The 57,671-nt window shown below is 44.3% G+C and carries 54 protein-coding genes (1 of these 54 running past the window's edge); 32 read left to right on the forward strand and 22 right to left on the reverse strand.

Annotated features, from left to right (window positions below; genetic code table 11):
- The first annotated feature begins 5 nt into the window (after positions 1–5).
- The gene (locus FEM33_RS26935) at positions 6–92 is read left to right on the forward strand and encodes an IS3 family transposase (RefSeq protein ID WP_374756416.1); all 87 of its coding nucleotides are present in this window, start codon (positions 6–8) and stop codon (positions 90–92) included.
- A gap of 71 nt (positions 93–163) precedes the next feature.
- Here the strand turns inward: FEM33_RS26935 and thiL are convergent, their stop codons facing one another.
- Both thiL and FEM33_RS00055 read right to left on the reverse strand, forming a co-directional pair.
- A complete protein-coding gene (gene thiL / locus FEM33_RS00050; protein WP_139010092.1) occupies positions 164–1,183 on the reverse strand; it encodes a thiamine-phosphate kinase in 1,020 nt (339 codons plus the stop codon).
- Positions 1,184–1,272: 89 nt separating this feature from the next.
- Positions 1,273–1,728 (reverse strand): hypothetical protein, encoded by a 456-nt coding sequence (locus tag FEM33_RS00055; RefSeq protein ID WP_139010093.1) that lies wholly within the window; start codon positions 1,726–1,728, stop codon positions 1,273–1,275.
- Positions 1,729–1,863: 135 nt separating this feature from the next.
- Here FEM33_RS00055 and FEM33_RS00060 point away from each other — a divergent pair, with 135 nt between their 5' ends.
- The 12 genes from FEM33_RS00060 to FEM33_RS00115 all read left to right on the forward strand — a co-directional run bounded on the left by FEM33_RS00060 (position 1,864) and on the right by FEM33_RS00115 (position 16,072).
- Positions 1,864–2,106: a cytochrome b5 domain-containing protein gene (locus tag FEM33_RS00060; protein WP_139010094.1), complete on the forward strand. Its 243-nt coding sequence runs from the start codon at positions 1,864–1,866 to the stop codon at positions 2,104–2,106.
- A gap of 12 nt (positions 2,107–2,118) precedes the next feature.
- Positions 2,119–2,979, forward strand: coding sequence for an N-acetylglucosamine kinase (locus FEM33_RS00065; protein WP_139010095.1), 861 nt, complete (start codon positions 2,119–2,121; stop codon positions 2,977–2,979).
- Positions 2,980–3,005: 26 nt separating this feature from the next.
- Positions 3,006–4,256: a sensor histidine kinase gene (locus tag FEM33_RS00070; RefSeq protein ID WP_139010096.1), complete on the forward strand. Its 1,251-nt coding sequence runs from the start codon at positions 3,006–3,008 to the stop codon at positions 4,254–4,256.
- Positions 4,256–4,942, forward strand: a complete 687-nt coding sequence (locus tag FEM33_RS00075; RefSeq protein ID WP_139010097.1) for a response regulator transcription factor — start codon at positions 4,256–4,258, stop codon at positions 4,940–4,942. The genes FEM33_RS00070 and FEM33_RS00075 overlap by 1 nt, the downstream gene beginning before the upstream one ends.
- A gap of 92 nt (positions 4,943–5,034) precedes the next feature.
- A complete protein-coding gene (rpmB, locus tag FEM33_RS00080; RefSeq protein WP_090384950.1) occupies positions 5,035–5,274 on the forward strand; it encodes a 50S ribosomal protein L28 in 240 nt (79 codons plus the stop codon).
- Positions 5,275–5,363: 89 nt separating this feature from the next.
- Complete coding sequence (folK, locus tag FEM33_RS00085) at positions 5,364–5,855, forward strand: 2-amino-4-hydroxy-6-hydroxymethyldihydropteridine diphosphokinase (RefSeq protein ID WP_139010098.1); 492 nt, start codon at positions 5,364–5,366, stop codon at positions 5,853–5,855.
- A 235-nt stretch (positions 5,856–6,090) separates the two neighbouring features.
- Positions 6,091–8,463 carry a TonB-dependent receptor gene (locus FEM33_RS00090; RefSeq protein WP_139010099.1) on the forward strand — a complete coding sequence of 791 codons (2,373 nt, stop codon included), beginning with the start codon at positions 6,091–6,093 and terminating at the stop codon, positions 8,461–8,463.
- Positions 8,464–8,497: 34 nt separating this feature from the next.
- A complete protein-coding gene (locus FEM33_RS00095) occupies positions 8,498–9,457 on the forward strand; it encodes a DUF4249 domain-containing protein (protein WP_229214004.1) in 960 nt (319 codons plus the stop codon).
- A 266-nt stretch (positions 9,458–9,723) separates the two neighbouring features.
- A complete protein-coding gene (locus FEM33_RS00100; protein ID WP_139010100.1) occupies positions 9,724–10,845 on the forward strand; it encodes a DmpA family aminopeptidase in 1,122 nt (373 codons plus the stop codon).
- Positions 10,846–10,985: 140 nt separating this feature from the next.
- The gene (locus tag FEM33_RS00105; protein ID WP_139010101.1) at positions 10,986–11,339 is read left to right on the forward strand and encodes a hypothetical protein; all 354 of its coding nucleotides are present in this window, start codon (positions 10,986–10,988) and stop codon (positions 11,337–11,339) included.
- Positions 11,340–11,525: 186 nt separating this feature from the next.
- Positions 11,526–14,498, forward strand: coding sequence for a protein translocase subunit SecDF (gene secDF / locus FEM33_RS00110; protein ID WP_139010102.1), 2,973 nt, complete (start codon positions 11,526–11,528; stop codon positions 14,496–14,498).
- 122 nt (positions 14,499–14,620) lie between these two features.
- Positions 14,621–16,072, forward strand: coding sequence for an amino acid permease (locus tag FEM33_RS00115; protein WP_139010103.1), 1,452 nt, complete (start codon positions 14,621–14,623; stop codon positions 16,070–16,072).
- Between the two features lie 213 nt (positions 16,073–16,285).
- Here FEM33_RS00115 and lhgD read toward each other — a convergent pair whose 3' ends face one another.
- The 5 genes from lhgD to recQ form a co-directional block, all read right to left on the reverse strand.
- Complete coding sequence (gene lhgD, locus FEM33_RS00120; protein ID WP_139010104.1) at positions 16,286–17,485, reverse strand: L-2-hydroxyglutarate dehydrogenase; 1,200 nt, start codon at positions 17,483–17,485, stop codon at positions 16,286–16,288.
- Positions 17,486–17,518: 33 nt separating this feature from the next.
- Complete coding sequence (locus FEM33_RS00125; protein ID WP_139010105.1) at positions 17,519–18,712, reverse strand: anhydro-N-acetylmuramic acid kinase; 1,194 nt, start codon at positions 18,710–18,712, stop codon at positions 17,519–17,521.
- A gap of 72 nt (positions 18,713–18,784) precedes the next feature.
- Positions 18,785–19,882 (reverse strand): PSP1 domain-containing protein, encoded by a 1,098-nt coding sequence (locus FEM33_RS00130; RefSeq protein ID WP_229214005.1) that lies wholly within the window; start codon positions 19,880–19,882, stop codon positions 18,785–18,787.
- Between the two features lie 117 nt (positions 19,883–19,999).
- Positions 20,000–21,289: a phosphoribosylamine--glycine ligase gene (purD, locus tag FEM33_RS00135; protein ID WP_139010107.1), complete on the reverse strand. Its 1,290-nt coding sequence runs from the start codon at positions 21,287–21,289 to the stop codon at positions 20,000–20,002.
- Positions 21,290–21,338: 49 nt separating this feature from the next.
- A complete protein-coding gene (gene recQ, locus FEM33_RS00140) occupies positions 21,339–23,552 on the reverse strand; it encodes a DNA helicase RecQ (RefSeq protein WP_139010108.1) in 2,214 nt (737 codons plus the stop codon).
- A gap of 93 nt (positions 23,553–23,645) precedes the next feature.
- Between recQ and FEM33_RS00145 the strand changes: the two genes are divergently transcribed.
- The gene (locus tag FEM33_RS00145) at positions 23,646–24,620 is read left to right on the forward strand and encodes a KpsF/GutQ family sugar-phosphate isomerase (protein ID WP_139010109.1); all 975 of its coding nucleotides are present in this window, start codon (positions 23,646–23,648) and stop codon (positions 24,618–24,620) included.
- A gap of 48 nt (positions 24,621–24,668) precedes the next feature.
- On the opposite strand, the gene FEM33_RS00150 is transcribed toward FEM33_RS00145, so the two are convergent.
- From FEM33_RS00150 to rpmG, 5 genes are all read right to left on the reverse strand, one after another.
- Positions 24,669–25,145: a DUF4293 domain-containing protein gene (locus tag FEM33_RS00150; protein ID WP_139010110.1), complete on the reverse strand. Its 477-nt coding sequence runs from the start codon at positions 25,143–25,145 to the stop codon at positions 24,669–24,671.
- A 61-nt stretch (positions 25,146–25,206) separates the two neighbouring features.
- Positions 25,207–26,526 carry a 30S ribosomal protein S12 methylthiotransferase RimO gene (gene rimO / locus FEM33_RS00155; protein WP_139010111.1) on the reverse strand — a complete coding sequence of 440 codons (1,320 nt, stop codon included), beginning with the start codon at positions 26,524–26,526 and terminating at the stop codon, positions 25,207–25,209.
- 126 nt (positions 26,527–26,652) lie between these two features.
- Positions 26,653–27,615 (reverse strand): signal recognition particle-docking protein FtsY, encoded by a 963-nt coding sequence (gene ftsY / locus FEM33_RS00160; RefSeq protein ID WP_139010112.1) that lies wholly within the window; start codon positions 27,613–27,615, stop codon positions 26,653–26,655.
- A 109-nt stretch (positions 27,616–27,724) separates the two neighbouring features.
- Positions 27,725–27,877, reverse strand: a complete 153-nt coding sequence (locus FEM33_RS00165) for a DUF4295 domain-containing protein (RefSeq protein ID WP_138283279.1) — start codon at positions 27,875–27,877, stop codon at positions 27,725–27,727.
- Positions 27,878–27,979: 102 nt separating this feature from the next.
- The gene (rpmG, locus tag FEM33_RS00170; RefSeq protein ID WP_026632037.1) at positions 27,980–28,162 is read right to left on the reverse strand and encodes a 50S ribosomal protein L33; all 183 of its coding nucleotides are present in this window, start codon (positions 28,160–28,162) and stop codon (positions 27,980–27,982) included.
- Between the two features lie 278 nt (positions 28,163–28,440).
- Between rpmG and FEM33_RS00175 the strand changes: the two genes are divergently transcribed.
- From FEM33_RS00175 to FEM33_RS00190, 4 genes are all read left to right on the forward strand, one after another.
- Positions 28,441–29,016 carry a c-type cytochrome gene (locus FEM33_RS00175; protein ID WP_139010113.1) on the forward strand — a complete coding sequence of 192 codons (576 nt, stop codon included), beginning with the start codon at positions 28,441–28,443 and terminating at the stop codon, positions 29,014–29,016.
- Between the two features lie 195 nt (positions 29,017–29,211).
- On the forward strand, positions 29,212–30,951 hold the full coding sequence (locus tag FEM33_RS00180; RefSeq protein ID WP_139010114.1) for a hypothetical protein: 1,740 nt from the start codon (positions 29,212–29,214) through the stop codon (positions 30,949–30,951).
- Between the two features lie 76 nt (positions 30,952–31,027).
- Complete coding sequence (gene gatB / locus FEM33_RS00185) at positions 31,028–32,521, forward strand: Asp-tRNA(Asn)/Glu-tRNA(Gln) amidotransferase subunit GatB (protein WP_139010115.1); 1,494 nt, start codon at positions 31,028–31,030, stop codon at positions 32,519–32,521.
- Positions 32,522–32,559: 38 nt separating this feature from the next.
- Complete coding sequence (locus FEM33_RS00190) at positions 32,560–33,714, forward strand: TlpA disulfide reductase family protein (RefSeq protein WP_139010116.1); 1,155 nt, start codon at positions 32,560–32,562, stop codon at positions 33,712–33,714.
- An 83-nt stretch (positions 33,715–33,797) separates the two neighbouring features.
- Here FEM33_RS00190 and FEM33_RS00195 read toward each other — a convergent pair whose 3' ends face one another.
- Positions 33,798–34,679 carry a Rossmann-fold NAD(P)-binding domain-containing protein gene (locus FEM33_RS00195; RefSeq protein ID WP_139010117.1) on the reverse strand — a complete coding sequence of 294 codons (882 nt, stop codon included), beginning with the start codon at positions 34,677–34,679 and terminating at the stop codon, positions 33,798–33,800.
- 20 nt (positions 34,680–34,699) lie between these two features.
- Here FEM33_RS00195 and FEM33_RS00200 point away from each other — a divergent pair, with 20 nt between their 5' ends.
- Entirely contained in the window at positions 34,700–35,710 is a 1,011-nt protein-coding gene (locus FEM33_RS00200; protein ID WP_139010118.1) for a gliding motility protein GldB-related protein, read from the forward strand.
- A 50-nt stretch (positions 35,711–35,760) separates the two neighbouring features.
- Positions 35,761–36,852, forward strand: a complete 1,092-nt coding sequence (locus tag FEM33_RS00205) for a complex I subunit 1/NuoH family protein (protein WP_139010119.1) — start codon at positions 35,761–35,763, stop codon at positions 36,850–36,852.
- A gap of 18 nt (positions 36,853–36,870) precedes the next feature.
- Here FEM33_RS00205 and FEM33_RS00210 read toward each other — a convergent pair whose 3' ends face one another.
- Genes FEM33_RS00210 through FEM33_RS00220 form a run of 3 tightly spaced genes read right to left on the reverse strand, consistent with a single transcriptional unit; the run spans position 36,871 to position 39,280 of the window.
- On the reverse strand, positions 36,871–37,323 hold the full coding sequence (locus tag FEM33_RS00210; RefSeq protein ID WP_139010120.1) for a YEATS domain-containing protein: 453 nt from the start codon (positions 37,321–37,323) through the stop codon (positions 36,871–36,873).
- A 55-nt stretch (positions 37,324–37,378) separates the two neighbouring features.
- The gene (locus tag FEM33_RS00215) at positions 37,379–38,596 is read right to left on the reverse strand and encodes an ABC transporter permease (protein WP_139010121.1); all 1,218 of its coding nucleotides are present in this window, start codon (positions 38,594–38,596) and stop codon (positions 37,379–37,381) included.
- A gap of 57 nt (positions 38,597–38,653) precedes the next feature.
- Positions 38,654–39,280 (reverse strand): ABC transporter ATP-binding protein, encoded by a 627-nt coding sequence (locus FEM33_RS00220; protein WP_139010122.1) that lies wholly within the window; start codon positions 39,278–39,280, stop codon positions 38,654–38,656.
- 232 nt (positions 39,281–39,512) lie between these two features.
- On the opposite strand from FEM33_RS00220, the gene FEM33_RS00225 reads away from it, so the two are divergent.
- The 4 genes from FEM33_RS00225 to FEM33_RS00240 all read left to right on the forward strand — a co-directional run bounded on the left by FEM33_RS00225 (position 39,513) and on the right by FEM33_RS00240 (position 42,691).
- Positions 39,513–40,523 (forward strand): DUF6089 family protein, encoded by a 1,011-nt coding sequence (locus tag FEM33_RS00225; protein WP_229214006.1) that lies wholly within the window; start codon positions 39,513–39,515, stop codon positions 40,521–40,523.
- Between the two features lie 74 nt (positions 40,524–40,597).
- Complete coding sequence (porG, locus tag FEM33_RS00230; RefSeq protein ID WP_139010123.1) at positions 40,598–41,227, forward strand: type IX secretion system protein PorG; 630 nt, start codon at positions 40,598–40,600, stop codon at positions 41,225–41,227.
- 6 nt (positions 41,228–41,233) lie between these two features.
- Entirely contained in the window at positions 41,234–41,776 is a 543-nt protein-coding gene (locus tag FEM33_RS00235; protein WP_139010124.1) for a DUF2911 domain-containing protein, read from the forward strand.
- A 21-nt stretch (positions 41,777–41,797) separates the two neighbouring features.
- On the forward strand, positions 41,798–42,691 hold the full coding sequence (locus FEM33_RS00240; protein WP_139010125.1) for a S1 family peptidase: 894 nt from the start codon (positions 41,798–41,800) through the stop codon (positions 42,689–42,691).
- Between the two features lie 34 nt (positions 42,692–42,725).
- On the opposite strand, the gene FEM33_RS00245 is transcribed toward FEM33_RS00240, so the two are convergent.
- Positions 42,726–43,421, reverse strand: a complete 696-nt coding sequence (locus tag FEM33_RS00245) for a YjjG family noncanonical pyrimidine nucleotidase (protein ID WP_139010126.1) — start codon at positions 43,419–43,421, stop codon at positions 42,726–42,728.
- A gap of 382 nt (positions 43,422–43,803) precedes the next feature.
- On the opposite strand from FEM33_RS00245, the gene FEM33_RS00250 reads away from it, so the two are divergent.
- From FEM33_RS00250 to FEM33_RS00265, 4 genes are all read left to right on the forward strand, one after another.
- Complete coding sequence (locus FEM33_RS00250; RefSeq protein WP_138283266.1) at positions 43,804–44,403, forward strand: RNA polymerase sigma factor; 600 nt, start codon at positions 43,804–43,806, stop codon at positions 44,401–44,403.
- Positions 44,378–44,626, forward strand: coding sequence for a hypothetical protein (locus FEM33_RS00255; protein WP_139010127.1), 249 nt, complete (start codon positions 44,378–44,380; stop codon positions 44,624–44,626). Before FEM33_RS00250 ends, FEM33_RS00255 begins: the two co-directional genes overlap by 26 nt.
- A gap of 108 nt (positions 44,627–44,734) precedes the next feature.
- On the forward strand, positions 44,735–45,397 hold the full coding sequence (gene nth, locus FEM33_RS00260; RefSeq protein WP_139010128.1) for an endonuclease III: 663 nt from the start codon (positions 44,735–44,737) through the stop codon (positions 45,395–45,397).
- Positions 45,398–45,472: 75 nt separating this feature from the next.
- Entirely contained in the window at positions 45,473–46,330 is an 858-nt protein-coding gene (locus FEM33_RS00265) for an FKBP-type peptidyl-prolyl cis-trans isomerase (RefSeq protein WP_139010129.1), read from the forward strand.
- Between the two features lie 47 nt (positions 46,331–46,377).
- On the opposite strand, the gene FEM33_RS00270 is transcribed toward FEM33_RS00265, so the two are convergent.
- The 4 genes from FEM33_RS00270 to FEM33_RS00285 are packed head-to-tail and all read right to left on the reverse strand — an operon-like array spanning position 46,378 to position 51,163.
- Positions 46,378–47,511 carry an aminotransferase class I/II-fold pyridoxal phosphate-dependent enzyme gene (locus FEM33_RS00270; RefSeq protein ID WP_139010130.1) on the reverse strand — a complete coding sequence of 378 codons (1,134 nt, stop codon included), beginning with the start codon at positions 47,509–47,511 and terminating at the stop codon, positions 46,378–46,380.
- Positions 47,508–48,110, reverse strand: coding sequence for an acetyltransferase (locus tag FEM33_RS00275; protein WP_139010131.1), 603 nt, complete (start codon positions 48,108–48,110; stop codon positions 47,508–47,510). Before FEM33_RS00275 ends, FEM33_RS00270 begins: the two co-directional genes overlap by 4 nt.
- 42 nt (positions 48,111–48,152) lie before the next feature.
- Positions 48,153–48,743, reverse strand: a complete 591-nt coding sequence (locus FEM33_RS00280; RefSeq protein ID WP_139010132.1) for a sugar transferase — start codon at positions 48,741–48,743, stop codon at positions 48,153–48,155.
- Positions 48,744–48,754: 11 nt separating this feature from the next.
- Positions 48,755–51,163 carry an alpha-ketoacid dehydrogenase subunit alpha/beta gene (locus FEM33_RS00285; protein WP_139010133.1) on the reverse strand — a complete coding sequence of 803 codons (2,409 nt, stop codon included), beginning with the start codon at positions 51,161–51,163 and terminating at the stop codon, positions 48,755–48,757.
- Between the two features lie 206 nt (positions 51,164–51,369).
- Between FEM33_RS00285 and FEM33_RS00290 the strand changes: the two genes are divergently transcribed.
- Complete coding sequence (locus FEM33_RS00290; protein ID WP_138283259.1) at positions 51,370–51,768, forward strand: DUF1573 domain-containing protein; 399 nt, start codon at positions 51,370–51,372, stop codon at positions 51,766–51,768.
- A 65-nt stretch (positions 51,769–51,833) separates the two neighbouring features.
- On the opposite strand, the gene FEM33_RS00295 is transcribed toward FEM33_RS00290, so the two are convergent.
- Complete coding sequence (locus FEM33_RS00295) at positions 51,834–54,737, reverse strand: putative LPS assembly protein LptD (RefSeq protein WP_139010134.1); 2,904 nt, start codon at positions 54,735–54,737, stop codon at positions 51,834–51,836.
- Between the two features lie 75 nt (positions 54,738–54,812).
- Between FEM33_RS00295 and FEM33_RS00300 the strand changes: the two genes are divergently transcribed.
- From FEM33_RS00300 to FEM33_RS00310, 3 genes are all read left to right on the forward strand, one after another.
- On the forward strand, positions 54,813–55,625 hold the full coding sequence (locus tag FEM33_RS00300) for an N-acetylmuramoyl-L-alanine amidase family protein (protein ID WP_139010135.1): 813 nt from the start codon (positions 54,813–54,815) through the stop codon (positions 55,623–55,625).
- Positions 55,626–55,771: 146 nt separating this feature from the next.
- Entirely contained in the window at positions 55,772–56,737 is a 966-nt protein-coding gene (locus FEM33_RS00305) for an MlaD family protein (RefSeq protein ID WP_139010136.1), read from the forward strand.
- A 118-nt stretch (positions 56,738–56,855) separates the two neighbouring features.
- Positions 56,856–57,671, forward strand: partial view of an acyl-CoA carboxylase subunit beta gene (locus FEM33_RS00310; protein WP_139010137.1) — the 5' portion only. Its footprint extends 798 nt past the window's final position; the window shows 816 of its 1,614 coding nt (coding positions 1–816); the start codon lies at positions 56,856–56,858; its stop codon lies beyond the right edge, outside the window.

Here is a 57,671-nt window from a genome sequence, read left to right on the forward strand (position 1 = left end):
ATTATATCAACTACTACAACAAAGACAGGATCAGGCTTAATTTAAATGGAATGAGCCCGGTACAATACCGAGCTCATCACACTAATCGTTAATTCTTAAACTCGTCCAACTTTTGGGGTGCAGTCTACCGGCGGGCTGTGCTTTTTCGTTTATCAATGCTGTTTCAGTTCCAGCCCTGAGCGGTAATCGGAACGCGGCTGTCTGCTTTGGTATGCAGCACAACTTCATCTTTTTTATCCGTAATATAGCCGATGAAGCTGATCTTGGGATTATTCTTGATCAGCTCATAGGAAGCCTGCGGAACGGTAAAGAGCAGTTCATAATCTTCTCCGCCGTTCAGTGCAGCCGTTACGGGGCCGATGTTCAGTTCCGATGCTGCGAGGAAAGTCTGTTCATCAATCGGAAGGCGTTCTTCAAAAACCACGGCGCCGACGCCGGATTGCGCGCATATATGCAGCAGATCGGAGGCAAGTCCGTCGGATACATCAATCATGGCCGTTGGCAGTACGCCGGCTTCCGCCAGTTCGTAAACAACATCCATTCTTGCTTCCGGCCTTAACTGGCGCTGAATTACGTAATCTTTCCCTTCAAGTTCAGGCTGCATTTCCGGATTGGCAAGAAAAACCTGTTTTTCTCTTTCCAGCAGCTGAAGGCCAAGATATGCACCGCCAAGATCGCCGGTTACGCATAAAAGATCGTTAGGTTTCGCCGTATTGCGGTAAGTGATTTTATCCTTTTTTACTTTTCCATACACACTTACAGAAATCAGCAGGCCTGACCGGGAAGAAGAAGTATCGCCTCCAACGAGATCCACGTTGAAATCCGTACAGGCAGCTTTCATTCCTGCATACAGTTCGTCCACGGCCTCAACGGAAAATCGGTTGCTCAGCGCGAGACTTGCCGTAACCTGGCGCGGAATGCCGTTCATGGCCGCAATATCCGATACATTTATTGCAATGGCTTTGTAGCCAAGATGTTTTAAAGGGAAAAAAGTCAGGTCAAAATGGACGCCTTCCAGCAGCAGGTCGGAAGTTAGCAATCCGTATTCTTCACCGGAATCGATTACGGCTGCGTCGTCGCCTATTCCTTTGATTGTATCCGGCAACCGGGTCTTTATTCCTTCATTTATCCTTTTTATCAGTCCGAATTCTCCCAGACTGCTTATTTCAGTTCTTGTTTCCATCTTGCAAAATTAATCAAAAAAAGCCGAAGCCGCTTCTTTGCAAAACGGCTTCGGCTTGTGTACTATTTTCAGGAAAAAAAGTCCTGTAATTATGGATTGGTCAGCGTATATTCATTGATTGTACCGCCTGTTTTCGGGCTTGTCGTTAACCTTGTCAGTACCAGTCTGGCGTCTTCAATGGAAGTAATGGTAAATTCAATTCTTCCGCCGCTGCCGGTCGGAGCAGGTGTAAGGCCGCTTAGGATCAATTTATTATCATTCTCAACATCCCAGCTTCCGTTGAAAGTATTTCCGTCAAATTCGGTATAAGTAGCTGTTTTTGTACCGGATGCATTGTTAAGCGTAAGTCTGAAAGCTGAATAAGCCGGTGTTGTATTATTGGATCCGCCTCTTGTGTATACAACCGTGCTTCCGTGCTTCACAGATTCGGCAGTCCAGGCTTTGGCGATACGTTCGGAAACTGGTTTTACTTTTTCCTTACAGCCTGTTGCAGCCATTGCAAGCACCAGTATTGTACACCAAAGAAGAGAGTAACTTTTTTTCATATTTTCTTTTTCATGAATTTACTAACAAAACGCCAAGTTCCTACATTTTAGTCTTATTGTCAAAATATTCCGGCAAGATCATTTAATTTCCTGTGTGAAGGGCATTATTGCTAATTTGCGGTTTTAGAAAATAGTATGAAAGAATATACACGGGCGCAGCTGGCGCTCAGAAACGGTCAGGACCGCGAAGAAATATGGTGCGCATACAAAGGAAAAATTTACGACGTGAGTTCGTCACGGCTCTGGCGCAACGGGCATCATTACGAACATTGGGCCGGTCAGGACCTTACGAAGGAACTTGGCGCTGCGCCGCATACGGAAAAAGTTTTCGCACGTTTTAGTGTAGTAGGCCGTTTGAAACCTGTTTCTGAATCATAGCCATTTTATAAAATGCTCCTGAAAACATATCTGATCGCTGACAGCGGTTCTACCAAAACGGACTGGATACTGGCCGGCAAGAACGGCATGCATCGTTTTCAGTCGGATGGAATCAACCCTTTTTATCAGACTGCAGACGAAATTATTCCTGTTCTGGAAAAGCAGGTTTTGCCTTGTATTACAGAAAATCCTGAAAATATATTTTTTTACGGTGCCGGTTGTGCCGATGAAAAGACGAGCAAGCCTGTATTTGATGCATTGAGCCATTGCATCAGTTCTGCAAATAGAATTGAAGTGGCTACGGACATGCTGGGTGCTGCACGCGGGCTGTGCGGACACGAGCCCGGGCTGGCCTGCATATTGGGAACCGGCGCCAACAATGCTTTTTATGACGGCGAAAATATTGTTCGTTCCATCGGTTCGCTCGGATTTTGGCTCGGAGATGAAGGCAGCGGTTCTTATCTCGGAAAAACCCTGGTCGTGCATTTTCTTCAGAATGAGCTGCCGCCGGATCTTCATGAAGCATTTAACCTTACTTATCCCGGAACCGACCGGCTGCGGGTTCTGGACAATGCGTATAAAAAGCCGTATCCGAACCGGTATTTTGCATCCTATTCTATTTTTATAGCGGCGCATATCGGTCATCCGTATTTACAAGAAATAGTCGGGAATGCGTTCAGGCTGTTTACAGAAAAGTACATTTGCAAGCATGCGCATGCAGAAAATTATCCGGTGCATTTTGCCGGATCGGTTGCATGGCATTATCGGGATATTTTAAAAAAGGAACTGGAAAGAAAAGGGCTGGTGCCGGGAAGAATTATGAAGTCCCCGCTGGAAGGGCTGGTACAATATTATTCGGCAGATAAACAATAAAAGAAATTTCTGCTTGTTAAACTGTCATGTCGAGACGAACGATCCAATTACTTACTGTTTTTTCTGCGCTGCTGATTATCGGCGTAGTCATTACACAGATTTACTGGGTAAAACAGGCACTTGATCTCCGGCACCGGCAATTCAATCAGAATGCGCATGTAGCATTGCAGGATGTTGCCGGAAAACTGGCCAAGGTAAATGGCGTGATGCAGACGACGAATCCGGTGGAGCAGCTTTCTCCGGAATATTTTCTGGTCAATACCAATGCGACAACACAGCCGGACTTGCTGGAACATTTTATCAAAGACAGCTTTCAGAAACACAATCTGATCACGGATTTTGAAGTCGGGATATATGACTGTACGACAAACCGCATGCGTTACGGCATGTCGCTGAGTACCAAAAACAACGACAAAATTCCGACCAAAACCTCCAACTGGATCAAAACAGACAAATATCCTTATTATTTCGGCGTACGTTTTCCCGAACAGGAAGCATATTTTGCGGGCAGCATCAACGGCGCCATCTGGTCGTCGATTCTGGTGCTTGTGGCGGTATCTTTTTTTGCATATGCGCTGTTTGTGATTTTAAGACAGAAGCAACTTTCCGAGGTGCAGCGCGATTTTGTCAATAATATGACGCACGAACTTCAGACACCGATTTCCACAATCCGCATTGCTGCCGACGTGCTTAATTCTGAAAACATCGTATCGCAGCCGGTACGGCATAAAAGGTATGTGAAAATCGTGCAGGATGAAATTCTGCGATTGCAGGGACAAGTGGAAATGGTGCTTTCCATGGCTAAGGCAGAACGCAATGCGCTTACGCTCCAAAAGGAAACATTGAATGTAGAAACTGTAATCCAGTCCATTCTGCTGCCATTTGAGGACAGAATCAGATTTGATTCAAAAGCGGAAAATAACCTTATTGAAGCCGATCCGTTCCATTTCCGCTGCATGATCACCAATCTTATTGACAATGCATTGAAATATTCCAACGGCGATCCGGACGTAAAAATCGAAGCATATAATAAGGAAAAAAGCCTTGTTATTGCCGTTTGCGATCAGGGAATAGGCATTGCGCCGGAGTATCAGAAAAAGATTTTCAACCAGTTCTTCAGGATTCCTTACGGCGATGTACACAATGTAAAAGGATTCGGGATTGGCCTAAGCTATGTAAAGCAGATTGCAAGAGCCCATCACTGGCATCTTGATCTGGAAAGCACACTTGGAAAAGGCAGCACATTCAGAATAACCATACCTCAGAAACAAGCCTGATGAAAAAACGAATTTTATACGTAGAAGACGATCCGAACCTGGCATTTGCCACCAAAGACAATCTGGAAGAATACGATTATGAAGTGGTGCATGCGACGGACGGCGTTGAAGCACTGGATTTTTTCGGTAAAGAGCATTTCGATATATGCGTGCTCGACATCATGCTTCCGAAAATGGACGGCTTTACACTGGCTGAAAAAATCAGGAGTTCCGACAGTCAGGTTCCTATATTGTTTCTTACGGCGCGTTCTCTTCAGGAAGATAAAATCAAAGGACTTAAACTCGGAGCCGACGATTACGTCACAAAGCCGTTCAGCATTGAAGAACTGAAACTGCGCATTGATGTGTTCCTCCGCCGTAGCAAATCGGACAAGCCGGAAGCATCCAAAGCGGATGCTGCAAAAATAGGCAAATACGCATTTGATTTTCAGAAACTTACGCTGGCTATAAACGGAAGCACGCAGAACCTTACTTTTCGCGAAGCCGAAGTATTGAAATACCTCGCGGAACGGCCGGATCTTGTAATCCGGCGCGACGAACTCTTAAAGGCGATCTGGGGCGATGACGATTATTTTATGGGTCGGAGCCTGGATGTTTTTATTTCCCGTCTGCGCAAATATCTGTCCGGCGATCCGGATATCCGCATTGATAATGTACACGGCGTCGGCTTCCGGATGCGGTGGTAAACAATGTTTTTATAAAATTTGTTTGCTTGTTATTTGCTGAAAGAAAAATAATTATGCATCTTTGCACCCTCATTTGAAAAAATTGCAAGGTTATGGCTAAGGTTTGTCAAATTACAGGTAAAAGAACACGCGTTGGAAATAACGTTTCTCACGCTAACAATAAAACAAAGCGTAAATTCTTCCCGAATTTGCAAAAGAAACGTTTCTTCCTTCCTTCTTCAGGAGAATGGGTTACGTTGAAAGTAGCAGCTTCTGCACTTCGTACTATTAACAAAAACGGTATCGAGGCAACTATACAAAAAGCATACGACAAAGGAACGCTTACCTTCTGAAAAGAAATTTTACGAATTTATTGAAAAGGGCTTCTCCATACGGGAAGTCCTTTTTTTTGTAAAATACATTTTCAATTTATATTCCGGTTATGACTGACAATTCAGGAATTTTTCTGCTTTTGGGCTCCAATCTCGGCGACAGGCTTCATACGCTCGCCATGGCCCGTGAAATGATCAGTGAAAAAGTCGGGAAAATAAGCATTCAGTCTGCCGTTTACGAAACGGCACCTTGGGGCGTTACGGATCAGCCCGCCTTTCTGAATCAGGTGATTGTTGTTGAATCGGGGCAGGAGCCGGAAGAAATCTTAAGAAACATTCTGGATATTGAGCACGAGCTCGGGCGGGTCCGTTACGAACGCTGGGGCGCACGGGTTATTGATATTGATCTGCTTTATTACAACGATCTGATTCTGGACAGTGCCCGGCTTACTGTACCGCACCCGCGCCTTCAGGACCGCCGCTTTACTTTAATCCCGTTGACTGAAATAGCGCCGGATTTCATTAACCCGCTTCTTCATAAAACTTCTTTTCAGTTGTTGTCCGAATGCAGCGATGAAGGCATAGTAACGCGGATTTCGTAAAAAAATACTATTTGAACCGAGCTTTTCATTTGGGGCTTTTAGCCACTTATTCTTCTTTTTGCGGGATTCATCATTTTTTTGTGTCATATTAAGCTGATTAGCACTTGCTTTGTCTGCGGCTTGCCATGAACCTGAATTGTGTTGTCCAAAAACAGGTTTCAAGTCCTGATCCGGGCATTTCCGGCAAAACAGAAAAGTTCTATTTTGTCTTTTATAAGTTACCAAAATAAAGCATATGAAATATAAGATACTTTGTTGTTTTCTTTTACTGGGTATATTAAGCATCAGTCTGCCCGCAGCTGCTCAAAATCGGCATACCGTCAGCGGATATGTCAAGGATCAGTCAAATGGCGAAGGGCTTATCGGCGTATCCGTTTATGTGCGGGAAGCGAGCACCGGCGTGGTTACAAATGCATACGGATTTTATTCGATAACACTTCCGGCCGGTTCTTACACGCTTGTTTTCAGCTACATCGGCTTTCAGAAAGTAACCAAGTCGATTTCCCTTGATGCTGACAAAACGGAAAGCATCGAAATGACAACTGAAAGCAATGAACTTCAGGAAGTAACGGTTTCTACGCAAAAGGAGGATGAAAATGTCCGGAGCATCGAAATGTCTGTAAACAAAGTGGAAATGAAAACCATTCGCAAAATGCCTGCCTTGCTCGGCGAAGTGGACCTGATCCGGAGCATTCAGCTTTTGCCGGGTGTTACTTCCGTTGGAGAAGGTGCGTCCGGGTTCAATGTGCGCGGAGGCGATATTTCACAGAATCTGGTTTTGCTGGATGAAGCTCCGGTTTACAATTCCTCGCATTTGTTCGGGTTTTTCTCTGTTTTCAATCCGGATGCGGTCAAAGATGTAAAACTGATCAAAGGCGGGATTCCGGCGCAGTACGGCGGACGTATTTCATCCATTCTTGATGTAAGGATGAAAGAAGGAAATTCCAAAAAACGCGAAATAAACGGCGGGATCGGGACTATTTTTTCAAGACTTACGTATGAGCAGCCGTTTGCAAAAGGAAAAGGATCCTTTATAGTAGCCGGCCGCCGTTCTTATATTGACATACTGGCAAAGCCGTTCCTGAATTCCGATCTGAAAGATTCCAGATTTTATTTTTATGACCTTACGGCCAAAGTGAATTATCAGCTTGGAAACAAGGATACGTTTTATGCTTCGGGCTATTTTGGAAAAGATGTTTTCGGAGGCGGCGATTTTGGCTTTGGCTGGGGAAATGCCACGGCTACGGCCCGCTGGAACCATATTTTTTCGAATAAATTATTTATGAACCTGACCGGTTTTTACAGTAATTACGATTACTCGCTCGGCCAGAACCAGAACGACCCGAGTGCAAAGGACCGCTTTGACTGGAAATCCAAAATCATCAGCAAAAGCATAAAGCCCGATTTCACTTTTTACATTACGCCTAACAATCAGCTGACTTTTGGCGGACAATATATTTACTACGATACACGTCCCGGAAAAGCAACGGCCGTTTCGGAAGGAGAAAATACGGACATCAGCCTGGATCCAAGGTATGCGGACGAATCGGCTTTGTACGTTGGCAACGAACAGAAGTTTTCAGACCGGATTTCCTTGCAGTACGGCATTCGGTATTCCTATTTCAGAAGTCTCGGGCCGGGAACGGAATATCAATATGCGGAAATTTCAAAAGGGCAGCGCAAGCGACCTGTATTTCCCGGCAACCGGTATGAAAAAGGAGATGTAATTAAAAATTACGGAAACTGGGAGCCGCGTGCATCTCTGAACATCGGATTGACTTCCAGTACTTCTATCAAGGCGAGTTACAACCGTACCGCGCAATATCTGCATCTTTTATCCAACACGGCTGCCAGCTCGCCTTTGGACGTATGGACGTTAAGCTCTGTCAATATTCGTCCTGAAAAAGCAGATCAGGTTGCATTGGGCTGGTTCCAGAATTTCAAGGATAACACGTATGAAGCCTCAATTGAGGTTTATTATAAAAAACTGTATAATCAGATTGATTACGTGCCGGGTTCCGATCTGCTTCTGAACCGGTTTGTGGCGGGTGATCTGCTTTTTGGGAAAGGCCGGGCGTACGGCGCTGAATTTTATGTAAAGAAAAATAAGGGAAAGCTGACCGGCTGGGTAAGTTACACGTTGTCCCGCACGGAACGGCTTGTGGAGACAGTAAGCAATAATGAATGGTTTCCTGCCCGTTTTGACAAGCCGCACAATTTTACGTCTGTTGCTATTTACGACCTGAACAAAAAATGGTCGCTTTCGGCCAACTTTACAATTACTTCCGGAACGCCCGCAACATTTCCGACCAACCGGTATGAATGGGGTGGATGGCCGATTGCAAACAATTACAATGGTTCCAGAAACAACAACAGAATCCCGGCATATCACCGTCTCGACCTCGCAGCAACGTTAAAGGCAAAAAGAAAACTGTTCAAGTCCGGAGAAGGAGAATGGGTACTTTCGGTTTACAACGTTTACAACCGCCGGAATCCGTTCTCTGTTTACACCAGGTCCAATGAAGATACGCCGCTCAAAACCGAGGCCATCCGTTATGCTGTTATCGGGAGCTTCATTCCGGCAATTACCTATAATTTTAAATTCTAGAAACTGCGTTTTTATAAGTAAAAAACAGCTTTTTATGCCAGAAAAATATTGGATGATGAAAGATTTCCTGAAAAATGTAAAAGTCAGAAAGGCAGCCGTAAGCATGCTTTGTGCAGCCGCTTGTTTCTTTTTTACAAGCTGTGAAGATGTTATTGACCTTGAAACACAAACCGGCCCGGAGCAAATGGTTGTGGACGGATGGATTACGAATGAAGCCGGCCCGCAAACCATCAAACTGACCTGGTCCGCAAATTATTTCAATAACAATGCACCAAAGCCCGTTCTGAACGCAGAAGTTACCGTTACGGATAATCTTGGAAAAACCTTTGAATTTGAAGATGCCGATGCAAACGGCACTTATGTATGGGGCACTTCCAGTGCCGACACTCTGGGGCAAACCGGAAGAACTTATACGCTGAAAATCAAGAACGGGGCGGAAATGTATTCTGCAGTTACCGAAATAAAACGGGTTCCGACTGTGGATTCTGTTGTTTACCGAAATGAAAAGCTGCCTTTTGAACCGGACAAAGGTCCGAGAGAAGGATTTGTAGCGCAGTTTTATGCAAGGGATTTCGCTGGTTCGGGCGATACGTACTGGATAAAACCATTCGTTGGAGGAAAGGCAGTTGTGGACAAAGCCGTCAATATTTCCATTGCATACGATGCCGCATTCAACTCCGGCGCAGCCACCGACGGACTGATTTTTATTCTGCCGCTGCGTGAATCCATTACAACAGATTCGCTTTATTCTGCCGGTGCATCTGTGGGTGTGGAACTTCACAGCATAACCAATGAAACCTTTGAATACCTGAATCAAATTCGTGAGCAGGCTTCAAACGGCGGATTGTTTGCAACGCCGATCACAAATATCCGGTCCAATGTCATTAATGCAAATCCAGACGGCTCGAAGGCACTTGGCTTTTTCGGCGCTTCGGCAGTCAGTCGGAAAGAAACGGTCATCGATCCGGCAAAAGCCCGTCCGGACGATGATTAAGGTGTTTTCTAAATAGCATGTACCGCTGGCAATTCAGTTTACCAGCGGTTTTTTGTTATAAATAGCTTTTGGCGATCAGCTTTGAGCTTTTAGTTTGTAAAAGATGCTCATCCGAGCTAAATTCAATCAACTGCTTATTTCAATATAAAGAAGGTTAAAACAAGCTGAATGAAAGTTTTTAAAGTCTGTCTTTACTAAATGCGTATTTTTCAAGCAGCCATCAGCTAAAGGCCAAAAGCCATTAGCTATAATCAAACACCCCGATCATGAAAATAAATTTACTTGCCATTTTACTGCTTTTAACTTTTTGTGCTGCTGCGCAGAAACGTTCAAGGGAACTGGGGATCAAAATCGGCGTACTTTCTCCGGGTACGATGAACGCCATAACGGATGTTGCAGGCGTAAAGGTCGGGCAGGTTACTTTGTCGGAAGGTGCTGATGTAAGAACGGGCGTAACGGCCATCCTTCCGCACGACGGTAATCTTTTTCAGCAAAAAGTAATGGCCGCCATGTATATCGGCAACGGTTTCGGCAAACTGGCCGGCTACTCTCAGGTGGAAGAACTGGGAACACTGGAATCGCCCATTGTGCTTACGAATACGCTGAGTGTCCCCACAGCAGCGGATGCAATTATTGACTGGACATTGACCCAGAAAGGCAATGAAAATGTAAGGTCCGTAAATTCGGTTGTAGGCGAAACCAATGACGGTTACCTGAATGATATCCGCGGCAGGCATGTAAGAAAAGAGCATGTGCTCAACGCGCTGGCACAGGCGGTAAGCGGGCAGGTAGCCGAAGGCAACGTAGGCGCGGGAACAGGAACGGTCTGTTTCAACTGGAAAGGAGGCATCGGCACTTCATCCCGCAAGCTTCCCAAAAATCTGGGCGGCTACACGGTCGGCGTTCTTGTACAGACCAACTTTGGAGGTGTACTGAAAGTGAACGGCGTGCCTGTAGGTGAAGAAATGGGGAAATACGCATTCAAGGAATCGCTGGACAAATCTTCGGACGGATCGTGTATGATGGTCGTAGCCACGGATGCACCGCTGGACGCCAGAAACCTGAAACGACTTGCCAAAAGGGTTTTTATGGGCATGGCGCAAACGGGCGGCATCGCATCAAACGGCAGCGGCGATTATGTAATTGCCTTTTCTACTGCCAACCGGGTTTTGCATGAAACTTCGGAATCCACTTTCAGTGCCAGCTATTTGCATAATGATTATGTCTCGCCGCTCTTTCTTGCTGCCATGGAATCCACGGAGGAGGCTATTATCAATTCACTTCTGATGGCGCGTACTTCGGAGGGCACGCAAGGGCACAAGGTTGAAGAACTTCCTGAAGATAAATTACTGGAAATCATGCGAAAATATGGCAGATTGAAGCAATAGCCGATACTTTGCCTGACTTTTGATTCTTTCCTTACAAAAAATTTGCGATTGTGATTTTTTAAATGAAAATTTGCCGTTTAATTGGAATCCCGCTCTTGGACTTGAAGACTGCAAAGGTTATTAATCAGACAATCAGCTTAATGCTGGCCATCATCCTTCTGATGGTTGCAGGAATGCGGTCGTGGCCTGCACATCATGGTTCAGTTCAGGATTACGCCTCGGAGGCTGAGAAAGCAAGCAAGGATTTTACAAAGAAAGATTTTCCGGGCTCAGCGAAGTCCGATCAGGCGAAAGTAAGTACGTTGTCGCTTGATGCTGTTATTACCCTGGCCATTTCCTACGATTTTTCTCATTATTTCTATTTTCTGCCGCAGCCTGACTGGCATTTTGTTTCCGGTAAGGCCATTGTAAAAGTTGCTTTTGAAGAGCCTTTTTTCTTTTTTTCCTACTTTCACCGGATCTTCGGAAGAACGTTAGTCACCAACGCACCCTGAATACCTTTTCAGGCGATTGAACGTTATCTCTTCAAATACTTGATACAGCCTGTCTCCGTTGTTTCTGTTGAATGCCTTGATTTGTTCAATCATTGATTTTACAGCTGTCGTTGCCTGTTTCCAGGCTTTTTACAACTTCGTTTTTACTTACAGAATTTCATTTAATTTTTTTTATAATCAAACCAGATGGCCAATAGGAATGGAATATTAGGGCTAACCATTGTGATTGCCCTTATCAGCGTCTATTATCTTTCTTTTACTTTCGTTTCAAGAAACATAAAGAGTAAAGCGCTGACTTTTGCAACAGATGCAAAAGGTGATGTTGATCAGTCAAAAAAGCAACGCTACATTGACTCATTGTGGCGAGAAGATGTCTATTTGGGACATACTTTGCAGGAAGTTACCGAGCGTGAACTGAACCTCGGACTTGACCTTCAGGGCGGTATGCACGTTGTTCTGGAAGTTTCTCCTGCCGACATCCTGAAAGGAATGGCGGGCGGAAATGCACGCAGCGCAGCATTCCAGAGCGCTTTGAAAACTGCAGCCGAAGATAAAGCAGCAAGCAACAAGACCTTTATCAATCGTTTTGTATCGGCATATAAAGCAGCAGCTCCGAATACAAGTCTGGCGAGCGTATTTGCAACAAGTACCAACCGTGGAAAAATCAGCAGCAACTCATCGGATGGTGACGTGATCAAAATGCTGAACACAGAAATTGATGGTTCTATAGACCGCGCTTTCCAGATTACACAGGCCCGTATTGATAAATTCGGTGTTACAAACCCGAATATTCAGCGTCTTCCAGGCCAGAACCGCGTTCTTGTTGAACTTCCGGGTGTTGACAACCCTGAGCGTGTACGCCGCTTGCTTTCAGGTGCTGCAAGACTGGAATTTGCAGAAGTATATCTTACCAATGAAGTAGCGCCTGCGCTGGACGGACTGGGAAAATACCTTGCAAAACAGGATGAAATCAAAAAAGCCACTGCAAAGCCTTCGGCTACTGCAGCAGCAACAGATACTACGAAAAAAACAGGCTTGGGCGGATTGGCCGCGCAGCTTGAACAGAAATCAGATTCTACGGTTTCGGATTCGTCAGCACTTGCAGCTCAGAGTGCAGCTTTGACCAGCCTGTTTGTGCCAATGCCGCAAGGATTGGGTGTTTACCTGAAAGATACAGCACGTGCAAACGAAATCCTTACGCGTCCGGAAGTTCGTTCGCTGTTTCCTGCAGACCTTGTTTTCATGTGGGACCGCAAAGGAACTGAAGGTGCAAACAACCAATTGATCCTGCCTTTGTACTTTATCAAAAAGGCAAATGGCGAGCCTGCAATGGAAGGTGACGTTATCGTGGATGCAACGCATGACTACGATGAGCGCGGCCGTCCGGAAGTTACCATGCGTATGAACGGGGAAGGCGCACGTAAATGGCGTTCACTAACGGCACGCAGCATTAACCGTCCGGTTGCAATTATTATTGACAATCTGGTTTATACAGCTCCGACGGTGCAAGGTGAAATTCCAAACGGTAACTCAAGCATTACAGGAAACTTTACAGTTGAAGAAACAAAAGACATGTCCAACGTGCTTAAAGCCGGTAAGCTGCCTGCTCCGACGCACATTGTGGAAGAAGCTGTTGTGGGATCTTCACTGGGTGCGGAAGCGATTCGTGACGGTATCCTGTCTTCTATTGTCGGCTTGGTTATTGTGCTTGTTTTCATGGTTGCTTACTACAACAAGGCCGGCTGGATTGCAGATATTGCATTGCTTATCAACTTGTTCTTCCTTTTAGGGGTAATGGCGTCTCTGGGAGCTGTTCTGACGCTTTCAGGAATTGCGGGTATTGTACTTTCCATCGGTATGGCCGTGGATGCAAACGTACTGATATATGAAGGTATCAAGGCGGAACTGGCGGACGGCAAGCCGTTCGGACAAGCTGTTCAGGATGGTTTCAAGCACTCGCTGACTGCCATTATTGACTCCAATGTTACAACGCTGCTTACAGGTATCATCCTTTATACATTCGGAACGGGTCTTGTGCTTGGCTTTGCAACAACGCTGGTCATTGGTTTGATTACTTCTTTGTTCACAGCTATTTTCATCACACGTCTGCTGCTTGAAAACCAGATCAAAAAAGGAAAGGTATTTAACTTTTATACCGGTCTTACCAAAAACTGGTTTCAGGATAACCACTTTGACTTTGTTTCGCAGCGCCGTCGTTTCTATATTATTTCTTCCATCATCATCGCCATCGGAGTAGGATCGTTTATTTTCAAAGGATTCGGTCTGGGTATCGATTTCAAAGGCGGACGTTCTTATGTTGTCCGTTTTGAGAATTCGGTTGATGCGGATGATCTGAGAAGCATTATGGATACAGAACTGGGTTCCACTACAGAAGTTAAAACTTTCGGTGGCCTTGATCAGGTTAAAATTACAACGCCATATTTAATCGATGTCACAACGCCTGATGCTGATCAGAAAGCTGAAGCCAAAATTTTGTCGGGTATTTCCAAAATAAAGGGTAATCCTGCAAAGATTGTAAGTTCCAATAAAGTAGGTCCTACAATGGCGTATGATACACTGTTATCTGCTGTGTATGCCATTCTGCTTGCACTTGCTGCCAACTTTATATACATTCTGATCCGTTTTAAGCGTGTTGCATTCAGCTACGGCGCAGTTGTTTCACTTGCGCATGACGTTGTGATCATTCTTGCCATTTTCTCTTTGTTTAACGGATGGCTGCCATGGTCGCTTGACATTGATCAGGCTTTCATCGGTGCAATCCTGACCATGATCGGATATTCAATGAATGACACCGTTGTAATTTATGACCGTATCCGCGATTATCTGAACGATGAGCGGTCACGCGGACAAAGCATGTCAACTGTTATCAACAACGCATTGAACAGTACGCTAAGCCGTACGGCAGTAACGGGTATTTCGGTAATACTTGTACTGGTTGTATTAATGATTTTCGGCGGTGCGGTAATCCGCGGATTTACATTCTGTATGCTGCTTGGTGTAATTGTGGGTACGTATTCTTCCCTGTTTGTGGCAGCTCCGATTGTTGTTGACCTTTTACAACGTGAAAAATCAAAAGAGCCGGCACTTACGGTTGCAGATACTGCTGCACCGGTTGCTGGAAAAAAGATTAAAGCATAGGTTTTAAAGAATAAAAGGGGGGAAGTTTTATACTTTTCCCCTTTTTATTTTGTAGCTATACATACTTGACAAATTTTCTTCTAGTTTTATGCTGTTACTATAACTACAACTAAGCGCTTTATATGGCAAATCAATTATGGGTTAAAAAGCCTATTGAAAAATTATTACAGGAATCAACCGGAGAAGCAAACCAGTTAAAGCGGTCGCTGGGATCAGCCAGCCTGGTTGCACTTGGAATTGGTGCGATCATCGGTGCAGGGCTTTTTTCATTAACGGGAATTGCTGCGGCAGAACATTCCGGACCGGCAGTAACCATTTCATTTATACTCGCAGCGCTTGGCTGCGCATTTGCAGGACTTTGCTATGCCGAGTTTGCTTCCATGATACCCATTGCTGGAAGTGCTTATACTTATTCATACGCTACAATGGGCGAATTTGTAGCCTGGATTATAGGCTGGGACCTTGTTCTGGAATATGCGCTCGGCGCTGCAACCGTTTCCGTAAGCTGGTCACGGTATCTGCTCGAATTCCTTAACAAGTTTGATATTCATCTTCCTACTCAGCTGGTTTGTTCTCCTTTTGAAGTAGTGAAACTGAGTAACGGAACGGTAATCGATAACGGAATTGTCAATTTGCCGGCTATAATCATCGTTTGCCTGTTGTCATTGCTTCTGATCAGAGGAACGCAGAGTTCTGCTTTCCTGAACAATTTGCTTGTTATCCTCAAAGTAGCAGTTGTACTGATATTTATTGCATTGGGATGGAGCCACATTGACCCTCAGAACTATGTTCCATACATTCCTGATAATACCGGAAATTATGAAAACTTTGGCTGGACGGGCATTGCCACCGGAGCGGCCGTAGTATTTTTTGCCTTTATCGGATTTGATGCGGTTTCAACGGCTGCGCAGGAAGCAAAAAACCCGCAGAAAGGAATGCCGATCGGAATTCTGGGTTCGTTGGTTGTTTGTACAATTCTGTATGTGCTTTTTGCACATGTGATGACGGGTCTGGTAAAATATACCGAATTTGCAAATGATGCAAAACCGGCTGCAACGGCTTTCGCCAAAACAGGTTACGATTCACTTCAGACCGCATTGATCATCGCAATTCTGGCGGGATATACCTCTGTAATCATTGTGATGCTTCTGGGGCAGAGCCGCGTGTTTTATTCCATGAGTAAAGACGGGCTGCTGCCTAGATTTTTCAGTGATGTACACACCAAATTCCGGACTCCATGGAAAACAAACCTGTTCTTTATGGCGTTTGTAAGCATCTTTTCCGGGCTTGTTCCGGTAAGTGATCTGGGCCATATGGTGAGTATCGGCACGTTGTTTGCATTCTGCCTGGTTTGTGTGGGCGTCTGGATGCTGCGTGTAAAAAGACCTGATCTTCAGCGATCATTCCGTACGCCGCTCGTTCCGTTTGTACCGATAATGGGAATTGTGGTTTGCCTTTACCTGATGTATTCTTTGCCGGTAGAAAGCTGGTTCCGTCTGGCAATCTGGCTTGCGCTGGGCCTGGCTGTTTATTTCGGCTATGGTAAGAAGAACAGCAAGTTGGGAAGGGAGTAGGTTTTTGACGGATGACGGTGATTAATTGTCATTTATTGTCAGTGATGGTCATTGATTGTTTTTGATCTTTAACCAAAGCTAATTGCTGGCAGCTGAACGCTAACTGCTAAACAGCTGTGAATAATCATAAAAAAGTCTTGCTTTCAGGAACCCGGAAGCAAGACTTTTTTATTTAAAGCCAAAAGCCAAAAGCCAAAAGCCAAAAGCCAAAAGCTATATTCTTGCAAGAACCCTTTCCGAGACCGTTTGACCGATTGACAATGAAGAAGTTGCTGCCGGTGACGGGGCGTTGCAGATGTTGATCGCGCTTTTATTTTCAATAATCGAAAAATCGTCCAGAAGACCGCCGTCATAATCACAAGCCTGCGCACGCACGCCCGCGCCGCCAGGAACAAGATCGTCGCTTTGGATTTCCGGGATCAAACCTTGCAGTGCTTTGGTAAAAGCAGCTTTGGAAAATGAACGATAGTACTCGCCCATACCGGTTTTCCAGTATTTTGCAGCTACTTTCCGGAAACCCGGCCAAGCCAGCGATTCCATCATTTCACCGACATTCAGATCTGTTTTACGGTACCCTTCACGCCGGAAGGCAAAAACGGCATTCGGGCCGGCTTCAACGCCTCCTTCGATCATTCTGGTAAAATGCACACCCAGAAACGGGAAATTCGGGTCGGGGACGGGATAAATCAGATTTTTGACGAGGTATTGTTTTTCCGGAACAATCTTGTAATACTCTCCACGGAAAGGAATGATTTTGACCTTTATATTTTCAGGCTGCGTTAACTGCGCAATTTTATCGGAATACAAGCCGGCGCAATTTACGATCAGGCGTGTTTCAAAAACTTTGCCCGTAGCTGAAACAACTTCGGAATGTGTATTGCGGCTTTTTACATCAATGATTTTTTCGCCAAACCGGATTTCTCCACCCAGCTTTTGCAGGCATTCGGCATATTTTTCAGAAACCGATTTGTAATCGATAATGCCTGTATAAGGAACCCAAATGCCTTCCATACCTGTTACATGCGGTTCAATTTCGCGGATTTCAGCTTTGGAAATCATTTTGTTTTTTACCAAGCCGTTTTGCAGGCCTCTTTCATAAAGGTTGCGCAGCAAAGGTTTCTGATCCTCGCTGGTTGCTACAACGATCTTACCGCACAAGTCATAAGGAACGCCTTCACGGTCGCAGAAATCGATGAGCATCTGATATCCGCGGATGCAGTTTGTTGCTTTTAGGCTTCCCGGTTTGTAATAAAGTCCCGAATGAATTACGCCGCTGTTGTGCCCCGTTTGATGCTTTGCAACTTCATTCTCCTTTTCCAGCAAAACCAGTTTCAATGAAGGTTTCTGCTCCTTGATCCGAAGTGCGGTAGCAAGGCCGACAATGCCGCCGCCTATAACTGTAATATCGTACATGAAATATAAATTACTGCTTGTTTGATCCGAAAATTACGCAGGAAGTGAAATTTTCCCCATTGAAATTCCGGGGACGCCTTCCTTTTCTCCAAAATGATTTTGTTGCCCTGCAATGGCTTCATTGGCCAAAACTGCAAAAAGTACGGCTTCTTTGGCATCTCCGGGAACACCAAGCTCATCAATCAGCCTGACCGGAGCATTCAGTTCTTCCTGAATGGCCTGCATCAGTACGGGATTATGCGCGCCGCCTCCGCTGGCATAAACTGTATAAAAGTCATTCTGGCTCATCACGCTTTTTATCGCATCGGTAATTGTGTCGGCGCTCAAACGCGTGAGTGTAGCAATGATATCCTGCCGTGACAGCGACGTAAGTTTTGCTTTCTGAATGGCAGCTTCCACGTAATCAAAATTGAAAATTTCGGGGCCCGTTGTTTTTGGAAAAGGCTGTTTGAAAAAAGGGAACAACTTCAATGCTTCCAGCAACGGAGCATTTACTTTTCCTTTGGCAGCGATTTCGCCATTTTCGTCATACGGTTTATGAAAAAATCTTCTTGTGTACGCATCAATCAATGTATTTCCCGGGCCCGTATCGCTGGTGAAAACCGCCGCAGTATCCTGATTTCCGGGAAGGAAGGTAAAGTTTGCAATGCCGCCCATGTTCAGCAGAATGCGGTTTTCACCTTTTTTGGAAAACAGGAAATGGTCGCCGTACACTGCAAGCGGAGCGCCTTCGCCGCCGGCTGCAATGTGCTTCTGCCGAAAATCGCTCAGGGTAATGATTCCGGTTTTTACAGCAATATGGTCACCGTCCCCGATCTGCAGAGTTGAATCGGGAAACAGGCTTTGCCCGTGCTGCTTTTTAGGCGCATGAAAAACGGTTTGTCCGTGGCTGGCAATCAGGTCAATTTCCTCTGGCGCAATGTTCCACTGTTTCAGGCAATCCAGAATAATTTTCCCGTGTTCAATGCCGATGTAAGGATTTAAAAGACAAAGCTGCTGGAAATCGATTTCTCTTTTCGCAAAAATTTTGCGGATCTCGTTCCGAAAATCATCCGAATAGGGCACCGTTACGAAATTTTCCATTTTCAGAACCGTATCGGTTCCGCTGTTCTCGATGTTGCATAAGGCTACGTCCAATCCGTCGAGTGAAGTACCGGACATCAACCCGATAATGCGCCTGCTTTTTTTGCCGGCAATTTCGTAAAGCTTCTCTATGTGCTTTTTCATAGAATATAAATGGTAAAAAAAGAAGTCAAGCTTTAAAACCTGACTTCTTTTCAAAGAGATATTCAATCCCTGTTATTTACTATCGGTTGCCGGTGAAGCAGTAGCCTGCGGTTTGTTTGCATGATTTTTATTTTTACCGGACTTGTTCTTTTTCTTCTTTTTCTTCTTCTGTTCCTCGCTGTATTTCTTGTCAAGGTTTTCAAGATCACTGTTCAGTTTGCCAGGGATTTTTTCGATGCTCTTTTCCGGTTCCGGCGTCAGGATATCGAGTGATTCGGGAAGAATATCCTTTTTGTTCAATGCAATGATCTCCATTACTTTATCAATGGCGACCGGATACCAGTTTGTATCTTTATCAAAACCGAACCACATGATCTTCTTGAAAATATCCGTCTTTTGTAAAACGGCATTTCCTTTTTTGGTTTTCAGCGGTGCGTCTACAGTCGGAATGTCGCGCAAGGCGTCGATATATGTTTCCAGCTCATAGTTCAGGCAGCATTTCAGCCTTCCGCATTGTCCGGAAAGCTTGGCCGGGTTCAGGGAAAGATTCTGATAGCGGGCAGCAGCCGTTGATATATTTTTAAAATCCGTAAGCCAGGTCGAGCAGCATAATTCGCGTCCGCATGAACCCAAACCGCCCAAACGGCTTGCTTCCTGCCGCAGGCTGATCTGCCGCATTTCGATCCTTACCTTGAATTCCGATGCCAATGCTTTGATCAGCTCACGGAAATCAACACGTTCTTCTGATGAATAATAAAAAGTTGTTTTGGTATTATCCGACTGGAATTCAACGTCTGAAAGCTTCATATTCAGCTTCATCTCACGAATGATTTCACGCGTACGATAAAGCGTCGGCATTTCGCGGGCCATCGCCTGCGTATGCTTGTCAAGGTCTTTCTCAGTTGCAATACGATAAATCACGTGCATGTCGTCGTTTATCACGACGTTTTTCCGTTTCATCTGAAGCCTTACCAATTCACCCTGCAAGGAAACGGCACCGATATGCTGGCCGGAGGCCATTTCACAAACGACATAATCGCCTGTGACAAATTCCAGTTGATTTATATTGCGAAAGTACTCTTTTCTTCCGCCTTTAAACTTTACTTCTACTACATCAAAACGCTGGCTGGCGGGCACATCCATGTGGCTCAGCCAGTCAAAAACATTCATTTTATTACATCCGCCTGTTCCACAGGTTCCTTTACTTCCACATCCGGAAACAGCCGATTCACTCGTGCCGCATCCTCCGGATGAACATGATCCACATCCCATAATTACACATATTCATCAATCATTGTACCGAATTAAATCCACACCGATATCATGCCGGAAATATTTTCCCTCAAACTGAACTGCCTGCGCAGCACGCTGCGACTTATGCACGGCGTTTTCAAGGGAATTGGCAAGGCCTGTAAGTGCCATTACCCTTCCTCCGTTTGTCACGATTTCGGTGTTTCCGTTAAAAGTAGTTCCGGCGTGATACAAAAATACGTCTTCTACTTTTTCACTTCCGGAAATCACTTTCCCTTTTTCATATTCTCCCGGATAGCCACCCGAAACAACCACCGTTGTAACGGCTGTCTGGGGAGAAATCTGAAGTTCAAAATCATTCAGCGTTCCTTTGGCCGTAGAAGCCATCAGCATCGCAAAATCAGATTGAATCCGAGGTATCACAACCTCCGTTTCCGGATCGCCCATCCGTACATTATATTCAATAACGTAAGGTTCGCCTTTTGTATTCATTAATCCGATGAATATAAAGCCGACATACTTGATTCCTTCGCTTTTCAAGCCGTTTAAAGTTGGCTTAACCACTTTTTCTTCTACTTTTTTCAGAAAATTTGCATCGGCAAAAGGTACCGGAGAAACAGCTCCCATTCCGCCGGTATTCAGTCCCGTGTCCCGTTCACCGATCCTTTTGTAATCTTTTGCTTCCGGCAGTATTTTATAATGTTCACCGTCTGTAAGTACAAACACAGACAATTCAATTCCTTTCAGAAACTGTTCAATAACCACTTTATTTCCAGCTTCCCCGAATTTGCCGTCCAGCAGCATTTCCTTGAACGCCTGTTCCGCCTCAGCATGTTTTTCAGCTATAATGACGCCTTTTCCGGCAGCAAGCCCGTCTGCTTTAAGCACGATCGGAAGCGGATGGCTTTCCAGGTATTTAAGACCGTCCGTCAGCGTTTCCGCAGTAAAAGTCCTGGAAGAAGCGGTCGGAATGCCGTACTTCTGCATAAACTGTTTGGAAAAATCCTTGCTTCCTTCAAGTTGTGCGCCCGCTTTGTTCGGGCCAATGATTTTTATTCTGGAAAGATCCGGTCTTGAAGCAAAATAATCAACGATTCCGTTAACAAGAGGTTCTTCCGGGCCTACAATAACCAGTTCGACATTATTTTCCAGCACAGCATCTGCAATGGCTTCAAAGTCATTGTAAGTTATCGAAAGGTTTGTTGCAATATTTGCGGTACCGGCATTTCCGGGTGCTACAAACAAATTGTCACAAAGAGGGCTTGGGGCAATTTTCCAGGCAAAAGCATGTTCTCTTCCGCCCGATCCCAATATAAGTATGTTCATAAATGGTTATTGTTTCGCTAGGCACTGATAATAACAAGTTTTCAGACGGTTAGTTTGCCAGTTCTGATAAAAACTTGATACGCATCAGTCTAAGTTCCTCTTCGCTTATTTCATCATTGGCAAATTCATCCAATGCGGCAGCAATATTGTCTGTTTCGGCTGTCATAAAATAGTCATAAATATCCTTTTGCCTTTCGCGGTCAATAACCTGGTTAATATAATAGTCCAGATTCAGTTTGGTGCCGGAATAGCAGATATGTTCCACTTCTTCAATAACGTCGGCAAGCGCAAGATCCTTCACTTCGGCAATTTCGTCCAGACTTACTTTCCTGTCAACCTGCTGAATGATAAATATCTTGATCTTGGATTTGTTGACCGTCGATTTGATGACAACATCTTTCGCGGTCTCTATTTCATTTTCTTCAACATATCTTGTAATCAGATCCAGGAACTGGCGTCCGAATTTCTGGACTTTTCCCATTCCCACGCCGTTGATCTGCGCCATTTCCTGCTGGGTAGTAGGATAGGTTGTGGCCATTTCTTCTAGAGAAGGATCCTGAAAGATAACATAAGGCGGGAGATTTTTCTCTTTGGCTACTTTTTTCCTGAGGGCTTTAAGCATGCCCAGAAGCGCTTCGTCGTAAGCATGGGCACTTCCGCCGCCGGTTGCAGCATCCTTGTCGTCATCTTCGGGTTTTACTTCTTCTTCGTCAAAATTATGGTCTTTGTGAAGCGTTACCGGATAAGGGTCATTCAGATAGTTGGCGCCTTTTTCTCCCAGTTTGATAACACCATAATTCTCAATGTCTTTTTCCAGATAATTGAAAATCACCAGCTGACGGATTGCCGAAACCCAGTAATCTCTGGATTCATTCAGTTCCAGTCCTTTGCCGTAAACTTCCAGCTGATCGTGCTCGTAGCTTTTTACATACTGGTTTTCAGTGGCTGTCAGAAGATCGGCAATATGGTCGGCATCAAAGCGCTGCTCGGTAAGCTGAACTGCTTTCAGCACCAGAATAACATCATCCTGAACTTTGGTCTTTTCAGTCGGCTTGATGCAGTTGTCGCAAAAGCCGCAGTCTTTTTCAAAATATTCACCGAAATAACTCAGCAATTGTCTCCGCCGGCAAACGCCCAACGTGGAATATGCCACCATTTCATTCAGCAAATGACGGGCATTGTCGCGTTCGGTAACGGTTTTGTCTTTATTGAATTTTTCGAGTTTCTGAATATCTTCATAGCTGTAAAACATCAGACAGTTTCCTTCCAGCCCGTCGCGTCCGGCGCGGCCTGTTTCCTGATAATAGCCTTCGAGCGATTTTGGAACGTCGTAATGGATTACAAAACGAACATCCGGCTTGTCGATTCCCATTCCGAATGCAATCGTTGCTACAATCACGTCTGCTTCTTCATTCAGGAATGCATCCTGATTGGCCATGCGCGTGTTGCTGTCAAGGCCGGCATGATACGGCAATGCACGTACGTCGTTAACGGTCAGCAGTTCGGCCACTTCTTCAACCGTTTTGCGGCTGAGGCAATATACAATTCCGGATTTGCCTTTGTTATTGCGCACATACCGGATCAGCTGCTTTTTTACATCTTTTTTAGGACGTATTTCGTAGTAAAGGTTTTTACGGTTAAAAGAAGATTTGAAGGTTTCGGCTTCTTCCATCTGAAGATTCTTGCGGATATCCTGCTGTACTTTCGGCGTTGCAGTTGCCGTCAGCGCAATAATGGGAAGGTTGCCTATGTTTTCAATGATTCCGTAAATGCGGCGGTATTCCGGCCTGAAATCGTGGCCCCACTCTGAAATACAGTGTGCTTCGTCAATAGCAACGAAGGATATTTTTACTTTTTTAAGAAAATCCAGATTGTCTTCTTTGGTAAGTGATTCCGGTGCGATATAAAGTAACTTCAGGCTTCCGTCCAGTGCATCGGTTTTTACCCTTGTCATTTCTGCTTTTGTAAGCGTGGAATTAAGGAACTGCGCGTTAATCCCGAATGCCGTCAGCTGATCCACCTGATTTTTCATCAAGGCAATCAGCGGTGAAATGACAATCGTCAAACCGTCACTGACAAGGGCCGGCAGCTGATAGCAAAGCGATTTCCCTGCGCCTGTGGGCATAATCACGAATGTATTTTTGCCAAGCAGGATATTTTGAATAATTACTTCCTGCTCACCCCTGAACTGACTGTACCCGAATATTTCTTTAAGTCTTTCTTTCAACGTGTCTAGTACGACTGTATCAACCTTCTTTACCATACTCTGTTAACAAAATGGTTACCCCAAACTTCTATATCTTTGCTTTTGAAATTAAAAATTACAATTGGTTCTTAATAAAACAGTGTTTCAGATTTGAAATTAATAAAAAATATTCAGTCAATAGCAAAAGATGTATTGCGGCAGGAGGCTGAAGCATTGCATAGTCTGATTGATTTGATTGATGATGAATTTGAAAAATGCGTATATGCCATATTAAATTCTGGCGGACGGGTTGTAATCAGCGGAATCGGCAAAAGTGCGATCGTCGGGCAAAAAATTGTGGCAACGCTGAATTCTACCGGAACGCCCGCATTATTCATGCATGCGGCCGATGCCATACACGGTGATCTGGGCATGATCCAGAAGAACGATGTTGTCATTGTGATCTCCAAAAGCGGCGATACGCCTGAAATAAAAGTGCTGGTTCCGCTTCTGAAACGTACCGGCGTAATCATGATCGCGATGGTCAGCAACAATGATTCGTACTTGTCACGCAACAGCCATTATATTTTGCATGCATTTGCGCCGGTCGAGGCCGATTCGCTGAATCTTGCTCCAACGACAAGCACTTCCGTTGCCATGGCGCTCGGCGATGCGCTGGCCATAAGTCTGCTGGAAGCAAGAGGATTTACGCATGACGATTTTGCGAGGTTTCATCCGGGAGGTTCTTTGGGAAAAAGGCTTTATCTGAAAGTTTGTGACATTTACCCAAACAATGCCATTCCTGTTGTGCACGAAAATGCGACGCTGAAAGAAGTCATACTTGAAATCACTTCCAAAAGGCTCGGCGCAACTGTTGTTGAAAAAGCTTCGGGCGAAATGGCCGGAATTATTACAGACGGAGATTTGCGGCGGATGCTGAATCTGCATGCCGGAGACAGCATTTTACATCTGAAAGCCTGCGACATCATGACAACTTCCCCGATATGCGTTTCTCCGGACGAATACGCGGTGAAAGCGCTGGAAATCATGCAGGCAAAAAGTATAACGCAGATCGTTGTTGTGGAAAATGAAAAAGTGCTGGGCTTTGTTCATCTGCACGACCTTTTGCGGGAAGGACTTGTATAAAAAAAACAGCCAATTCAATATTACATTAAATTGGCTGTTTTCCTGTTTTTATCTGAATCTTTTGGATTGCTGTACCGTACGTTCATCTTTCCGGATGAAGCGATTGGCAAAAACATTGGCAAGCATGGCTGCAACCAGGCCGTAAAATCCGGTTTCGTAATTGCCCGGAGAATTTGGGTCAAACAATTTTGCGGTTTTGTAAAAAGTAAAATAAATCACAAGCCCCATCGTAATGGTCATCAAAATGGAGTTCACTGCACAAAGTGCGGATTGTAAAACCCGGTTTTTGTATTGAAATATGGCGTAAGCCGCCACGCCTGCAACAAGTATGGCCAGAATAATAAGATAATATACCGGCTGCACATTGGATTGTACGGCATTGATCTGATGGTTTAACCTGATGGCGGTAAGATCTGCTCTTTCTTCTCCTGCCATGGCAGTTTTGCTCCATATCGGAAAAGAAAGAAAAACGCCCATTCCAATGATTGTAATGGCTAAAAAAACGGTCTGAATTCTTTGTAACATGTGTAATTGAAATATTTTTCTGTGCTGCGTAAAGCACAAATTTACTAAAGTCGGAACAGAGTTAAAGAAAATCGGGGACTACTTCTCCGTACAAGTCAAATTCCTCTGCGGAAGTGATTTTTACGTGTGCAAAATCGCCAAGCCTTACATACTGGCTTGCAGGAACAAGCACTTCATTATCCACTTCCGGCGAATCGAATTCTGTACGTCCGATGAAATGACCGCCTTCCTTGCGGTCAAAAAGCACTTTATACGTATTGCCGATTTTGTGCTGATTCAGTTCATAGGAAATTCCCTGCTGAAGTTCCATAATGGCATCCGCACGTTCCTGTTTGATCTCTTCCGGAATGTCGTCGGCCATGGTATAGGAATGCGTATTGTCTTCATGCGAATACTGGAACGCACCAAGCCGGTCGAAACGCATTTTTTCCACAAACTCGTAAGTTTCATCAAACAAAGCTTCCGTTTCGCCCGGATGCCCGACGATCAGCGTAGTCCTTAATGCGATTCCCGGCACTTTTTCGCGGATCGTGTATATTAAAGATTCTGTTTTTTCACGCGTAATGCCGCGGCGCATGGATTTCAGGATTTCTGTTGAGCCGGACTGCAAAGGCATATCGAGGTATTTGCAAACGTTGCTCCGCTCGTTCATCACATCCAGAATATCCATCGGAAAACCGGCCGGATAAGCATACTGCAAACGGATCCACTCAATGCCTTCCACATCGGAAAGTCTTGCAATAAGATCTGATAAATTTCTTTTCTTATAAATATCCAGACCATAATAAGTAAGGTCCTGCGCAATGAGAATCAGTTCCTTAGTACCTCGTTTCGCCAGCGACTTAGCTTCTTTTACCAGTTCATCGATCGGACGGGAAACATGGCTTCCGCGCATGATCGGAATGGCGCAGAAACTGCACGGACGGTCGCAGCCTTCTGCAATTTTAAGGTATGCATAATGTGCAGGCGTCGTCAGCAAGCGTTCGCCGACAAGTTCATGCTTGTAATCTGCTTTCAGCGTTTTGAGCAGCCGCGGAAGTTCATTGGTGCCAAACCATGCGTCTACAGTCGGTATTTCAACAGAAAGTTCATCTTTGTAGCGATGTGAAAGGCAGCCTGTCACGTAAATTTTATCCACCATTCCGGCTGCTTTTGCATCGGCATAGCGCAGAATCGTATTTACGGATTCCTCTTTGGCATTATCGATAAAGCCGCAGGTATTTATTACAACGATCTGTGAATCATCTTTTTTAGATTCATGCGCGACAGTAAATCCGTTTCCTTTAAGTTGTGTATAAAGCACTTCGGAATCAACCAGGTTTTTGGAGCAGCCCAGCGTTACAATATTTACTTTATTCTTGACAATTCCTTTGGTTTTCATTTGATTTAGCTATTAGCAAACGGCCGTTAGCTATTGGATTTTAATTAAAAATAGATATTCCCTTTTATCAGCAAAGTGATTGATAATGAACTGTAAAATGAAGCGCAAAGTTCGGGAGAATCTGTATCAGCCTATTTTCTTGAACAGAGAATCGACAAATTCGCTGCGGTCAAAAACCTGCAGATCGTCCATTTTTTCTCCGACACCGATGTATTTTACCGGAATTTTAAATTCATCGGAAATCCCGATAACGACACCGCCTTTGGCAGTTCCGTCCAGTTTTGTCACAGCAAGTGCTGTAATTTCGGTTACTTTGGTAAACTCCCTTGCCTGGATTACAGCATTCTGGCCTGTACTTCCGTCGAGTACGAGCAGTACTTCATGCGGTGCATCGGGAATGATTTTCTGCATGACACGCTTAATTTTAGCCAGTTCATTCATCAGGTTAACTTTCGTATGCAAGCGGCCTGCCGTGTCGATAATAATTACATCGGCGCCCGTTTCGGTACCTTTCAGCAAGGCATCGTAAGCTACTGCGGACGGATCGGTGTTCATGCCGTGATCAATCACCGGAACGTCTACACGTTTTCCCCACAATTTGAGCTGATCGACGGCTGCTGCCCGGAATGTATCGGCAGCACCAAGCACCACTTTATGTCCGCGCTGATGAAACTGATGCGCAAGCTTACCGATTGTTGTCGTTTTGCCCACGCCGTTTACACCCACAACCATAATGACATAAGGTTTGGGCAAATGTTCGGTTTCAAAACTGTCTTTAATGTCAACTGACTTGTTTTCAGTAAGAAGTGCTGCAATTTCTTCACGCAGTATGCCGTTCAGCTCGGCGGTTGTCGCATATTTATCCCTTGCAACACGTTCTTCGATTCGCTTGATAACCTTAACCGTAGTTTCGACGCCTACGTCCGAGCTGACCAGAATATCTTCAAGTTCATCCAGAACATCTTCATCAATCGTGGTTTTACCAACTATGGCACGGGACAATTTGCCAAAGAAACTATCTTTGGTTTTTTCCAGACCTTTATCTAGTGTTTCCTTTTTCTCTTTTGAAAAAAAACCGAATAGGCTCATAATAGTATGAATTGGGTAAAATCAGTTACAGCGCATGTGTGCCCAAAAATAAACAAAAAAAGTCCCGAAAGGGACTTTTTGCAAATTCAATAACAGAACCTTTTCAGGATCAGCTTTTTAACGCACCTTGAACACCGTCAAGAGGTACAATTTCTTCTTTGAAGGTATAAGCTCCGGTTTTAGGAGATTTTACGGCTTTAATCACTTTGGCAAATGATTTACCGCCTTCTTTTTTCAGGGTAGCAACTACTTTCTTTGCCATATCTGTATATTTTAAATAGTATTATGAATATTAACTGTTAAAAGCTCACTCAATAACGGTCCCTTTTCCGGTCACTTCAACAGTTAACGGATAACAATGAACTTATTTAATTTCTTTGTGAACTGTATAGCGTCTCAGAAATGAATTGAATTTTTTCAATTCCATACGGCCAGGCGTATTTTTCCGATTTTTTGTAGTCACATAACGTGACATTCCCGGAACACCACTGTCTTTTTGTTCTGTGCATTCCAATATAACCTGTACTCTATTACCTTTCTTAGCCATTACTTTACATCGTTTTACAAATAGGACTGCAAAAGTAATAACATTTCGTTTTATTCACAATACTATAATCTAAATAAAGATTAATTTTTTCATGATTCTGCTGCTTTGGAATAAGCCTTAACAAATTGGAGAACAAACCGATAACGCGGCATAATATTTGAAGCACTGCTAATTTCTATGATGGATATGAAGGAAATCTAGTACAAACTTGCTTTCTTCGTGTGGCAAATTATTTGTGAAATCCTTATCTGGCGGAAATTATTTAAAATTTTAAAACAATGACACTTAAAAAAAGTACTTCTTTGGCTTTTGTTGCCCTGGCAGTTTCCTTCTGCATCGGCTGTTCTTCAAAGGAAGACCGTGAAAAATACGATTATTATTATGGTTCCGGCAGTAAATCAAGAGAAGAAGCGGCGCTTGTAACACTTCAGAATGAAAGAAGAAACCAGCCTGCTCCTGCGCCGGCAGCAGCTTCAACTTCTGCTCCGACAGCAACTGCTGATGGCGGCCAGACCGGCGACAGCGCTTCGGCTGCAACTCCGGCTGCGGAAGGTGCCGCCACAGCAGCAGCTGCACCGGCAGCCAACGCCGCTCCAAAGCGTAAACCGATTCCGGCAGACGTTTCGGCATTGCTGAACAAACATGCATGCCTGGCATGTCATCAGGCTTATGATAAAGTAATCGGACCGCCTTACGCGGAAGTTGCCAAGAGAAAATATACAGCAGAGCAAATCGTAGAACTTGTTCATGCGCCAAAGCCTGAGCACTGGCCGGGTTATCCTCCGATGGCACCGTTTCCACAGGTTCCGAAAGCAGAAATTGTGGTTATAGCCAACTGGATTAATTCCTTGTAATCTGCATTATTAATCAAGATTGTCAAAAACGTCCGGTCTGAATCAGGCCGGACGTTTTTGCTTGTTATGCCGGATATAGGCGTATGGGTTACGTTGGATAATTGCCCGTTAACAATGGTTCATTAGCCGTGCGTAACCAGCGAATAGCATGTTAAATACATCATATATTTAGCCAATATCCAATTAACATGTACAATGCACTTGCACACACCAAAACAATACATTGTCCAGAAATGGATCGTATTCTTTACGCTTGGCCTGATTATTATTTACTTCTTCGTCTTTGTGTCCAAGTATGCTTTTAGCGCGCCGTATTTTGATGATTTCAGAGTAATATCCATCATCCGGCGCGTTGCGGAAAGCCCTTTGTCCCGGTTTGGCGAATTATTTCAGAATTTCAACGGCCACCGTTTTGGCTTTCCGTTTTCCATTGCATTGCTGGATTACTATATCGAAGGAAGCTACAATCTAAGATCAATGATGCTACTCGGCGGTAGTGTTTATGTCATGTTCTTTGTTGTGACATTTTTTACAATGCGCAGTGCCGGGCAGTCACCTGCTACAACGATTCCGGTTGCTCTGCTGATGTTCCAGCCATCGGTTCACAGGAATATTTTCTGGCCGATCAGCACGCTGCAGTACATGTTTTCGGTTTTACTGACAATCACCATGTTCTACTGCCTTTCAAAGCGCAGTAACAAAAGCTTTCTAGCAGCCTTGTTGCTGGCAGCCCTGCATACCTGCACAAACGGAAACGGAATTTATGTCATTATGCTAGGAATTGCCCAGCTGGTCAGCATGCATGACTATAAAAAAGCCGGAATATGGACCCTGTTTGTTGGATTATGTGCATTTGTGTTTTACCTGGGCATGCCGACCGTCGTAGGTCTGAATGGTTACTCTAACCAGTCGGAACAACTGCTTAAAGCACCTCTCCATATTTTGTATTGCTTTTTCAGCTTCATGGGAAGTACTTTTTTTGCCTTCAGGTTAAAACCCGAAGACACTGTAATACTCGGCGGTGTCCTGTTTGCACTAATGCTGTTTTTTTCTGTAAAATTTCTGTTGAATTTTTTTAAAAAATTTAATTCGAGCCTTTCCGACAAAGAATCCAGCGAACTTGTCATCTTTTTTACAGCAGTGTCTTTTGTAATTACGGCGGCAGGAGCAGCAATTTCTCGCGGGCACAACAGCATAACTCTCATTGTTGACCGTTATGAAGTTTACTCCGTGCTTGTTGTTGCCATGGTATATTGCCTCGTATTGTTTTCATTCAGAGGTTCCTGGCGTAACTACTTTCTGCTTGTTTCTATTCCGTTATCGTTTTTGTATTGTGCTTACATGCACTGGAATTATATCCCGGTCGTGGCACACTGGCAAAATTCTCTTCAGACAGATGTTTATATGCTTCAGAAAAACCAGACAATACAGGGAAAGCTTTATCCATTTACCAAAAAAGGTGCCGAACAGTTTGAGGTTGCACTGCAGGCAGGAATTTATCAATTTCCCCAAACAATTTTTACCAAGGTCGGCAACCGAATTGATGCCGATGCAAGCCGGCATGTTCATAAGGATCTGAAATTTCGGTTTAACAGCAAAATACTTCCGGCTTACGGAGGAGTACATTACTATCAGATTATTTCAGAAGATATTGTTCATCCCGAAACTTCAGAAATATATTTGATTTTGAGGTCTGTTTCAAAAAACAAAACTTACATACTATCGCCCGAGTGGAACAGAAATCAAGGTTATATGTCATTCTTAAAAATGAAAAAACAATATAGTTCTGGCTTCACAGCCCATATTTTTCAGGATACAACCGAGCCGGGAGATTATAATATCGGGATTGTAACGATCAAGGATGACGATATCGACATAGTATACGGATCACAGATTTTCACTATGCCGCGGGAAGGAAAGTTGACTTTATATTAAGATGACTTATATGTTATATTAGAAAATGCTAATTAGGTCACTAATTGTATCTTTGCGAAAGCATTTATAATTAAATATGACTGAAAGCGCAATTCAACCTGCTGACATAACGGATGAACTTCTGGCTACGTATGAAACCGTAATCGGGCTTGAAGTGCATTGTCAGCTACTGACTGAATCCAAGTTATTTGCTCAGGACCGCAATATATTTGGAACAGAGCCTAATACAAATATTGGCCCGTTGACATTGGCTTTGCCGGGAACGTTGCCGAAAATCAATAAAAAAGCAGTGGAGTACGCTGTCCGGCTTGGACTTGCATGCGGCTGCTCCATTAGCAAGCGGACCATTTTTGACCGGAAAAACTATTTTTATCCCGATCTTCCAAAAGGTTATCAGATTTCACAGGATAAAAAACCAATCTGTGAGAATGGCGGTGTTACGATCGCGATCAAAAATCCGGAAGGAAAAATGGCCGAAAAACTGATCCGGTTCCATCATATTCATCTGGAAGAAGATGCGGGCAAATCTGTACACGACGGCAGTGATACGGAAACACTTCTGGATTATAACCGCGCAGGAACGCCGCTTGTCGAAATGGTTTCCGAACCTGATTTAAGGTCGGCGGAAGAAACAGGCGCATTTGTTACGGAAATCCGTCGTCTTGTCCGGTATCTGCAAATCAGCGACGGAAATATGGAAGAAGGTTCGCTGCGCTGCGATGTAAACGTTTCTATCCGTAAAAAAGGAGAAAACAAACTCGGAACAAAGGTCGAAATCAAGAACATGAATTCGATCCGCAATATGATGCGCGCAATCAGTTTTGAAGAAAAAAGGCAGGTTTCCATGCTGGAGAACGGCACAGAAATCCAGCAGGAAACGCGGATGTTCGATGTGGAAAGCGGCCAGACTTACGGTATGCGGGTAAAGGAAACCATGAACGATTACCGCTATTTTCCTGATCCTGATCTGAGTCCGGTTGTAGTTTCGGAGGAATGGCTGGAAAATATCCGGGAAAGCATGCCGGCTTTGCCGCAGCAACTGCGTGAAAAATTTGTAAATCAGTACGGAATTCCGGCTTACGATGCCATGGTGCTGACGGATACGCGGGAAATTGCCGAATATTTTGAAGCCGTATGTTCGGAAACATCCGCTTTTAAAGCTGCTTCCAACTGGCTGATGGGACCGGTAAAATCCTATCTGAATGATCATGGCGGAACTATTGAAGCATTTCCAGTTAGTCCCAAAATCCTGGCCGATCTGATCCAGCTTAGCGAATCCGGTGTCGTGAGTAATTCTGTGGCGACACAGAAAATATTTCCCGTACTCCTGGAAGAACCGGGCCGGCTGCCTTCTGAAATTGCATCGTCAAATAACTGGCTGCAAAACAGCAATACTAACGAGCTTGAAACGTTGATTACTGAGGTTATAAATGCAATGCCGGACAAGGTAGCAGCTTACAGAAAAGGTAAAAAAGGATTGTTGGGATTGTTTGTCGGAGAGGTGATGAAAAAATCCAATGGTACGGCTGATCCCAAGCTGATCAATCAGTTGCTTGCTGAAAAACTCTGAAATTTTCACACATTAATCCATTTACAATACAGAAGATCATGAAAGGATTATTCAGACAAGGTATTTCCATTTGCAGCTTTGCTTTGCTGGGCTTTTGTGCTATGGCTCAGGAACTTGCTCCAAAGGATTTTACAATTAACGGAAAAGTTAAAAACGGCTCCAAAGGAGAAAAAGTGATTCTTGCAAGGTCTGCATCCGGCGGATCTCCTGTCAAGCTGGATTCGGCGCAGCTTGCTGCCGACGGCACGTTTTCCTTAAAAGGTGTTGAAAAGGACAGAGGAAGCTTTTTTGTGCTCAATTTAGCCGATCGTCAGAAAGTGGTTCTGCTTGTGGAAGGCGGCGAAACTTTCAATGTTACGGCTGACGGCGTTGGCAAAGACAGCAAAGGAAACAACGGAAAAGTAGAAATTACAGGTTCCAGAAATATGGAGTATTATTCCAAGATTGATCAGCTGATGCAGGATTTTGCCGCAAAGGTTACAGTATGGAATGAGGAATACGCCAAGGCAGAGGAAAAAAAGGATACTAAAAAAATTCAGGAAATTCAGCAGTCTTTTGCAAAAGCAGATCAGGAACGGCTGGATGTCATCAAGAAACTTTTGCCGGAAATGGGCACGTCGCTTGTTGCTCTTTTTACGGCCAACAATTTCCTGAGCCCGGAAAATGATCTTGATGTACTGAAAAAACTGGCCGAAGATTACGAAAAAGTCCAGCCTACGCCTACACTTGCAAAAGGGTTTATAGGTACGGTAAAAAGAATGGCCGGCGTAGCAGTAGGGCAGCAGGCTCCTGATTTTACGCTGACGAGCCCTGAAGGAAAGCCGGTTGCATTGTCTTCCTTGCGCGGCAAATTTGTATTGATTGACTTCTGGGCATCCTGGTGCGGACCTTGCCGTATGGAAAACCCCAATGTTGTCCGCATGTACGACAAGTTCAAGGATAAAGGATTTGATATATACGGCGTTTCGCTCGACGATAATGAAAAAGCCTGGAAAACGGCCATTACAAAGGATAACCTGAAATGGCAGCACGGATCGGAGCTGAAAAAATGGAACTCCGGCGTAGCGCAGGCTTATGGCGTAAATGCGATTCCGGCTACATTTTTACTGGATAAGGATGGAAAAATAATCGCCAAAAATTTGCGCGGTCCTGCTTTGGAAAGCAAGCTTCAGGAGCTTTTGGGAGCGCAGTAAAACCTACAGAAACAAACAGAAAAGATCCGTAAAATTCATTTTTACGGATCTTTTCTGTTTGAGAGAATTTCAAAATCTGCTTTTCAGATTTCATGATCTTCCAGACTGTAAAAGAAATTGACGGGATCAGGGAATTTGAAATCATAGTTGTAAAACCGGCTCAGCTTCTCGCCGGAAATGATTTTGAAATCCTGCTCTTTTTCAGGAACAGCAAATTCCGGCGCTTCCCAGCCGAACTGTGCACAGGATGTTTCATAGATCTCACGGCGCAAAGGATGCATTGGTGCTACAATGTTAAAAGTTTCATCAACAAGTCCGCCTTCCAGCATTTTCATCATAACTCCGATGGCATCGTCGCGGTGAATGTAATTTACCGGAATTCCGCCGGTTGTCATCTCTTTTTTCCCTGTTACGTATTTGCCCGGAATGCGGTTATAACCAAGCAGGCCTCCGAGCCGCAGAATCGTTACAGTTCGTTCCGGCCGCAATGATTTTGCCATTACTTCCGCGGTTACCATATCTTCCGAAGCGGATTGTTCAGGTAAATCAACATCCTCTTCAGTTACGATCCGGTTCAGTTCCGGATAAATGCCTGTTGAACTGATAAACACAACCTGATTGACAGGCGACTTCCTGATTTCACTGATTACGGCTTCCATTTGCTTTACGTAAAACCCCGGTCCGTTTTTTCCGGCACGCGGCGGCAGCGAAACAATCAGCGTTTCTGCGTTGAAAAAGGATTCTGTCAAAGCACTTTCATTTTCAAATCCGGGATTCAGTTCGAGCAAATAGCCGTTGATTCCTTTTGCTTTGAAATTTTCCAGTTTTGGCAAAGATGTTGTACTGCCGTTGATTTTCGTTGTAATATCGGACGCAAGCAGACGTTGAGCTAATGGAAACCCAAGCCAGCCGCAACCCAGAATGCTTATCCGGTTTTTTTCTATTTTTGATTTCTGATCTGTCATATTATTTTTTACCCAATCAAATGGTTAATTCCAGAATCCTGATATTGTTTGTTTTGCTGGCTGCTTTTTTAATGTCCTGCGGCAACAATGAAACCCGCAAAGCAGATACCAGCTCCATTCAGATGAAACTGGTTTCAGAAAATCTGGATGCAGAACTGTTTTCCTGCAAATCGGTTAAAGATGTACAAAATTTTCTGCAAAAGTATAATTACCTGCAAAAGGCCTATTTTACCGATTTTCCGGGAGATTCGGCACAGCTTGCCTCGCACCTTTTTAATATTCTCCAAAATCCTGATCTTCAGAATTTCAGAAAGGACCTGGATTCGCTGATCGGTGATCGTGAAGCAACTGTTCTGTCGCCGCTTTTAAAGGCGTATAAACAGATCAAATATCATTACCCGAATTTTAATGCGCCTAAAATCCAGTTTATAATCACCGGCTTTGAAGGAAATGACCTGTACGTTTCGGACTCGCTGGTGATCATCGGTCTGGATTATTTTGGAGGCCCAAATGCACGTTACCGCCCGGATGTTTATGATTATCAGTTGAGAAGGTACCGAAAAGAGTATATCGTGCCATCCATTGTATTCTTCACATCCAACCGTTATAACCGGATGGATGCGCAGGATCAGACGCTTTTGGCCGATATGATCGGATACGGAAAAGCATATGAATTTGTAAAACAGGTTATGCCGGATACGCCCGACAGCCTGATTTTGGGTTATTCAGAAGAAAATCTCCGGCGGACTTACAACAGCCAGCAGGAAATATGGTCGTACTTCGTTGCAAGCAAATTGCTTTATGAAAAAAGTGACCTGAAAAAAAGGAAATTTATTGAAGAACGGCCGTTTACTTCCGAAATAGGGCAGAAAGTTCCGGGTGCCATTGCGCGTTGGGTCGGCTGGCGCATTGTAAACCGTTTTGTTACCAAAAAACCTGAAATGACCTTGCCCGAGCTGATGCAGATCGGGAATGCGGGAAGGATTTTGCAGGAATCGGGTTATAAAGGCGAGCCGGACGAAGAGGAGTAAGTTTTTTACTTACTTTTGTGACATCTGTAACGTACTTCAAATCGCATTTGATGTCTTTCCCATTTACACTTCTCATTTTTTTACTCGTCGTTCCAGGCTTTGTAGTTGTCGGCGTTTATCTGGAGCGCAAGGTTTCTGCTTTTATTCAGGACCGGATGGGGCCTATGGAAGTCGGAAAATGGGGTTTGTTGCAGTTGTTTGCAGATTTGCTGAAATTACTTCAGAAAGAAGACATTGTTCCCAAAGCCGCTGACCGCAGGCTGTTTCTGATTGCGCCGTTTGTCATATTTGTTTCCGTTTTTGCCGGTTTCGCCATTGTTCCGCTGGCGCCTGACCTGGCCGGTTCGGGAGCGGCTGTCGGCGTTTTTTTCCTTTTGACAATCGTATCCGTTGACGTTATCGGACTGTTGATGGCGGGCTGGGGCTCCAATAACAAATACGCGCTGTTTGGTGCCATGCGTGCAGTCGCGCAGATTATTTCTTATGAAATCCCGCTCGGATTATCCATTTTATGCGTCGTAATGCTTACGCAAACGCTTGATTTGCAAATAATCAGTTTTCAGCAGGGCATTTATGCCAATGAAACGGTTTACCTTTTCGGAATGCGGAAGCTCGGAATAGATGTTACAAATGTCGGCGGATTTCTGGCCTGGAATATTGTACGCAATCCGTTTCTCATCATTGCATACGTCGTTTTTTTCATTGCTTCACTGGCCGAATGCAACCGTGCACCTTTTGACTTGCCGGAAGGAGAATCCGAAATCGTGGCCGGCTTTCATACGGAATATTCCGGAATGCGCTGGGCGCTGTTCATGTTATCGGAATACGGAATGATGCTGCTTGTATGCCTTTTAGGCGCCATTCTGTTTCTGGGAAGCTGGAACACGCCTTTGCCCAATATCGGCCCGATAAAGCTGGCTGAATGGACAAGCGGAGAGCCGGGAACGTGGTTTGGCTATGTAACCGGAATTTTCTGGCTGCTCGGCAAAGCCATGCTTGGAATATTGATCCAGATGTGGGCAAGATGGACTTTGCCCCGCTTACGCGTGGATCAGCTGATGTACCTTGGCTGGAAAGTGCTTACGCCCGTAGGACTTGTATTGTTTTTTATATCCGGGATCTGGCGGCTGGCCGGTATTTGAAAAATAAGCATTTCCGGTTTATTCCGCTATTTCGGCACCGTCCAGAATGTAGTTCATCTGATAAATATCGTCTGCATTCAGCTTTAAAGTTCCTACAAAAGTCAGCCGTTCGTCTGTTTTGAACTTTCTGCCGTCTTTCTTTTTAAAATTCAAAGTCATAACCGTTTCCGGGCCGGCTCCACCGCAGAAGAAACAGGCGCTGAACGGAAATGCAGACAATACGTACAAATTGGCATCCAGATCCACAGGCAGAATGTAACCCGTAATTGCCACCTGCTGGTTTTTCAGTTTCTGAACGCTCGGCCCGAAAGTAGGGTGGAGCATATAAATAGATTCTTCTGCATACCATTTCTTTTTAAAAGTAACATCGCGCAAGGTTTCCCACGTGAGCTTGACCGGATTGCCGGCAGGCACAAAAGCAGAAAGGGAAGTTATACAAAAAAGAAGTAATATGATTTTTACAGATTTCATCGTGCTTGTATTTGGTCTTTTGATATTTGCTTCACTAACAAATTTACACAGAATATCATTCCTCCGCCAGTGTCCGTGATATATTAAGCTTGTAAATGCCCAGCGAAGGCAATGCAGCTGCAAGCAACCCGATAAACAACGCAGCAAAAAACAAATAAATTTCTTCCGGCAATATACCGAACTGGCGCACGGAATAATGAAAATCCTGCTCGGCAGCGCGTGAAAACAGCCATAACCCGACACGGCTCAGCACAATTCCAGCAACAAAACCGATTATGGCCAGCATTAATCCTTCCAGCAGCAGCATCAAAAACAGCTTTGTACGCGTTGCACCCATGGAAAGCATCAATGCCATTTCATATTTTCTTTCTTTCAGTGAGTTGTAAAGCGAGATAAAAACGCTTGCGCCGGCTATAATGATAATGACAAGCGCCAGCGCACGAAGTGTTTCAATGCCTACTCCAAGCAGCGAAAACAAACGGTTTATTTCAATGCTCGGAAGCGCCGCCTGCATGGATGTGTTTTCATTGATTTGCCGCGGTATCGTCATCAGTCCCATCGGATTCCGGAACTGTACGAGTGCGCTGGTTACTTGTTTGTCTTCATCTTCATGCTCCGGTCCCAAAGTATGTTTTTCCGCTTCATGATTTTCTTCCGCATGTTCGTGAATATCCCAGATGCTCGAAAGCCGGGTTAAAATCAGCTGATCCACAACTGATCCGTTTGGTTCAAAAATGCCTTTTACAACATATTTCCGGTCCCCATGCACATCGCCTTCGGAATCCAGCCCGTGTGAACTGGAAAAAGTATCGCCGATTTTCAAGCCTGTATTTCTTGCCACTTTACTGCCGATCGTCACTTCCATGGATGCATTGTAAAGATGCCCTTGCGCTACTTTTGCCTGAAAATGCTCGGTGTATTTTGGAGTTGTTCCCACAATCCGGAATCCCTGATAGCTGTCGCCCATGGAAAGTGGAATGACGGTTTTGACAAACGGATTTTTTCTCAAACTGTTTACTTCCGACAAAGGTACATTGCCTGTCGGCGCATCAATCTGGTATATGCTCGAAAGAATGAGCTGCAACGGGCTGCCTTTGGCCCCGACGACGAGGTCTATGCCTTTGATGTTCCTGCGAAATTGCTCATCCAGTTGTTTGTTAAGCAACAGCAGCAACGATATCATACCAATTCCAAGGGTCAGAAGCAGCGCACTGAGAAAACTGTTGAGCTTTTTTTCCTTGAGATTGGCTATACTGATTTTAAGAAGATTCATCGGGAAATTATTTTTTACTGGAACAAGCGAAAATCAATCCTTCATTTCCAAACGGGCTTACAAAAAAACCTGGTTGGAAAAAACATCTTTCAGACGCTGATCATGCGTAACAACAACCAGACTTGCGCCGATGGAAGCGGACTGGGTTTTCAGCAGTTCAATGACTCTCTGACAATTGTTGTCGTCGAGGTTGGATGTCGGTTCGTCGGCCAGAATAATGTTCGGATTGTTCATTAGCGAACGTGCAATGCTTACACGCTGCTGTTCGCCCTGACTCAGCCTTGAAGGCTTTTTTGATAAATGATCTGCAAATCCAAGCTGTTCTGCCAGTGCCGTGGCTTTGGCTTTATCCGGCTTTTGGTCGCCAAGGTAATTGGAAAGCAGCATATTGTCCAGAACCGACAAAGAACTCACAAAATGCGGCCGCTGATAAACAATGCCGATGTTTTTTGCCCTGACCTGCGCAAGCTGCGAGTTGGAAAGATTGTTTGCAGAAGTACCGGCAATCATGATTTCGCCTGAGTCCGGTTTCAGCAGCAGGGCTAGCAAATGAAGCAGCGTTGTTTTCCCTTTTCCGGACTGGCCGAGAATCAGCAGCGTTTCGCCGTTCTTGCATTTGATATCTGGAAAACTAAACTTTTTTTGAGCAGAATACGCAAAGCGCAGGTTGGTACCGGTAATCATTGATCGTGCTTTTTCAGTATGCAATGATAATGAAGTTTTATTTTCTTTTTCATCAAAACACGGATAATATGGACCAATCCGGCACAATGCCGCGGGTTGCGGAATTTGTTGCAACGGATGAAGACTAAAAATTCAGACTTCACAAATAAATCAATCGGAAATACGTTGAAATGGTGATATAACCTTAAGAAAACCAACAACTATTCTATTTTTGCAAAAAATTGATCTGAAAATGCGTATAAATTTTGAATTGAGAAGATTGTCCGGAGCGCTGACGTTGATCTTAACTTTTGGGCTGTTGTTGACTAACCGGAACGTTCAGGCGCAGAGCCGCGGCATCTTTGTTCCTTACTCCACAGCAGGCATCGGCATCGGAACATCTAACTATTACGGTGACATGGCACCGTACAGAAGACCGCTTGCCTCCACTTTCAAAATGATGCGATGGAGTATAGGTGGAAATTATACAAGACATTTTACTCCACGGATTGCTGCCAGAGCCAGTTTTACTTATGCCCGAATCGCCGGAGACGATTATATCATGAACCGCGATTCAAAACACGACGCCAGTATTTTTTATGCCCGGAACCTGCATTTCCGCAATGATCTTAAAGAATTTTCAGTTCAGGGAATTTATAAATTAATACCCGATAACCGCAGTTATGACAGAAGACCGCAGTTCGGAGCCTATCTTTTTGCCGGTATCGCACTCACCGCACATAACCCGAAAGCACTGGACACATTAAAAGGAGACTGGGTTAAGTTGCAGCCGCTGGGTACCGAGGGACAAGGCAATGAAGGTTATGCAAAGCCGTATTCTCTTGTTCAGTTCGCTATTCCTGTTGGTATAGGCGTTCGGTACAAAATAAATTCAAGGTTTGATATTTCAGCAGAATTCGGTTTCAGAAAGACTTTTACAGATTATCTGGACGATACACACGGGAACTATGCCGATCCTGCATTATTTGCAGACAATCCGCTTGCACTAAAATTTGCCAACAGAAGTACAGATCCTGTTGCGGTAAGAAAAGGCGCAGACCGCACGGAATCACTTAAAAAATTCCTGCGGGCCAATTACAACATCGATTCCAATGATCCGCTGGCAACCTTGCCAACAACGGGTTTTGCTGCTCCAGGAACGTTCCGTGGAAACAGTCCTACTCAGAAGGATAACTATCTGTTCTGTATGATCCATCTTAACTACATGCTGCCTGCTCAAATTAAATGTCCACCGTTAAAATAATATTCTTGAAGTATTCTTTCAGATATCCGAATAACAGATACTTGCTTTCTACACTGGCAGGTATTTGTTTTTTAATGGCAGCCGTCAGTAATGTTCATGCGCAAAAGATCGAGCTCGGAGGAGGAATCGGCGGCTTCAACTACAGAGGTGACATTTCTCCCACTTTCAGGTTTCGGTTTTTCAGGCCCGGCGGAAGTTTGTTCTTCAGATATAATCCAAGTCAGGCACTGTCTTTACGGGCCGAAGCTGCTTTTGGCTTAACCGGAGCTGACGATCAGCATAGCAAAGACCCTTTTCAGCAAGCCAGGAATATGTCGTTTAAAAGCCGGATTCTGGAAGCAAGTGCTGTCGCTGAATACAACTTCCTGAATTATCAGGACAGGCGTTTTGCTGTAAACTGGAGTCCGTATGTATTCGGAGGCATGGGACTGGCCAAATTCAATGTTACTCCCCAAACTGCTGCTTATAAAACCAGCACATTGGTGATGCCTTATGGCGTAGGAATCAAATACCAGATCCGCAAACCCTGGAATATCGGACTGGAATACGGTACAAGGAAAACATTTACAGATTATCTGGACAACCTGGGCGGCGAGCCTGTCAATACGGACAAACTGCAGCAAGGAGACCCGTCGCTGAAAGATAATTATTATTATGTGCGTCTTTCTGTAAGTTATACCTTTTATAAAATCGTTTGTCCATAACCGGGTATGAAAAGGAATGTCCTCCTCGCTTCTGTTCTGATTGCACTTGTTTTGATTGGCTTTTTCGGATACCGGAAATATACCCGGTCATTAAGTCCGGAAGCAATTGCGGAAACAACTGAAAACGGCGTTAACATTCGGGTTAAATATAGCAGGCCGAGTAAAAAAGGGAGATTGCTTTTTGGAAGAGAAGAAGACAAGGCGTTACTTCCTTATGGTAAAGTCTGGCGGACAGGAGCCAATGAAGCAACCATAATCGAGCTGGGCGAAGGCCTGTACCTGGCTGGAAAGCCGGTCAAGGCAGGGGCTTATTCCCTTTATTCTGTTCCCGGGCAAAGCAGCTGGAAAATTATTCTGAACTCCGAAACAGGACAATGGGGAACAGCCTATAACGACGGCAAAGACGTGCTGAGCGTCGAGGTGCCGATCCGCATCAGGCCGAAAGTTCAGGAATTATTTAAAATTTATTTTGAAAACATACCCGGAGGCGTAAACATGGTTTTAAGCTGGGACCAGACCGAAGCGCTGGTTCCGTTTACCCGTCAGTAACCATTGCCTTAAGAGCACCTTATGTTCGTTGAAGCCATTGAGAAAGTAGATCAGTTTACACGTCCTATTCATTTTATACTTCGTTATTACACCGGAAGTGATATTGTACCCGGAACGGCTACTTTGTTTTTTGTTAATGAAGACGGCTTTGCTGTTACCTGCCGGCATGTAGCCCGGCAAATTTTATATTCCAGTTCCATTTACGAGAATTACCAGAAATTCAAAGGCGAGCTGAGGAGGTTTGAAAAAGATCCCGGCTTTGAAACCCAGCGTTTGTTTCTGGAATCCAAATACAAGATCAATTCAGAGAACCCGATCCGGATTCTGTTTAATTTCATCAAATGTGCTTCTTACAAAGGCCTGACGATTCATTTGCATCCGACGCAGGATTTAGCTATTATACAGTTCCGGGATTTTAATTCTAAGCAATACCAGGGCCATGCCAAATTCCTGAAAGATTCGCGGCAAGTGAAGCAAGGCAGATATTTGTGCCGTTTGGGATATCCTTTTCCGGAATTTACAAATTATAAGTACAACAAGAATACAGGCGATATAGAATGGACTAAAGAAGGCCGTATAAACACACCAAGCTTTCCGATTGACGGAATTATTACCCGGCATATTGGCGAAAGCAATGCCATTACGGGCATTGAAATGAGTACGCCCGGCTTGCGGGGACAAAGCGGAGGGCCGCTTTTTGACCGGAACGGCGTTATTTACGGCATGCAAAGCTCAACCCGGCATCTGCATCTTGGATTCGATCAGGTGAACAGAGAAGTAATTACAGACGGTCACCGTAAAAAAGTTTCAAACTATCCTTTCCTGAACGTGGGCCAGTGCGTTCATGTGGACGTGATCAAACAGTTTCTCCGGGAAAAAAACATTACTTTTTTTGAAGCTGACGAAACAGAATAAGCCGGTAGTGAACTGCTGAGACAGCAATCGGTTTCTATAAAATCAGCATAAGTTCTTCCAGCCTGCGAATGTCATAAGTTGGGGCCTCGTCAAACTGCAGTCCGGCGGGGTTATAATAAACCGTATCCATTCCAAACTGTTTTGCGCCCAGAATATCGGCAATCCAGTTATCGCCGATCATAATGCTTTCTTCCGGCAGCGCGTTGGCGACTTCCAGCGCATAGGCAAATATTCTTGGATCCGGCTTTTTGGCATTGGCACTTTCAAACGTCACGATATTTTCAAAAAAATGACTGATTTCTGAACTCGCTATTTTTCTTGCCTGAACATCGTTGAAGCCGTTTGTTATAATGTGCATCCGGTAACCGGCCGAGAAAGCATAGTTCAGCAAATCCAGTGCGCCTTCGAGCAAATGCTTTTTATCCGGAAGCGTCCGCAGGTAAGTTTCGCTTATTTCCGAATGGTTTGGCGGACAAGTAGCACCAATGTCTTCAAACACCAGCTTGAAACGGTTCTCACGTATATAGGTATGGTGCAATTTTCCGGTGTCAAACGCATTCCACAACTCTGTGTTGATTCTCAAAAACGACCCGATAAATGCGTCGATGGAAGAAACTCCGTACTGGATTAGCATCAGTGAATGAAAAATTTCTTCCAGTGATTCCGAAGAATTTTTTTCAAAATCCCATAGCGTGTGGTCAAGGTCAAAGAAAAGATGTTTGTATCTCATATCTGGAAAAAGTTCAATATTTGTTAATAAAATTCAATTTGTGTGCGGGTTTATTTAACCGGATATTTTGGGTATAAAATGATCCAAATTGTAGACTATATACGTATATTTATTAAATATGTGCTATTATTTGTTACAATTGGCCTAGACATGAAGGTTTATGATCAAAAAATATCCAAAAAGCCGGATTATTGTTAACATCTGTTAATGTAAAATTATTTATAAAAAAAAGAAACATAAACATTTGCAAATTATTTGCCAAATCTATTTCTTTGATATATATAATTCAAAATACAGAAAAGTCACTTCAAATATTTCACTAAACAGAAAGGAGAAACAATATCGAGGAACTGCTCTACGTTAACTAAATCGAATAGTAAAAATGGAGAAAGTCCAAGTTAGCGACAGTGAGTTGGTAACATTGTATATCCACGGCAATGAAAAAGCTTTTGAAAAGCTGGTTCAGCGCCATAAATCAAGAATATACACCACTATTTATCTTATTGTCAAGGATCAGTATGTAGCCGAAGATTTATTGCAGGATACATTTATTAAAGCCGTAGATACGATAAAAGGTGGCAGATATAATGATGAAGGCAAGTTCCTTCCGTGGATTATACGTATCGCACACAACCTCGCTATTGATTATTTCAGACGCGATAAACGCTACCCCAATGTAGTATTCGAAGATGGAAGCAGTGTTTTCAATACACTGGATTTTTCGGAAGATTCCGTTGAGTCCGTCCAGATTCGTCAGGAGACGCATGAGCAACTGCGGGAGATGATCCAGCGGTTACCTGATGTGCAGAAGCAAGTACTGATCATGCGCCACTATGAGGACATGAGCTTTCAGGAAATTGCCGATGCAACAGGAGTGAGTATTAATACGGCATTGGGAAGAATGCGTTACGCGTTGATAAACTTGCGTAAGCAATTCAACCAACGTGCCCCACAATATGACAAAAACTTTTACCTACGATGATGTTGTAAGGTATTTATATGCCGAAACAACAGAAAATGAAAATGATCTGATTGTCGAGGCTCTTGCACTTGATGATGATTTGATGAGTTTCTACATTGATTCTCTTGAAATACAGAATCAGATGAACAGAATCGTCCGGACGCCTTCGGATACAGCTGTTTCAGAAGTCATCAGGTACTCTCAACAGTTTTCACTGAAAAGACCTGCAACGCTTTCGTTTTAAAAGGTTGTTAATTGTTATAATTTATTATCAGGATTAATTATTTTTAATCCATTCAGTGTTATTTTCCAGAAGAGGATTTTAGTTTTCTTCTGGAAAATATTTTTTTATATGCTTAAAAAAGACCGATTCAAATTGTTTCTGGATTATTTTACCCGGAATTTTCCCGAACCTGAAACTGAATTACATTACAGGAATCCTTACGAACTGCTCGTCGCAGTTATCCTTTCTGCACAGTGCACGGACAAACGGATTAACCTTGTTACGCCTCTTCTGTTCGAACGGTTTCCCGATCCGCAATCACTCGCGGCTTCGAACGTTGAAGAAGTGTTTACTTATATCAAATCTGTTTCTTATCCGAATAACAAGAGCAAGCATCTGATCGGCATGGCAAGAATGCTTGTAGAGCATTTTAATTCCGAGATTCCGGCGACTGTCGAGGAGTTGCAAAAGCTGCCCGGAGTAGGCCGTAAAACGGCCAATGTGGTTGTATCGGTTGTTTATAACCAGCCCGCAATGGCAGTTGATACGCACGTTTTCCGCGTTTCCCGCCGATTGGGACTTGTGCCTATGACGGCCTCTACGCCACTTGCCGTGGAAATGGGCCTGTTAAAATATCTGCCCAAGTTCCTGGTGTACAAAGCGCATCACTGGCTTATTCTTCATGGCCGTTACATTTGCATTGCCAGAAATCCCAAATGCCCGGAATGCCCGCTTACTTCTTTTTGCAAGTATTTTGAGGATAATGTAAAAACGGGCCTTTTGCAATCCTGATTACAACTATTCGGCCCTGACAGGAGTCTATAAGCAATAGTAATCAATCCATTTAATTTAGAAAGTATTAACGAAATGAAGCGTTTTAATTTATCATTGTATTTTTTGCTGGCTGGTATTTTCAGTTTGTCTTCCTGTATGGATACTGTTGAAAACAAGGATGACGAAAAAATTACTGAAAACAATGCAGCCATTGAAGCTTATTTGAAAACCGACAGCGCAGGAAGTCAGGCTGTTAAAGATACCTCGGGGCTTTACTACATCAAACGGCTCAGCAATCCGGCCGGACAGCTTGCAAAAAGAGGCGATGCGGCTACGATCAAGTATACGGCCTATTTGCTGGATGGTACCAAGGTTATATCTTCTTCGGACAATAACAAGACGGATTTTACCTTTCCGGTAGAAGGTTACCTGTACTGGACAGGAATCGAAAGAGGGATTTTCCTGATGAAAACCGGTGAAAAAGCTACTTTGCTGCTTCCTTATTACCTTGCATCGGGTAACACGGATAAAGTCAACATTCCGGCATATTCTCCTATTCGTCTGGAAATGGAATTTGTTAAAACCAGAACTGAAGTTCAGCAAATAGATGATTTTCTGGCTGCCAAACAATTCAAAGTTTCTGAAAGATCTGCTGATAACCTCGTTATTGTAAGATCAAATACCGTTACCGGTGATACACTCGGAGCCGGGAAAGCAGTAAATGTGAAATATGTTGGCAAGCTGCTGAATGATACCAAGTTTGATGAAGGAACATTTTCTTTTGTAACAGGTACCAACAGTGCTGTTCCCGGATTCGACCGTGCCATCCGCAGAATGCGTAAGACAGAAAAAGCAATCATCATATTTCCTTCAGCTTTGGGCTATGGAAAAAACGGAAATCGCACTATTCTGCCTTATTCACCATTGCAGTTTGAAATTGAAGTTTTGTAACAATAAATGATTTTTAAAAGCCTCATTATAAACTAATGTGGCTTTTTTTATGTCTTTGAGAAAACAGATCTGATGTGATTTGTAATACATAACAAGTCTTCTTCCGGTAGGCCGGAACCCGAAGGCAGACATAATCCTGTCATAAACAGGTTCTCAGCAGTTTTCCTTCCAAAATACGGAGCTTGCCTGAACAAAGGCTGCAAATGCATCGGCTTCCATAACGGGCGTGTTTCGATATTCTTTTGCAGTAGAAATTCTCTTGCATTCTCAGGACGCACCGGGGAAACTTTCGGGTCAAAAAGAATAACGGTGAGCCACCGGTTGGAAAAGAAGCCCTTTGGTTCTTCCTGAAATGTAATGCCGGGAAGTTGTGCGAGATTTATTTTGTAGAAATCAAAATTTGAACGACGCTTTTGAATCCGGTCCGGTAAAACTTTCATCTGGCCTCTGCCGATTCCTGCCAGAACATTACTGAGGCCATAGTTATAACCAACTTCCGAATGCTCGTAATGAGGCGCATCGTCTTTAGCCTGCGAAGCAAGAAATCTGGCTTTTGTGAAATAATCCTGACGCTGGCAAAGCAGCGCTCCGCCACCGGACGTTGTAATGATTTTATTTCCGTTGAAGGATAAAATGGCCAGAGACCCGAATGTTCCCAGCTTTTGATTGAAATAAGTAGCGCCCAATGCTTCCGCCGCATCTTCAATCATTGCGATATCATACCTTGCACAAATCAGAATGATTTCTTTCAGGAGCGCCGGCATTCCGTACAGATGAACAAGAATTACTGCTTTGGGCTTTTTACCTATTTGCAAATAATGCTTTATAGCTGTTTCAAGTGCATCCGGGCACATATTCCATGTTACTGGCTCGCTGTCGATAAACACGGGAACTGCGCCAAGATACACGACCGGATTCGCACTTGCCGCAAAAGTAAGCGACTGACAAAGTACAATGTCATCTTTCTGAACGCCCAGTACGATCAATGCCAGGTGAATTGCAGCCGTGCCGGACGAAAGTGCCAATGCGTACCGGCTGCCTGTAAATTCGCAAAGATCCTGCTCAAATCCATTCACGTTTGATCCGGCCGGCGCAATCCAGTTGGAGTCAAATGCTTCCTGTATATACTCCATTTCTTTTCCGCCCATATGCGGAGAAGAAAGATATATTCTGGGTTTCATAGCGCACTTATCCGGATTACCTTACTGGAACTGCCGCGAACAACCGCACCCTCCGGAACAGCTTTGGTAACAATGCTGCCCGCGCCGACAATGCAGTTTTTACCAATGGTAATGTTCGGGGCAATGCAGCTTCCTGCTCCGATGAGTGAACTTTCGCCAATGCATACATTACCGCACAATATCACGCCCGGAGCGATATGAACATAATCCGCAATTTTACAATCATGGTCAATACTAGCGCCGGTATTTACAATTACATGGTTCCCGATTTGTGAATTGGCCTGAATGATACTGCCGTGCACGATTACAGTTCCTGTTCCGATCGTAACGGTTTTGTCAACCAAAGCGGAAGGATGAATCAAGCTGACGAAGCAATGTGTAATTTGACTGGAAATCCGGCGGCGGATCAAGTTGTTTCCAATGGCAATGATAATAGGTTCATTTACAAATAATCCGGTATTGTAACTTCCCGTGACCGGAATGCCTGCAACTTCAGTTTTTTGTAAATCATCATCAAACAAGGCTTTTATTGTTTTGCCGCAATCCCGGGCAATTCCGGCAATAACGCCGGCATGACCTCCGGCTCCGTACAGAAGCATTTTATATAAGTTTAATAGTGTGTAATAATTGTATTTTTTTGGTCAGCCTGTAAATTTATCCATGTGTGATCCGGAGCTGAAATTGATTCCTTCTTTCCTGAGCACACGGGTAATCGTCATGAAAACAATTTTCATATCAAGCTTGAATGACCTGTTTTTGACATACCAGAGATCGTACTCAAATTTTTGCTCCCAGGCTAAATGATTTCTTCCTTGTACTTGTGCCCAGCCGGTTATTCCCGGAAGAACGGCATGCCGCCTGCGCTGGTCTTCACTGTAAAGTTCAAGATATTCCGTCAGCAACGGCCTTGGTCCGACAATGCTCATTTCACCGCGGATTACATTCCAGAGCTGAGGAATTTCGTCAAGCGATGTTTTTCGTAGAAAATTTCCTGTAACGGAAGCGTCGCTTGCAAGCTGCATTCCGGTTTTTCCGGTATTATTGATCGTACGGAATTTGATCATGGTAAAAATCTTTTCATTCAGTCCGGGCCGTTGCTGAAAAAAGAACGGCTTTCCTTTATGGACGAACGAAAGCAGAATAGCGAGCAAAATAAAAAGCGGCAGCAGGATGATTAGTCCGGCTGCCGCAATGAAAATGTCAAAAATCCTTTTTCCTGATCTGATATACATTTATTGCCCGCCTAAAATATTTCCGGATAATTATTCGGATCGGCTTCGTGCATAATCTGGTACGCAGTTTCAATAATATCGTCCATATTGGGTTTCGTAAAATAATCACCGTCTGATCCGTATGGCGTACGGTGATCTTTTGCAGAGATCGTGACCGGAGCTGAATCCAGCCAGCGGTATGCATTTTGCTTTTCCAGAACCTGCTGCATCATATAACCAGATGCGCTTCCGGGATGGTCTTCATCGGCAAAAATTACTCTGTTCGTTTTCTTTATGGACTCAACAATGCTGCTGTGAATATCAAACGGTAAAAGTGTCTGTACATCGATTACTTCGGCTTCAATTCCCAGATCGTGCAGCTGAGCAGCCGCCTCCATTACTATACGGCACATGGAGCCATAAGTCACAATTGTAATGTCTTTTCCTTCGCGGATTATTTCCGGCATCCCCAGCGGAACGCATATTTCACCGATGTTGTCCGGAAGCATTTCTTTCTGGCGGTAGGAATTCAGTGGTTCTACGATCAGGGCGGGATCATCGCCTTTCATCAGTGTATTGTAAAAACCGGCAGCTTGTGTAAAATTTCTTGGAACGATAACATGCATTCCGCGCAGGCTCCCCAGCATGGCGCCCATAGGCGAACCCGAATGCCATATTCCTTCCAGCCTGTGACCGCGGGTACGTACAATAAGCGGCGCTTTCTGGCCGCCTGCAGTCCGGTACCGCAACGATGCAAGATCGTCTGTCAGCGTGGCCAGTGCATAATAGATATAATCAAAGTACTGAATTTCAACAATAGGCCGTAACCCGCGCATGGCCAAGCCAATTCCCTGGCCCACAATGGTTGTCTCGCGGATACCGGTATCTGTGATTCTGAGTTCGCCATACTTTTCCTGCAAGCCTGCAAAACCCTGATTTACATCCCCGATCATACCAATGTCTTCACCCAGTGCAATGACCTTCGGATCTTTTTCAAAAAGTGAATTAAAGTAGGACCTTATAATTTCACGCCCGTCAACAGTCGGGCTGTTATCTGAAAATACAGGTTTTACCGCCTGAACATGCATCGGGGATTCAGGCGACTCACTATAAAGATGCGTATTGAACCGTTCTTTATTTTCCTGAAGACTTTTACGCAAAAGCTGCTGAAGGGAAGTTTTGAGAGGACTTTCATTTTTGCCAATAATCCGCAGTGCTTTACGGATACTGGAAACAAAATCACGCCGTAGCGGCAGATAGGTTCTTGATAGTTCCAGCGTTACATTGCTGAGTTCGTTGGCATAACTGCTTTCCTGCCCGGCTTCCTGAAGCAGCTGAATGGTTTCCAGATACTCTTTATCCAGCTCTTTCCTGTAAGCCTGCCAGGCCTGGTTTCTTGCCTGCGTTGCATATTCCTTGGCTTCCTTTTCAATCTGTTCCAGCTCTTCGTCTGTTGCGTAACCGTTTTTCAGGATCCAGTCTCTGAACCTCAGATTGCAGTCGCGCTCATTTTCCCATTTAAGACGTTGTTTGGATTTATACCTCTCATGCGATCCGGAAGTTGAATGTCCTTGCGGCTGTGTCAGTTCGGTTACATGCACCAAAACAGGCACCTGTTCTTCGCGGCAGATTTTTGCTGCCTTTTGATACGTTTCAATGAGCGCAGGATAGTCCCAACCGGCAACAGTCATGATTTCCATCCCGGGTTCATCTTCATTTCGCTGTAAACCGGCCATTGCTTTTGAAATGCTGCCTTTGGTGGTCTGATATTCAACCGGAACCGAAATCCCGTAACCGTCATCCCAAACAGAAGTCAGCAGCGGGATCTGCAGAACGCCTGCCGCATTCATGCCTTCCCAGAACATGCCCTGGGAAGTAGATGCATCGCCTATTGTGGCAAAAACAATTTCATTTCCCTGATGAGAAAAGTTGGTAAGAGATGAAAGATCTTTATTGTTCCTGTAAACTTTAGAAGCATATGCCAGTCCGATCGAACGCGGAATTTGTCCGGCAGTGGAGGAAATGTCGCAAACGGAATTGAAAAGCTTGGTTTGATCCAGCCACTGGCCGTTTTCATCCAGCCAGCGTGTAGAAAAGTGCCCGTTCATGGATCTTCCTCCTGTGCTCGGCTCATGCGCCAGATCCGCATGCGCATACATCTGGGCAAAAAACTGCTGCCATGACAGATTTCCCAAGGCTGCCTCGAGAGTCTGATCCCTGTAATACCCTGATCTGAAATCCCCCGGCCTGAACGCTTTTGCAAGGGCAATTTGTGCTAATTCCTTACCATCTCCGAAAATGCCAAATTTGGAACGGCCTCCCATTGTATCCTTTCTCCCCAGCAAACTTACCTGACGACTTTCGCAAGCGAGGCGGTAATCGTTTGTAATATTTTCTTTTGTTAAAACATTGGAACCGGTCAAACTATCATTTTCAAGCATAAGCAAAAGTTTCGGGTTTGAATCCGTAGTTAAATTACTGTTTTTTGAACGCAAGCCAAAATTATACAGGAAAATAATAATCCCTCTAATAATACGTATAACTTATAGCTGCATTGTTAATATTGGTTAATGATTATTAAATTTAAATTTTATGCCTTATTCTTGCTTGCTAAAAATTTTTCACCACTAAATTTATAGTTACAACTATGAAAGTATTCTTTTCAGCATTGGTTTTAATGATCGGTTTAACCACTGTCAGTTTTGCCCAGAAAGGCGTTTTGAAGTTCAAGGAAGAAACGCACAAATTTGGTAAAGTTCCCCAAGGCACTCCTGTAACACACGAATTTACTTTTACAAATACAGGAACTGATCCTGTTGTTCTTTCGAACGTAACCGTTTCATGCGGATGTACAACGCCGGTATGGTCAAAAGATCCTGTACTTCCAGGCAAAACGGGCTCTGTAAAAGCTACTTTCAATGCAGCAGCAGCAGGTCCTTTCAACAAGCCTGTAACTGTTTTCAGCAACACTGAAGGTGGTTCAATCACTTTATACCTGAACGGTGAAGTAGTTCCAAAAACAGCAGCAGCAAAATCTTCCAAATAATTCAGGAAACTGAAATGATACCAGAAAATGGCTGTCCAATCCGGGCAGCCATTTTTTTGTCAGCTTTAATAAGCTGAGCGGTCGTAGAAAGAGCGGCGGCGCGTTACTTTGAGATCCTGCAGAATGCTGGATTTCACTTTCAGTGTGAAGTTGTAATTGCTTACACGGGAAGCACTTCCTGCAAATGGTGTCCAGCTGAAACTCATATCCCAGCAATGCAGGTCGCGGTAAAGGGTTAAAGAAGTGATCGTCGGCTGAAATGCCGTAAAGTCAAAACCGGTATTTACGCTTATTTTAAAGTTTTTTGACAAACTAAGGTCGCCCGTTACCTGAACGGCCTGAATCAGTGATGCCTTGGAAAGCCCCGGTTTTGTCAGGCCGAAGTTATAGTTCAGCGATACGTTCCACGGAATATTGAAATCAACATACAACTCCGGGTTCTGGGCAATAAATTCCTTTTGCGCTTCTTTTGCAGGATCGGCTGAGGCGTCCGGCGTTGTTTTTGTTTTATCCGCTGAACCTTTGGGTGAAAAGCTTGTTCCCAGCGTAAAACCGAGATTCTGCAGATTTGCCAGACCCTGACCTTGCGTAATGGCGTATTTATTGACCTTGTAACCGATCTGGTTTGTCAGGACCCGCGGATTTGCCTCATAAGCATAAGGGTCCAGGTTCATATTGAAGTTCAGATTCAGGTTCTTGCCGATCCTTGCATTCGCATTCACCGTAATATTGGAAAGATTAAGCGAATCCGCCAGCAAATTGTAGCTTCCGCCCAGACTTAGGTTGTCCAGTAAAGATACTTTCTCAAACTGGTTTGCAGCCGTATCGCTTTTGGTCTTCAGCTTCATTTCAAAGGAGTTGTTCAGACTGAATGAAACGACGCTGGAGGCGCGGCCGTTGCTTACGCTGGTACCAACTCCGCGGAAACGCGATAACGATAATTCTCTGTCAACGCCTGCCCGGTCTTTGATATTAATTTTTTCATAAAAGCCAAATGCATCTCCGGTAAAATCAGGCGTATAAGTAAAAGACAAGGAAGGGATAACCGTATGCCGGATGGCTTCAAGCCGCTTGCCTCTTACGAAAAAAGTACCGTAAAAACGCGTATTCATCCCGGCTCCGAAGTTGTAGGAGTATTCCGTCCCCACTTGCTTCAAAGTATCAATGTTTACCTTGTTTTCAACGACTGTATACTTGTACTGTTTTGTAAAAACCTCACCCTGAAGGGATAAGCTCGGCGTAATATTTATAAAGCGGAGCACCTTGAAATTGGGCAATGAAATGGGCAAACTGTACCGGCCGGTAAACTGCGCATCTTTCAGCATGTCCGGCAGGTTGCTGAAATTGAACGGTACTATTTTTGTTGTATTCAGGCGGGTCGTATCAATGAATTCCGTATTTGTCAGGGCAAAACCCAGGCTGCTGTACGAAGTATCAATGGGTGTCAGTGAATTGGTGAGTGTGTAATTACCGCTGAAATCCAGACCAAGACGGAAGCTTTCATACCAGCGTCCGCTTGCTCCTTTAATGGCAAATGGCGCGATCTGGTTGATACCAAAATTGAAGTCTGTGGAAATGTTTGTTTTTCCGCCTTCCCGTCTGTTCAAAGTTTCATTCCTTTGTCCGAAGTTCTGGTTCACACGCAAGCTTGCCGCCGCACGCATATACTGTCCGAAAGTGCGGTTATACTGCACGGAAGAACTGGCAACATTGGAAATATACTTCTGTGTATCAAATTCCTGAAGCTGGTTATAACTGTTGCTTGTTACATTGACATTCGCCGAAAAAGTGGAATTTCCTCTTGGCCGCGGCGCATGCGACCATACAATGCTGAAATCATTGGTTGTTCCGCGCCCCAGATCTCTTTGTACTTCGTCACTGGATTTGTTCTTGTTAAATCGTAGGGCAAAATTTCCATTATACTGATAACGCCGTGAATAAGTTGAAGCCAGGCCCAGTCCCCAGCTGCCCGTTGAATAAATCTGGCCGGTTACCGTAGCATTGACGTATTCATTGATTGCAAAATAGTAACCGCCTTCACGCAGGTAAAATCCGCGTCCGTTCGGTTCTTCTCCGTAAGTAGGGAAAATAATGCCCGAAGTTCCGCTTTCCTTTTTCTTGGGAAACGGAAAAAATCCGAATGGCAGGGCAATAGGCAGCGGAACGTCACTGATTACAAGGTTGAACGGGCCGGAAATAACCTGCTTTTTATTGACCATTTTAATCTTCGGCGCATTGATGTAATAATGCGGATGCGTAAGATTACAGGTTGTGTACATGGAATGCCGGATATAAAAATTTCCGACATCATCTTTTTTTACTTTTTCACCCCGAATATTGCCGTCGCCTTCCTGCGTCACAATTCCCTGGATCAATGCTTTTTTGGATTTGAAATTGTACCGGATTTCCTTGGTATTATACGTTTCTGCACCATCCTGGAAAATCGGGTCTCCGGCTATTTTTTTGGCTGTGGAATCATACATTCCGACGGCATAAACTTCATTGGTAATCCAGTTGAGCCGGATATAACTTGCTTTAAGATTGATTGTTCCGTAATTCACTTCCGCGTTTCCGTACAAATGCACCTGTTTAAGAACCGCATCCATGATCGTGGAATCCTCAGCCGTGTATTCAACGGTATTCTGAAGATCATCGGGATTGGACAGTGTGTCTGTAGCCGTAGAATCAGAAGTAACCAAAGGATTGTTTGTCAGGGAAGTATCGCTTTTTGCTGCCACTCCGTTAACGGACGTGCCGCGTTTACCGGTGCCTGAAGTGTCAGTACCGGATTGCTGCTTTGCATTAAGAAGAGAATCCGCCTTCTGTTGGGCAGTTTTGGTAACGATCTTACTGCCTGAATTTTTACCGGTTCTCTTGGTGCGCTGCTGTACACAAGCAACTGTACAGAACAGCATAAACGCTGCCACTACTGACGATATAATAATCGCCTTTCTTTTCAGTTCTAACAAATAGCGTATTTTTGCATAAAGAATTTCAAAATTAGCAGAGAAACCTCTAACGAGTAACGCCCTAATTAAAAAATAATGTTAAAAGTTCTTAAATTAGTAGTTCTGGCAAGTTTTCTGCTCACAAGCCTTGCCTTTGTATTCCGGGATGAACCTGCTTCTTCAAAATCCGTTGTTCCTGCAAAACCCGGTAAAGTTAACACAGTCGTAATTGATGCCGGTCATGGCGGTAAAGATCCGGGTACACGCGGCCGGAAAACCAGAGAAAAAGACGTGGCGCTTGCGGTTGCGCTGGAACTTGGCCGACAAATCAAACAGGAAACGCCTGACGTAAAAGTACTTTACACCAGATCTACGGACGTATTTATTGAACTTGGCGAACGTTCCGCTTTTGCAAATCGCAACAATGCCGATCTTTTTATTTCCATCCATTGCAATGCAACGCCAAAGTCACGGTCGGTACGAGGCACGGAAACCTTTGTAATGGGTTTGCACAAAACCGAAGGAAACCTGGAAGTTGCGAGACGGGAAAACTCGGTTATTCTTCAGGAAACGAATTACAAACAGAAATACAAAGGCTTTGACCCCAATTCACCGCTTGCGCATATTATGCTGGCCAATTATCAGAGTGCCTTTATTTCCAGTAGCTTACGCTTCGCAGATCATGTTGAAAGAAAGTTTCAGTCTGTTTCCGGGCGCGACAGCAGAGGAGTCAAGCAGGCGGGATTTCTTGTACTGTGGCGATGCGCCATGCCAAGTGTTCTGATTGAAACAGGTTTTTTGTCAACACCCGATGAAGAAGATTATCTGAGTTCCGATGAGGGGCAGGAAGAGGTTGCCGCTTCCATTCATCAGGCATTTATGTTGTATAAAAAAGAAATGGACCGATAAATAAAGCTGGCAGTCGATGTTTTGATTTGTCAAAACATTTTTTGATACTTTGGTGTTAACAGAAAAGCGAGGTCGAATTAAATCTAATCCAAATTTTTATTGCGTTAAAGCCTGGCAAATTATGACGCAGGCAAATTAAATAGTCCATGAAAGTATCAAAAGAAGCAAAAGTCGGGATAATGGCAGTTTTCGCAATGGTTATGCTGTATTTCGGCTTTCATATCCTCAAAGGCTCCGATGTTTTTTCCCGCACATTCCGGTATTATGTAATTTATGACAATATTGACGGGCTTACCGCATCCAATCCGGTGCTTCTGAACGGGCTTAATGTAGGAAGAGTTCAGGAAATTAGGTTGTTGCAGAATCAGAAAAATCATTTGCTGGTTGCCATTGATGTTCAGAAAGGCGTTGTGCTGCCTTCCGGAACAGCGGCTGTGCTGGCTGATGGCGGTTTGCTTGGCGGCAAGGTTGTCAATCTGGCCGTTGGCTCAGGAGCGGCTTTGCAGGATGGCGATACGCTGCTTTCCAAAAAAGAAGCCGGAATTTCGGCTGTTTTGCAGCAACAGGCATTACCGCTGGTTACACATGCGGATTCATTGGTCAAAAATCTGGATCAGGTTGTTGCAGGTTTCAAGGAAACAGGATTGATTCTTAATCAGGTTCTGAAAAACTATAATCAGACGGGAAGCAGTCTGCAGGGGTTGCTTTCTGAAAACCGCAGTAATTTGCTTACGCTGACGGGTAATCTCAATAAACTTTCCACTTCGCTGGTTGAAACCGAAAAGGAACTGAAACCGCTTCTTGCCAAGACCGGAACGCTGGCGGATTCGCTGAATGCATTGCGGCTTGGAGAAACCGTTCAGAATGCGAATCGTACCATAAACGAACTGCATACGTTGCTGGCCAGCGTGGAATCCGGCCAGGGAACCGCAGGAAAACTAATCAAAGACGAAACGCTTTATAATAACATTGACCGTACGATTGTAAGTCTTAACAAGCTGCTGACCAACTTGCGCGAGCATCCGAAACGCTATATCAACATTTCTGTATTTGGCAAAAAAGACAAAGGCCCGTCGGAATCGCCACTGGACACTGCGACTCAGATCAGATAGGAAAATTGCTTCATTTGCATAAATATCAAAGTCGTTTGCTTACGGGTAAACGACTTTTTATTTTTGATCAAAACTGGCATTTTACAGCAGCCGGCCATTCACTTTTACACTATACGCTATGACAAATCAACCCAGTCTTCCGGAACTAATCGATCTTCTGAATCAGAAATACGAAAGTGTAAAGCTCGGCGGAGGACAGAAAAAAATTGATGCTCAGCATAAAAAAGGAAAGCTGACTGCCCGTGAAAGAATCGATTTTTTGATTGATCCGGATAGCTACTTTCTTGAAATCGGCGCATTTGCCGGTGACGCTATGTATGAAGAAGAAGGCGGCTGTCCTTCCGGCGGCGTGATTGCCGGAATCGGCAATGTTTCCGGAAAACAATGCATGATCGTAGCCAATGACGCTACCGTGAAAGCGGGCGCGTGGTTTCCGGTTGCAGCCAAGAAAAATCTGCGTGCACAGGAAATTGCCATGGAAAACCGGCTTCCGATTATTTACCTTGTTGACAGCGCCGGGATATACTTGCCCATGCAAGCCGAAATTTTTGCCGATAAGGAACATTTTGGCCGCATTTTCAGAAACAATGCACAGATTTCCGCCATGGGCATTGTGCAGATTTCCGCCATTATGGGAAGCTGTGTGGCAGGCGGCGCCTATCTGCCGGTCATGTCCGATGAAGCATTTATTGTGGAAGGAACCGGTTCGCTGTTTCTGGCTGGGCCGTATCTTGTAAAATCTTCAATTGGTGAAGACATTGATGCTGAGTTACTCGGCGGCGCAGCCATGCACTGCGAAATTTCCGGCGTTACCGATAACAAGTTTCCTGACGATCAATCCTGTCTGGATGCAATCAAAAGGCATATTGACAAAATCGGGAAGCCGCTTTCAGCAGGTTTCGACCGTAAAGCTGCCATTTTGCCCAAAAGGAAC

The organism is Dyadobacter flavalbus (genome assembly GCF_006149045.1).
Lineage (GTDB): Bacteria > Bacteroidota > Bacteroidia > Cytophagales > Spirosomataceae > Dyadobacter > Dyadobacter flavalbus.

What these genes read in the sequence shown, in the direction of transcription:
- rimO (WP_139010111.1), bottom strand. Translation starts at nt 26,526, where the DNA reads ATGAAAACCAAAGGAATTGTCAAGAATAAAGTAAATATTGTAACGCTG.
- FEM33_RS00100 (WP_139010100.1), top strand. Translation starts at nt 9,724, where the DNA reads ATGAAAATAAATTTACTTGCCATTTTACTGCTTTTAACTTTTTGTGCT.
- rpmG (WP_026632037.1), bottom strand. Translation starts at nt 28,162, where the DNA reads ATGGCTAAGAAAGGTAATAGAGTACAGGTTATATTGGAATGCACAGAA.
- folK (WP_139010098.1), top strand. Translation starts at nt 5,364, where the DNA reads ATGACTGACAATTCAGGAATTTTTCTGCTTTTGGGCTCCAATCTCGGC.
- FEM33_RS00225 (WP_229214006.1), top strand. Translation starts at nt 39,513, where the DNA reads ATGCGTATAAATTTTGAATTGAGAAGATTGTCCGGAGCGCTGACGTTG.
- FEM33_RS00240 (WP_139010125.1), top strand. Translation starts at nt 41,798, where the DNA reads ATGTTCGTTGAAGCCATTGAGAAAGTAGATCAGTTTACACGTCCTATT.
- FEM33_RS00265 (WP_139010129.1), top strand. Translation starts at nt 45,473, where the DNA reads ATGAAGCGTTTTAATTTATCATTGTATTTTTTGCTGGCTGGTATTTTC.
- FEM33_RS00210 (WP_139010120.1), bottom strand. Translation starts at nt 37,323, where the DNA reads ATGAAATCTGTAAAAATCATATTACTTCTTTTTTGTATAACTTCCCTT.
- lhgD (WP_139010104.1), bottom strand. Translation starts at nt 17,485, where the DNA reads ATGTACGATATTACAGTTATAGGCGGCGGCATTGTCGGCCTTGCTACC.
- FEM33_RS00205 (WP_139010119.1), top strand. Translation starts at nt 35,761, where the DNA reads ATGTCTTTCCCATTTACACTTCTCATTTTTTTACTCGTCGTTCCAGGC.
- recQ (WP_139010108.1), bottom strand. Translation starts at nt 23,552, where the DNA reads ATGGTAAAGAAGGTTGATACAGTCGTACTAGACACGTTGAAAGAAAGA.
- rpmB (WP_090384950.1), top strand. Translation starts at nt 5,035, where the DNA reads ATGGCTAAGGTTTGTCAAATTACAGGTAAAAGAACACGCGTTGGAAAT.
- FEM33_RS00075 (WP_139010097.1), top strand. Translation starts at nt 4,256, where the DNA reads ATGAAAAAACGAATTTTATACGTAGAAGACGATCCGAACCTGGCATTT.
- FEM33_RS00285 (WP_139010133.1), bottom strand. Translation starts at nt 51,163, where the DNA reads ATGCTTGAAAATGATAGTTTGACCGGTTCCAATGTTTTAACAAAAGAA.
- FEM33_RS00065 (WP_139010095.1), top strand. Translation starts at nt 2,119, where the DNA reads ATGCTCCTGAAAACATATCTGATCGCTGACAGCGGTTCTACCAAAACG.
- FEM33_RS00300 (WP_139010135.1), top strand. Translation starts at nt 54,813, where the DNA reads ATGTTAAAAGTTCTTAAATTAGTAGTTCTGGCAAGTTTTCTGCTCACA.
- FEM33_RS00200 (WP_139010118.1), top strand. Translation starts at nt 34,700, where the DNA reads ATGGTTAATTCCAGAATCCTGATATTGTTTGTTTTGCTGGCTGCTTTT.
- FEM33_RS00270 (WP_139010130.1), bottom strand. Translation starts at nt 47,511, where the DNA reads ATGAAACCCAGAATATATCTTTCTTCTCCGCATATGGGCGGAAAAGAA.
- FEM33_RS00290 (WP_138283259.1), top strand. Translation starts at nt 51,370, where the DNA reads ATGAAAGTATTCTTTTCAGCATTGGTTTTAATGATCGGTTTAACCACT.
- FEM33_RS00275 (WP_139010131.1), bottom strand. Translation starts at nt 48,110, where the DNA reads ATGCTTCTGTACGGAGCCGGAGGTCATGCCGGCGTTATTGCCGGAATT.
- FEM33_RS00180 (WP_139010114.1), top strand. Translation starts at nt 29,212, where the DNA reads ATGCACTTGCACACACCAAAACAATACATTGTCCAGAAATGGATCGTA.
- FEM33_RS00090 (WP_139010099.1), top strand. Translation starts at nt 6,091, where the DNA reads ATGAAATATAAGATACTTTGTTGTTTTCTTTTACTGGGTATATTAAGC.
- FEM33_RS00165 (WP_138283279.1), bottom strand. Translation starts at nt 27,877, where the DNA reads ATGGCAAAGAAAGTAGTTGCTACCCTGAAAAAAGAAGGCGGTAAATCA.
- FEM33_RS00220 (WP_139010122.1), bottom strand. Translation starts at nt 39,280, where the DNA reads ATGATTACCGGTACCAACCTGCGCTTTGCGTATTCTGCTCAAAAAAAG.
- FEM33_RS00190 (WP_139010116.1), top strand. Translation starts at nt 32,560, where the DNA reads ATGAAAGGATTATTCAGACAAGGTATTTCCATTTGCAGCTTTGCTTTG.
- FEM33_RS00280 (WP_139010132.1), bottom strand. Translation starts at nt 48,743, where the DNA reads ATGTATATCAGATCAGGAAAAAGGATTTTTGACATTTTCATTGCGGCA.
- FEM33_RS00130 (WP_229214005.1), bottom strand. Translation starts at nt 19,882, where the DNA reads ATGAATGTTTTTGACTGGCTGAGCCACATGGATGTGCCCGCCAGCCAG.
- gatB (WP_139010115.1), top strand. Translation starts at nt 31,028, where the DNA reads ATGACTGAAAGCGCAATTCAACCTGCTGACATAACGGATGAACTTCTG.
- FEM33_RS00195 (WP_139010117.1), bottom strand. Translation starts at nt 34,679, where the DNA reads ATGACAGATCAGAAATCAAAAATAGAAAAAAACCGGATAAGCATTCTG.
- FEM33_RS00105 (WP_139010101.1), top strand. Translation starts at nt 10,986, where the DNA reads ATGCTGGCCATCATCCTTCTGATGGTTGCAGGAATGCGGTCGTGGCCT.
- nth (WP_139010128.1), top strand. Translation starts at nt 44,735, where the DNA reads ATGCTTAAAAAAGACCGATTCAAATTGTTTCTGGATTATTTTACCCGG.
- purD (WP_139010107.1), bottom strand. Translation starts at nt 21,289, where the DNA reads ATGAACATACTTATATTGGGATCGGGCGGAAGAGAACATGCTTTTGCC.
- FEM33_RS00305 (WP_139010136.1), top strand. Translation starts at nt 55,772, where the DNA reads ATGAAAGTATCAAAAGAAGCAAAAGTCGGGATAATGGCAGTTTTCGCA.
- secDF (WP_139010102.1), top strand. Translation starts at nt 11,526, where the DNA reads ATGGCCAATAGGAATGGAATATTAGGGCTAACCATTGTGATTGCCCTT.
- FEM33_RS00250 (WP_138283266.1), top strand. Translation starts at nt 43,804, where the DNA reads ATGGAGAAAGTCCAAGTTAGCGACAGTGAGTTGGTAACATTGTATATC.
- FEM33_RS00150 (WP_139010110.1), bottom strand. Translation starts at nt 25,145, where the DNA reads ATGTTACAAAGAATTCAGACCGTTTTTTTAGCCATTACAATCATTGGA.
- FEM33_RS00070 (WP_139010096.1), top strand. Translation starts at nt 3,006, where the DNA reads ATGTCGAGACGAACGATCCAATTACTTACTGTTTTTTCTGCGCTGCTG.
- FEM33_RS00175 (WP_139010113.1), top strand. Translation starts at nt 28,441, where the DNA reads ATGACACTTAAAAAAAGTACTTCTTTGGCTTTTGTTGCCCTGGCAGTT.
- FEM33_RS00055 (WP_139010093.1), bottom strand. Translation starts at nt 1,728, where the DNA reads ATGAAAAAAAGTTACTCTCTTCTTTGGTGTACAATACTGGTGCTTGCA.
- FEM33_RS00125 (WP_139010105.1), bottom strand. Translation starts at nt 18,712, where the DNA reads ATGAAAAAGCACATAGAGAAGCTTTACGAAATTGCCGGCAAAAAAAGC.
- thiL (WP_139010092.1), bottom strand. Translation starts at nt 1,183, where the DNA reads ATGGAAACAAGAACTGAAATAAGCAGTCTGGGAGAATTCGGACTGATA.
- porG (WP_139010123.1), top strand. Translation starts at nt 40,598, where the DNA reads ATGGCAGCCGTCAGTAATGTTCATGCGCAAAAGATCGAGCTCGGAGGA.
- FEM33_RS00215 (WP_139010121.1), bottom strand. Translation starts at nt 38,596, where the DNA reads ATGAATCTTCTTAAAATCAGTATAGCCAATCTCAAGGAAAAAAAGCTC.
- FEM33_RS00060 (WP_139010094.1), top strand. Translation starts at nt 1,864, where the DNA reads ATGAAAGAATATACACGGGCGCAGCTGGCGCTCAGAAACGGTCAGGAC.
- FEM33_RS00235 (WP_139010124.1), top strand. Translation starts at nt 41,234, where the DNA reads ATGAAAAGGAATGTCCTCCTCGCTTCTGTTCTGATTGCACTTGTTTTG.
- FEM33_RS00115 (WP_139010103.1), top strand. Translation starts at nt 14,621, where the DNA reads ATGGCAAATCAATTATGGGTTAAAAAGCCTATTGAAAAATTATTACAG.
- FEM33_RS00255 (WP_139010127.1), top strand. Translation starts at nt 44,378, where the DNA reads ATGACAAAAACTTTTACCTACGATGATGTTGTAAGGTATTTATATGCC.
- ftsY (WP_139010112.1), bottom strand. Translation starts at nt 27,615, where the DNA reads ATGAGCCTATTCGGTTTTTTTTCAAAAGAGAAAAAGGAAACACTAGAT.
- FEM33_RS00095 (WP_229214004.1), top strand. Translation starts at nt 8,498, where the DNA reads ATGCCAGAAAAATATTGGATGATGAAAGATTTCCTGAAAAATGTAAAA.
- FEM33_RS00245 (WP_139010126.1), bottom strand. Translation starts at nt 43,421, where the DNA reads ATGAGATACAAACATCTTTTCTTTGACCTTGACCACACGCTATGGGAT.